The sequence below is a fragment of the Pseudorhodoplanes sp. genome (genome assembly GCF_046289595.1).
Classification (GTDB): domain Bacteria; phylum Pseudomonadota; class Alphaproteobacteria; order Rhizobiales; family Xanthobacteraceae; genus Pseudorhodoplanes.
This window is the reverse complement of sequence record NZ_JBKBVB010000025.1, coordinates 1-42703: the sequence shown is the minus strand read 5'-3', so window position 1 is coordinate 42703 and position 42703 is coordinate 1. Positions and strand designations below refer to the sequence as shown.

Genomic DNA, 42703 nt, shown 5'->3' with positions numbered 1-42703 from the left:
TGTCCTATGAGCTGGTGGGAAGACCGGTGCAAATCCTCCACTGCCCTGCGGTTCACCGACGTCTGCCTGCGCGGGATCGCGCAGGTCATGCTGCAAAACAATCCGCTGACCGGGGCGCTGTTTCTTGCAGCCATCGTATGGGCCTCGTTTACGGCGGGCGCTCCCCGCCTGGCGATTGCCACGATCCTTGCGGTCGTTGTCGCAACCCTCACCGCGCAATGGCTCCGGGTCGATCAGGCCGAACTGGAAGACGGCCTTTATGGCTACAACGCCACCCTGGTCGGCCTTGCGCTCGCTACCTTCCTCGCCCCCGGCGCCCTGCTTTGGCTTTATGTCCTGTTAGGCGCCATCGTCTCGGTGATCGCCACGCTTGCGAGCTTCCGAGTGCTCAAACCCTGGGCGCTGCCTGCGCTGACGGCGCCGTTTGTGCTCGTGACCTGGCTGATGTTGCTCGCGAGCTACGGCTTTGCCGGTCTCAGCGGGGCTGCGCTCCCGACCGGAGCCGTGGTTGGTGCATACCAGGCCTATCCATCCGATCCGCTCGATATTGTCGGATTCATCCGCGGCGTGTTTCTCAGCATCTCGCAAGTCTTCTTGAAGGCCGACGGCATCGCCGCCCTGCTTCTGATCACTGGACTTTTGGTCAATTCGCGCGCCGCTGCAGCCTTTGCCGTCGGGGCCGCGATCCTTGCTGTCGCAACGGCCCATGTTCTGGGCGCTGAAAGCGATCTGATTACGGGAGGGCTCCTTGGCTTCAGCCCCATCCTCACCGCCATCACCCTTGGGACAGTGTTCTACAAGCCGAGCGCCCGGGTTGCCGCGTATGCAGCCTTGGGAGCCGCTTTCACCGTGGTGACGCAGGCGGCGATGAACGTGGCCCTGACACCGATTGCCGTTCCGGCCCTGACCGCGCCGTTCGTTCTGGTGTCCTGGATGTTTCTGTTGCCGCGGCAATGCCTCCAAACGGCACCGCCGGACGAGAAAATAAGCGAGTGATCGAAACCGCCTCTCTTGCGATCATTTGTCTCCCGGAGGGATTTGGCCGGGCTGCCGCGTCTGAAGGCTGATGATGACCGCGGCCATCACGGCCGCGACGATGCCCGCGGCGAAGCCATTGTTGTAAAGATTCAGCCCGGCATGCACCGTTCCGACGCTGCGCGCCGCGGACGAATGCAAAAATCCAACCACAACACCCCAATGCCATCCGAAGCGCCCGGCAATCGGCGCCAGCGTGGTCCCGAACAGCGCCGCGAGCAGTGCCGACGGGTCGTCCGCGCTCCACGGCTTGACGAGCGAGCCCAGAAACACGCCGAGCATGATCGGCCAGATATTTCTCGGATGCTTGCCATATGCTGCGAAGCCGACAATGGCGAAAATCGCGCCGATGACCGGCCCGTTAAGGTCGCCGCCGATCAGAAAGACATAGGCGAGTCCGACCGCGCCGGTGAGACTCATATTGACCAGAACCGGCCCGAAGCCTGTGAGCGCCACAAAGTCCGCCGGCGCCTGTCCTGATTCGCGCACGATCTGCAGCATGCGCGCGACGACGTTGCGGTCGAGCAGATAGCCAAGCACCGCCATCGACAGAAATATGGCGACAAGAAACCCGCCCAGGAGCCGGTTGTATCCCGTGGTCCAGATCATCACAGGATCGGGAACGAACCCGAACGACTTGTAGAGCGCGACGATCAAGACGCCGATGATGCCGGCTGTAAAGCCCATATTGTACAAGCTGTATCCTTGATGCGCCTTGAACAGCTGAGCCGCCGCCGGCGCCAGAACGAAGCCGATGAGCGTCGCGGTCGCAGCGCCGAGCGGCAGGGCCACCGGGAAAGGCAGCGCGGTGCTGAACGCGATTTCCGAGAAGATCGGCGCAAGCGCGGTGCCGAAGAAGGCCGTGTTGATATGCGTGGCGAATGTTTCACCCTTGAACCGGCAATACAGAAATACGCCGAGAACGATGAACCATATGTTCAGGATGTTCTTGCCGAACAGGCCGAAGCCAAGGACCAGAAACAGGCAGGCAACAGCGGCACCGGATATTTTTGCGGCGCATCGGTGATAGAAAATGCAGGCCAAAAGCGTGAGGAGCCCGGCATTGACGCACGCCGCGCCCTTCCCTCCCACGCCGAAATAATCCGTCAGCAGCGCGTCGCGCGTGGAGACGATCTCAATGAGCCCCCGCATCACGGTTGCCGGGCCATCGACAACAAGCCCGAATAAGACGAAAACCGCTGCATAAGCCGCAACGATGCCGAGGATTGCACGGTCGGAGAGCTGAACCGGTTCGGCGGCGCCTGGTAGATTGGCTATCGTCATCGGTTCGACAATCCCGGCAGCACGCGGCACATTTCAGCCGGCCCAGAGCCGCGGCAACGCGCCGCAAAGATTATTCAGCACCGAAACCAGGTCTCGCCGCAAGCGCATGGCGTCGCTCGCGCACAGACGCAGCACCGCAATTCCATTCCAGGCCGAAACACCGGTTTCGCTGTTGCATTCGGCGAGGCAGGCCCGCGCCCGCTCGGCCAGCGCCTCGTCTCCTGGCACAATCACCAGGGTCGCGAAGGCGGTTGCGCCGCCGCCAGCCGCCGGGCGGGCCAGCAGCGCAGAAATATCGCCGTCAAGGCGCAACGTATCCGCAAAGACCAGCGACCCATTCAGTCGGATGCGCCAACGATCGACAAGTCCGCCGCCGCGTACGGTTTCGCTCATGGCGGTACGGCCGAAAATCGTCGTTTCCACCAAGACCAGCGACCCGCCAGCAGCGATATCGGCCTCGATCGACCGGTTCAGCTTCGCCTCGTCGAACAGGATGGTTTCCTGCGGCAGCCACCGCAAAACCGCGCCCGGGGCAGCCATCAGCCGGACCGCAACCCGCGACGGCGCATCGATGGCGCGATAGACTTTCTCCGCCGCGGCCGTGGTCACGGCGAGCTGCGTTTGCGGACCTGCCGTCACGGCAATAGTGAACTCGTCGCCACCGGCAATGCCGCCTGCGGTGTTGAGAATCACCGCCTCGCATTCCGGACCGCTGACATCGGGAAGGCGCACGCGAAACGATCCCTGCTCGGTGACCCTGTCGCGGCGGGTACGTCCGCTCGCGGCGCTGACCGAAAGGTCGATCAGTCCATGCGCCCGATTGCGGGCGAAGACGGTAGCCTTGTCTGCGGGACCGGGTCCGGGAGCCATGCCACATGTCTAGCATGGTTCGCGCCGGGACGAAGACCTACAGCGCCAGCGCGCGACGCAACGCGGGCTCGTCCAGATCGTCCTTGCCGGACGCGTACACCACCGAACCGCGGTCCATGGCGACGAAGCGGTCGCCGAGTTCGCGAGCGAAGTCGTAATATTGCTCGACCAGAACGATGGCGATATTTCCGAGATTGCGCAGATAAGCGATGGCGCGGCCGATATCCTTGATGATGGAGGGCTGGATGCCCTCGGTCGGCTCGTCGAGCAGCAGCAGCCGCGGCTGCATCACCAGCGCCCGCCCGATCGCAAGCTGCTGCTGCTGGCCTCCGGACAGGTCGCCGCCGCGCCGGCGCAGCATGTTATTGAGAACCGGGAACAGCGAGAATACGTCGTCCGGGATGGCGCGCTCGCTGCGCTTGAGCGGCGCGAAGCCGGTCTTCAGGTTTTCTTCGACGGTCAGTAGCGGAAAGATTTCCCGCCCCTGCGGCACAATGGCGATCCCCGAGCGGGCCCGCTGATAAGGCTTGAGGCCGTTGATCGCGCGGCCGTCCCATTCGATCGTGCCCTTGCTGACCGGCTGCTGGCCGACAATGGCGCGCAGAAGGCTGGTCTTGCCTACGCCGTTGCGGCCGAGCACGCAGGTGACTTCGCCGGCCTTGGCGACGAGCGACACCCCGCGCAAGGCTTGCGCCGCGCCGTAATGCAGATCGATGGATTTCACGTCGAGCATTTGTCGGCCTCCGTCATTCCGGGGCGCGCGCAAAGCACGAACCCGGAATCCATCACTACCAGCGCAGCTACGGTGTCCGGGCTCGGGGCTTCCGCCCGCCGGGAAATGACCATGTGAGACAATCCCGCCATCACCGCCCCAGATAGACCTCAACCACGCGCTGGTTGGTCGAGACCTGGTCGATCGACCCCTCCGCCAGCACAGAACCTTCGTGCAGGCACGTTACCTTGACGCCGAGCTCGCGCACGAAATGCATATCGTGTTCAACCACGATCACGCTCTTTTCCCGATTGATTTCGCGCAGCAGCGTTGCGGTCTGCATGGTCTCGGCGTCGGTCATGCCGGCGACCGGCTCGTCGACCAGCAGGAGCTTCGGCTCCTGCGCCAGCAGCATGCCGATTTCGAGCCATTGCTTCTGGCCATGCGACAGCGAGCCCGCAAGCCGAAAGCGCGCCGGTTTCAGCCTGATGATGTCGAGAATCTTGTCGATCCGGCTCGTATCGTCCGCATTGGGGGACCATCGAAGCGACGCGCGCGCACTCTTGTCCATGCTGAGCGCCAGCAGGACATTGTCCTCCACCGTGTGCATTTCGAACACGGTCGGCTTCTGGAATTTGCGGCCGATACCGCGCCGCGCGATCTCGGTCTCGTCGAGCTTGGTCAGGTCGGCCTCGCCCTCGAAAACCGCATAGCCTTCGTCCGGCCTCGTCTTGCCGGTGATGACGTCCATCATCGTGGTCTTGCCCGCGCCATTGGGGCCGATGATGGCGCGCATCTCGCCCGGCTCGATGGCGAGCGACAGGTTGTTGAGCGCCTTGAAGCCGTCGAACGACACCGAAATGCCGTCGAGATAGAGCAGCGCCGTGGTGGTCCGCATGTCCATCTTGCGCTACTCCGCAGGCTTGGCCGCCGCGTCGGCCGCGACGGGCTCGCTGCCCCCCGCAGCGGCCTTTCGCGCCTGCCGCTCGCCCCACCAGTGCGAAACGGTCCCGACGATCCCCCGCGGCAGGAAAAGCGTGACGAACACGAATAATCCGCCGAGCACGAACAACCAGTATGGCGCCAGCAAACCGGTGGTGAAGGTCGTCTTGGCGTAATTCACCAGCACGGCGCCCAGCACCGCGCCGGTCAGCGTACCGCGGCCGCCGACCGCGACCCACAGCACGGCCTCGATCGAGTTGGCGGGCGCAAATTCGCTCGGATTGATAATGCCCACCTGCGGCACATAGAGCGCGCCGGCAAGTCCGGCCATACAGGCCGAGACTGTCCACACGAACAGCTTGTAGTGTTCGACCCGGTAGCCGAGGAAGCGCGTGCGCGATTCCGCATCGCGGATCGCGACCAGCACCTTGCCGAGCTTCGAGGTCACGATCTTGCGGCAGATGATGAAGCAAATGCCGAGCGCGGCGCAGGAAACCGCAAACAAGGCCGCGCGGGTCGACTGCGCCTGCACGTTGAAGCCCAGGATATCCTTGAAGTCGGTCAGACCGTTATTGCCGCCGAAGCCGAAATCGTTGCGGAAGAAGGCCAGCATCAGCGCGAAGGTCAGCGCCTGCGTGATGATGGAGAGATAGACGCCGGTGACGCGCGAGCGAAACGCGAACCAGCCGAACAGGAAGGCCAGCACCCCGGGTGCGAGAAACACCATCAGGATCGCGTAGGGGAAGGACTGGAAGCCGTACCAGAAAAACGGCAATTCCTTCCAGTTCAGGAACACCATGAAGTCCGGAAGGAGCGGATTGGCATAGACGCCGCGATCGCCGATCTGCCGCATCAGGTACATTCCCATCGCATAGCCGCCGAGCGCGAAGAACGCGCCGTGGCCAAGCGAGAGGATCCCGCAATAGCCCCAGATCAGGTCGATCGAGAGCGCCAGCAGCGCATAGCAGATGTATTTGCCGAACAGCGCAACTGCATAGGTGGGCACATGCAGTGGATGCGAGGGGGGAAGCAACAGATTCGAGAGCGGCACGAGGATCGCGACCGCAGACAGAATCGTGAGGAACACGACTGCCTGCCTATCCAGCGTGCGGATGATGGGGCCACCGTTCATGTGTGAGCCCCCGCGCGTTCGCAATCGTTCATCATGCTTCCACCGCCCGGCCCTTCAGCGCGAACAGGCCGCGCGGGCGCTTCTGGATGAACAGGATGATAAGGACGAGGATCGCGATCTTGGCGACGACCGCGCCCGCATAGGGCTCCAGAAACTTGTTGGCGATGCCGAGCGAGAAGGCGCCGACCAGCGTGCCCCAGAGATTGCCGACGCCACCGAACACCACCACCATGAAACTATCGATGATGTAGCTCTGGCCGAGATTGGGCGAAACGTTATCGATCTGCGACAGCGCGACACCGGCGAGCCCGGCAATGCCGGAGCCGAGGCCGAAGGTCAGCATATCGACATTGGCGGTCTTGATCCCCATCTGCGCCGCCATGCGGCGGTTCTGCGTCACCGCGCGCATCTCCAGCCCGATGCGGGTGAAGCGCAAGATCGCGAGCAGCCCGAAGAAAACGGCGAGCGTGAAAATCACGATCCACATGCGGTTATAGGTGATGGTGATCTGGCCGACCTCGAAGGCGCCGCTCATCCAGGATGGATTGCCGACTTCGCGGTTGGTCGGTCCGAAAATCGTACGCACCGCCTGTTGCAGGATCAGCGAGATGCCCCAGGTGGCGAGCAGCGTGTCGAGCGCGCGCCCATAGAGCCACTGGATCACCGTCCGCTCGATCAGGATGCCGATCGCACCGGCCAGCAGGAAGGCCATTGGAATGGCAATCGCCAGCGAATAATCGAACAGCGCCGGATTATGGGCGCGGATCAACTCCTGCACCACGAAAGTCACATAGGCGCCGATCATCACCATCTCGCCATGCGCCATGTTGATGACGCCCATCACCCCGAAAGTGATGGCAAGCCCGATGGCTGCGAGCAAAAGCACCGAGCCGAGCGACAGCCCGTACCAGGCGTTCTGCAGCACTTCCCAGAAGGCAAGCTGGTTCTGAATTGCCGAGATCGCGTCCTGCGCCTTGATCTTCACCTCGGCGGGCGTATTTGCCGGCAGTCCCACGAGGAGCGCAATCGAGTCCTGGTCGCCGCGCGCGCGAATGGTGTCGATGGCGGCGAGTTTTTCCTTTTCCGACGCATCGTCCTTGTAGAGAATCACCGCTGCCCGAGCTTCCTCGAAAGCCCGCTTGATGCGCTGCTGGGCCTCCTTGGCGATCGCCGCATCGAGCGCTTCAAGTGCTCCAGCATCCCGCGACCGGAATACCGCTTGCGCCGAGGCAAGACGCTGGCGCGGATCCGGCGCCATCAGTCTCAGGCCGCCAAGGGCCGCATCGAGCGCGCGGCGCAGCCGGTTGATGACGCGGACTTCGTTCAGGGATGCAGGCGCCGGATCGGCCGCAGTGCCCGTCGCGGCGTCAAGCACGGTGTCACCTTGGCGGATAAACACTTTTTTGGTTGCCGGGTCGAAAAACAACCGGCCGCCCTGGAGGGCCTCCAGAATCGCAACCGCCCGCGGCGATCCCGAGGCCGCGACCGCGGCGATCCCTTCTTCGGTCTTGTTGAACGAGCCTTCGGCAAAGGGAGCCAGCGCATCGTCCAGGGTCTGGCTGGTGGCGGACGGCGCGGCCAGAAAAAATGCAAGCGCCAGAACGCAGGCGACCAGACGGCCGCACATGAATGTCATCTTTCGCGTTGTCCCGGCATTCTGTTGGCAGGTGGAAGCGGCGCTGTGCGCCGCTTCCGGTGTCGTTTTCACCAGTCGGTCGTCAGGAGCCCTGACCGCCGCACTTCTTGGTGACCTTGTTGTAATTGCCGCACTTCAGATTGACCCAGTCGGCGATCAGGTCCTTGGAGCCTTCCAGATGCGGCGACCAGGCTTCGCCGGGGATCAGGCCGTCGGTCTTCCACACGATGTCGAACTGGCCGTCGCCGCGCACTTCGCCGATGAAGACCGGCTTGGTGATGTGGTGGTTCGGCAGCATTTCCGAAATGCCGCCGGAGAGGTTCGGGACCTTGATGCCCGGCAGCGCGTCGATCACCTTGTCGGCTTCGACCGTGCCCGCCTTCTTGACCGCCTCGACCCACATGTTGAAGCCAATCACATGAGCTTCCATGGGATCGTTGGTGACGCGCTTGGGATTCTTCGTGAAGGCTTTCCACTTCTCGATGAATTCCTTGTTGGCGGGCGTGTCGATCGACTGGAAGTAGTTCCAGGCGGCGAGATGGCCTTCCAGCGGCTTGGTGTCGATGCCGGCCAGCTCTTCTTCGCCGACAGAGAAGGCGACGACCGGGATGTCTTTCGCCTTGACGCCGCGGTTGGCGAGTTCCTTGTAGAACGGCACATTGGCGTCGCCGTTGATGGTGGAGACGACCGCGGTCTTCTTGCCGGCCGAACCGAACTTCACGATGTCGGCGACGCGGGTCTGCCAGTCCGAGTGACCGAACGGGGTGTAGTTGATCGAAATGTCCTCGTCCTTGACGCCCTTGGACTTCAGATAGGCCTCGAGGATCTTGTTGGTGGTGCGCGGATAGACGTAGTCGGTGCCTTCCAGCACCCAGCGCTGCACCTTCTCTTCCTTCATCAGATAGTCGACCGCGGGGATCGCCTGCTGGTTCGGCGCGGCGCCGGTATAGAACACGTTGCGCTCGCTCTCCTCGCCCTCATACTGGACCGGGTAGAACAGGATCGAGTTCAGCTCCTTGAATACCGGAAGCACCGACTTGCGCGACACCGAGGTCCAGCATCCGAACACGGCCGCAACCTTGTCCTTGGCGATCAGCTCGCGCGCCTTTTCGGCGAAGAGTGGCCAGTTCGACGCCGGGTCGACAACAACCGCTTCCAGTTTCTTGCCGAGCAGACCGCCCTTCTTGTTCTGCTCCTCGATCAGCATGAGCATGACGTCCTTCAGCGTGGTCTCGCTGATGGCCATGGTGCCGGAGAGCGAATGGAGAATGCCGACCTTGATCGTTTCCTGCGCCTTGACCGGCAGGACGGCTGCCATCGATAGCGCAAGGCCCGCAGCCGAGGCCAACAGCCAGCGGCGGGCGATCGGTCGCGGAGCGACCGCACGGATGAAGTGGTTCATGTTGTTTCCTCTGCTTCACGCGCACGCCAGAAAACCCGGCATCCCGCGCCGCAGGGGAGTTCGCAAGGGATGTGCCAATTTTCGAAAGTGGTCCAAGGCCTTGAGTTACAACCAAAAAATGTGACCGTTGCCCGCCTGCAAAATAGGCAGGTGAAACAGCCTGATTACCATTGAAACAAGTTGGTTATTTTTTGTGCACATCGACCGTCTTCACCGGCCATTGTTTCGACTGGGCTTGGCCGCGGGTTGGCGCTACAGCCCTCCGATCGCGGTCCGTGGCCCGAAAGAATGCTTATGATCAGGACGAGCGGGTTGAGTTTTGCTGTTGCAGTTGCGGTCGCCGTATCGCTCGCCCTGAAAGGGCCGGCTTCGGCGCAGGCTCGCGGGGAAGCCAAAGTGCTGCTGGAGCGCGCCGTCGAATTGTCCAATTCCGGCGACGCGGCCGGCGCTCTGCCGCTGGCGCAACAGGCGCTGACGATCCTCGAAAAGGCGGAGGGTCCGGATCATCCTGACGTTGCTTCGGCGCTTAATTATCTCGGAATTCTGAACCAGCAGACCGGCCGCCTTAAGGAAGCCGAGCCACTCTATCAGCGCGCATTGTCGATCCGGCAAAGGGTGTTCGGCGCCGAACACCCGCAAGTCGCGATCTCTGCGGACAACCTCGCCGCGCTCTATCGCACCACCGGGCGCAGGAACGAGGCCGAACTTCTGTACAAACGGGTGCTGGTGATCCAGGAGAACAATTTCGGGCCGGAGCATCCCGCGGTTGCGGCAACGGCGAGCAATCTCGCCGCCATCTATCAGGAGACCGGGCGTGCGCGCGATGCCGAGCCCTTCTTCCGGCGCGCGCTCACCATCAACGAAAAGGCCTTTGGACCCGATCATCCGCAGGTCGCCGCATCGCTTCTGGCACTCGGCGCGCTCTACCGGACCAGCGGCCGGCTTGCCGAAGCCGAACCGATGCTCAAGCGCGCCGTCACCATCGAAGAACAGGCTCGCGGCGCGGAGCATCCCGAGATCGCAAGTCCCCTCCTCGAACTGGCCATGGTGTACTGGATGCAGGGCCGCACCGACGACGTCGAGCCTCTGTTCAAGCGTGCGCTCGTCATTCGCGAAAAGGGCTACGGACCCGACCATCCCGCCGTCGCGCAAGCCGTCAACACCATGGCCGGCTTCTATCGCGATCAGGGCCGCCACAGCGATGCCGAGCCATATTTCAAGCGGGTGCTCGCCATGTACGAAAAGGCGCTCGGTCCGGACCATCCCGGGGTCGCGACATCGCTGAACAATCTGGCGGTGCTCTATCAGGAGATGGGCCGGCCGGGCGATGCCGAACCGCTGGCGAAGCGTGCGCTGACGATCCGCGAGAAGACGTTCGGGCCGAATAATCCGCAGCTCCTGAATACGATCCACAATCTCGCGGAGCTTTACCGCACGCTCGGCCGCAAGGCCGAGGCCGATGCTCTCGCCAAACGCGCGGACGCGATCCGGCAGCGGGCCAAATAGACCTTTCAAGCAACCCCAGCAAGGGAGGCTTGTGTCCCGGTTCCGGATGATGCACATCCCCGGCAGTCAATGCCGGAGTGTGATTTCATGGCCCAGAAAATTGGACTCGTTGTGACTGCCCACCCGGGTGATTTCGTCTGGCGCGCAGGCGGCGCGATCGCGCACCATGCGAAGATGGGCTACCGGATGAAGATCGTCTGCATGAGCTTCGGCGAGCGCGGCGAGAGCCAGTTCGCCTGGAAGGAAGCGGGCGCCACGCTGGAAAGCGTGAAGGCCGGCCGGAAAGACGAGGCGGAACGCGCCGCAGCGCTTCTTGGCGCAGAGATCGAGTTTTTCGATTGCGGCGATTATCCGCTGAAACTGACCGACGCGCATTTCGACCGCATGGTCGACATCTATCGCGAAACCAATCCGGCCTTCGTGCTCACCCATGCGCTGAAGGACCCCTATAATTTCGACCATCCCAACGCCGCCCATTTCGCGCAGGAAACGCGCGTGGTCGCGCAGGCGATGGGCCACAAGCCGGGCGCCAAGTACCAATACTCTGCGCCGCCGGTTTATCTGTTCGAACCGCATCAGCCCGAGCAATGCGACTTCAAGCCGGATCTTATCCTGAAGATCGATGACGTGTGGGAGACCAAGTACAAGGCCTTCCAGATCCTGGCGGCGCAAAAGCACCTCTGGCACTATTACGAGCGGGTGGCGCTGAACCGCGGCATTCAGGGCTCGCGCAATACCGGCATCCCGATGACCTATGGTGAGGCCTATCAAACGCTGTTCCCGCGCGTCGTCACCGACACGCTCGGCTGAACGGAGGAGGCATCGCCATGAAGACCGTCGTCGTTCGCAACATCGAGCGCGCCGATGCGCAGGCTTGTCAGATTCTTGCGCGTCTTGGCGTATCGACCTCGCACGAGGCGCTGGGCCGCTCTGGCCTTATGAAACCCTACATGCGGCCGATCTGGCCGGGTGCCGCCATCTGCGGTCCTGCCGTCACCATCATGGCGCAGCCGGGCGACAACTGGATGATCCATGTCGCGATCGAGCAATGCAAACCCGGCGACGTGCTGGTGGTCGGCGTCACCGCCGACAATACCGACGGCATGTTCGGCGACCTGCTTGCCACGTCGGCCAAGGCGCGCGGCGTTCAGGGACTCATCATCGATGCCGGCTGCCGCGATGTCGCGACCCTGAAGGAGATGGGTTTCCCGGTCTGGTCCAAGGCGATCTCGGCCAAGGGCACGGTGAAGGCGACGCTTGGCGCGGTGAATATTCCGGTGGTCTGCGCCGGGGTGAACGTGATCCCGGGCGACGCGATCGTCGCCGACGACGACGGCGTGGTGGTGATCCCGCGCAAACTCGCAGCCGAGGTTGCGGCCAAGGGCCAGAAGCGCGAGGCAGACGAGACCGCAAAGCGAGAGAAGCTTGCCGCGGGCGTCCTCGGCCTCGACATGTACAACATGCGCGAGCCGCTCGCGAAGGCGGGGCTCGTCTATGTCGACAACCCCGAGGACGTGTGAGCCATGCTGACCCTCTATTACGCGCCGAACACCTGCGCGCTCGCCTCACTGATCTCGCTCGAGGAAGCCGGCGCCACTTATGATACCGTTCGCCTGAATTTCGCGGAGAGCGAGCAGCGCAAGCCCCAATACCTGTCCATCAATCCGAAAGGACGCGTCCCGGCTCTGGCAACCGAGCGAGGCATCCTGACGGAGACTCCCGCGATCCTCGCCTTCATCGCGCAGAGCTTTCCGGCCGCCCGTCTTGCACCACTCGACGACGTCTTCGCGTTCGCGCAGGTGCAGGCCTTCAACAGCTATCTCTGTTCGACCGTGCATGTCGCCCATGCACACCGGCTGCGGGGCTCGCGCTGGGCAGACGACGAGGCCGCGATCGAGGCAATGAAAAAGAAAGTGCCGCAATCGGTCGGCGACTGCTTTGACCTGATCGAACGCGAGATGCTCAAGGGGCCCTTCGTGATGGGCGAGACCTACACCATCTGCGATCCGTATCTCTACACGATCAGCAGATGGCTCGAGGGCGACGGCGTCGACGTCGCGCGTTTCCCCAAGGTGCAGGATCACGTCCGGCGCATGGAAGCGCGGCCGGCGGTGCGGCAGGCCCTCGCCCTCCAGATGGCGGCTGCGGCCTGACCCTTTCCGGTTGCAATCGTTCCGCCTCCGCTCTTTTATGCGACAGATTTAGGTCTTTTCGAGCGCAGTGGCGCCGATTCGGCGTGAAGAAAAACAAGTCAACGCAACAACTTGAATTTTTTTCGTGCCTTGAAGGAAAGCGTAAAGACCATGGGAGGTCGCCAGGCAAACCCATGACTTCCGGTCCATCGCAAAACCCCATCGATCCGATTGCCGAGGGCGATCTGCGTCTCGATTCACCGTCCTTCCATCGCAATTGTGCGCCGATCTGGGCGGAGCTATCGGGCTACCTGAAAGACCGCCAGGGCAACGTGCTGGAGGTCGGCAGCGGATCCGGCCAACATGTCATCGAATTCGCCAAAGCCTCGCCTCACCTGCTCTGGTGGCCAACCGATTACGACGAGCGCAACCTACGAAGCATCGATGCCTGGCGGCGGCATGCGCAGGTCCAGAATGTGCAGGAAGCGCGAAAGCTCGACCTGTGCGCGCTGGAATGGGGTCTGAACGAAGCCGATTCCGCAACGCTGAGCGATCTGACCGCGATTTTCTGCGCCAATGTGCTGCACATATCGCCCTGGCGCACCGCACGCGGTCTGATGTGGGGCGCGTCGCAGCGTTTGCGTCCGGGAGGCCTGCTGTTCATTTATGGCCCGTTCAAGCAGGACGGGCAGCACACCGCACCGAGCAACGAAGCGTTCGATGCGTCATTGCGGGCGCGCAATCCGGACTGGGGCATGCGCGATATCACCGATTTGCAAGCGCTCGCGCATGAGCACGATCTTCTGCTTGCGGAGATCGAGCCGATGCCGGCCAACAACATGCTTCTGGTTTTCGAGCGGCGCGGCCTTTGATACGGGCGGCTCAGACGGCGATCACGCCGTCCCGGTTCACGAAGATGCGGCTCTCGCCGATCACGCCAGGCAATCTCGCCGCGACATGCTTGCGCAGCTTGGCATCCGGCTCGTCGCTGGCCGACCAGACCGTCACATAAATCGTGTCGTTTTCGACCATGACATCGAAGTCGGCGATCATGCCCGCCGCCACCATGATGGCGAGCGCACCGGCCGAAGCCTTCAAATAGTCAAGCGCCTTGCCCTTCATCGCCACACCCCTCCTCGAACCATTAACAATGCGTAAATGGAAAACGGCCGCCGCGCCGTTTCTCCGATTCAAATTAGCCGGGTCGCGCGTCGTCAGAATGTCGAGACCATGTCGGAAGCGAGATTACGATTCACGCTTGCGTGAATCCGGTGCGGCGAACCGCCCCTGCGTCGTTCGCGACATGTGAATTGTCAAATCGACGTCACACGCCATTCACAGCTGCGACAAACGACACCGTGAAGAACGGCGTGTATCAGGAGGCTCATATCCATGCGCGCCATCACGATCTCAGTTGTTCTTTCGCTAACCGTCCCCGGCACCGCGCTGGCCCACGAATTTCCGGCAGTGCTCGCCGGCCATGTCGTCATCCCGGCGGAAAGCTATATTCCCGCGCCTGCCGATGCGCCCGAGGATCTCAAGATTTCCGGTAAGTTCACCACCGGCAAGCGCGTCGACGCCGTCGGCACGGTGGAGGGCCGCTCACGCGGCCGGCCGACCGGGGTCAAGCTGCCGTTCAACGGCCAGCCGCTCCAGGGCCATTCCGGAATCAAGCGCATGCCCGACGGCACATTCTGGGTGGTGATCGACAACGGTTTTGGCAACAAGGCCAATTCGCCGGACGCCATGCTGTTTCTCAACCAGTATCGTCTCAACTGGGACGCCGGAACCGCGGACCGGCTTGCCACCGTCTTCCTGCACGATCCCGACAAGAAAGTGCCGTTCCGGATCGTTCACGAAGGGACGGCAAAACGCTATCTCACCGGCGCCGATTTCGACCTGGAAAGCTTCCAGATCATTGGCGACACATTCTGGATCGGCGAAGAATTCGGACCCTACCTGATCCGCGCCGACAAGACCGGCAAGATCGAGGCGGTGTTCGAGACCATGATCGACGGCAAAGTCGCGCGATCCCCGGATCACACGGCAGTGACCTCGCCGGGCGTGCCCGGCGGCGCGACCAGCTTCAATGTGCGCCGCACGAAAGGCTATGAAGGGATGGCCGTTTCCCCCGACGGCCGCTTTCTCTACGCTATGCTCGAAGGCCCGGTATGGGATACCGAAAAGAAGGATTGGGAAAAGACTTCAGACGGCAAGGAATATCTGCGCATCCTCGAATTCGATGTGGCCGGCGAAAAATGGACCGGTCGTCACTGGAAATATGTGCTGGAGGAGAATGGGCTCGCGATCGGCGACTTCAACATGATCACGCCGACGCAGGCTCTCGTCATCGAGCGCGACGACGGCGAAGGCACCGCCGACAAGGCCTGCCCGGCTGGGACCAAGGCGGAGAATTGCTTCAACCAGCTCGCCAAGTTCAAGCGAATCTACAAGATCGAAATGAGCGACGCGAATGCCGACGGTCCAGTGCGCAAGATCGCCCATATCGACCTGATGAAGATCGCCGACCCGGACAAGAAAGCGCGCAAGCCGCTCAATGACGGCGTGCTGACCTTCCCGTTCTTCACCATCGAGAATGTCGACATCGTCGATGCCGACCACATCGTGGTGGGCAACGACAACAACCTGCCGTTCTCGACCAGCCGCGATCCGAACAAGGCCGACGACAACGAGTTCGTGTTGCTAAAAGTGACAGACTTCCTGAAGGCGAAGTAGCTTTATGCGTCCGGGGCGCGGGCCAAATATCCGCGCCCCGGAATTCACGCCTTGCGATCATGGTGAGGACGTCCCGGGCTCGGGCCGCACCCGCCGCTTCTCGACGCGCGCCGCCGCGCGTGTTAGGTCGCTGCCGTCCAACACAGCCAAGGCGACCGACGGCCCATGATCAAAGAGCCCATCCTCGACATTGCCCACCTTGCCCACCTCGAATTGCTCACGCCGAAATTCGAGCAGAGCCGCGACTTCTTCGTCAACGTCATGGGCATGACGCAAAGCGCCGAAAAGGGCGACAGTGTCTATATGCGTGCGTGGGACGATTACGAGCTCTATTCGCTCAAGCTGACGGCCTCAAAGACCTCCGGCCTCAAGCATGTCGCCTATCGCTGCCGCTCGCCGCAGGCGCTGGAGCGCCGCGCTGCTGCCCTGAAGGGCTCCGGCTTCGATATCGGCTGGACCGACGGCGACGTCGGCCACGGCAAGACCTTCGTCTGCAGGGATCCTGACGACCATGTGGTCGAACTCTATTACGAGACCGAGTGGTACCAGGCGCCGCCGGACAAGAAGCCCGCCCTGAAAAACCAGGCGCAGCGGTTTCCCGCGCGCGGCTGCAACGTGCGCAGGCTCGACCACTGGAACGGGCTTGCCGTCGACATCAAGGCAAACCGCGAATTCTATGAGAACTATCTCGGCTTCCGGCTCACCGAGACCATCATCCTCAATGACGGCTCGGAAGCGGCGATCTGGATGACGGCCACCAACAAGAGCTACGACTTCGCCTATACGCGCGATCATACGGGCACCAAGGGCCGCTTCCATCACATCACCTACGCGCTCGATCAGCGCGAAGAAATCCTGCGCGCCGCCGACATTTTTCTGGAGAATGGCATCCATATCGAAACCGGTCCGCACAAGCACGCGATCCAGCAGACCTTCTTCCTCTATGTCTACGAACCTGGCGGCAACCGCGTCGAGGTGGCCAATGCCGGCGCGCGGCTGATCCTCGCGCCGGACTGGAAGCCGATCGTGTGGACCGAGGACGAACGCAAGAAGGGCCAGGCCTGGGGGTTGAAGACCATCGAGTCATTCCACACCCACGGCACGCCGCCCGTGGAGGCCAAGGGGCATTAGGCATCGCGGTGGCCACCATCCCCACCACGCTGCTTCCTTCCGGCGAGCCGGTTCCGGTCTTCGGGCTCGGCACCTGGATGATGGGCGAGAGCGAGAAGAGGCGCCGCGATGAGGTCGACGCGCTCAAGCTCGGGCTCGATCTCGGCGCAGCCCTGATCGACACGGCGGAAATGTATGGCGATGGCGAGGCCGAGACCATCGTCGGCGACGCCATTGCCGGCCGCCGCAACGGGCTCTTCCTCGTCAGCAAGGTGCTGCCGGAGAATGCTTCGCGCAAGGATACGGTCGCGGCCTGCGAGCGCAGCCTCAAGCGGCTGCGTACCGACCGGATCGACCTCTATCTGTTGCATTGGCGCGGTTCCACTCCGCTGCAACACACGCTCGAGGCGTTCGTCCAGCTCCAGCGCGAGGGCAAAATTCGTTACTGGGGGGTGAGCAATTTCGATACCGACGACATGGAGGAATTGCTCGCACTGCCCGGCGGCGACCAATGCGCCACCAACCAGGTGCTCTACAATCTCAAGCGCCGCCGTATCGAATATGATCTCGTACCGTTCTGCAGGGCGCGCGGCATTCCGGTCATGGCCTATTCTCCGATCGAACAGGGCCGGCTTCTCGCCGCCGCCGCGCTGAAGGAAGTCGCTTCGCGGCATGACGCAACGACTGCGCAGGTGGCGCTGGCCTGGCTGCTCCGGCAATTCGGCACGATCGTCATTCCGAAGGCGACGAATCCCGAGCATGTCCGCGACAATTTCAAGGCGCTCGATCTCAAGCTCGCAGAGCACGATCTTTCCGTTCTCGACCGCGCCTTCCCGCCCCCGGACAGGAAATACGCGCTGGAGATGTTGTAGACTTCCGCCGGGTTAGACGACGGCCGCAAATTGCGTATAACGACGCGCAACGCAGCGAGAACGTCATGACCGATCTATCGAAGCTTTCTATCGGGCTTAAAGGCACGGCACAGATCCGCGTCGGCGAGAAGCAGACCGCACCGCACGTCGGCTCGGGCCGCGTGCGGGTGCTGGCGACGCCGGTCATGATCAACATGATGGAAGCAGCCGCGCTCGACGCGATCGAAAATCTGCTGCCGCCCGGTCACCAGAGCCTCGGCACCCATCTCGATGTCGGACACTATGCCGCGACACCGGTCGGCATGACCCTGCGCGCCAGCGCCGAAGTGACAAGGATCGACGGCCGCAATGTCACCTTCCGCGTCGAGGCCTTCGACGACAGGGAACGCGTCGGCGACGGCACCCATACACGCGTTGTTGTCAATGTCGATCGCTTTGACGCGCGTATCCAGAAGAAGCTCAAGAGCGAACAATGAGCGCACGGATTTCCTTCATCGGCTTCGGCGAGGCCGGCCAGGCCATGGCGGCGGGCTTGCGTGAAGACGGAGTCGCGGACATTGCGGCGTGGGATGTCCTGTTTGCGGATAAGCCGGGCGCCAAGCTTGTCGCAGCGGCTAACGCAACAGGCGTGCGAGTCGCGACTTCCGCGGCCGATGCGGTGCGTCACGCCGACGTCGTCATCTCGGCGGTCACAGCCGCGTCCAGCTACGAGGCGGCGCAATCTGTGTCGGGGCATCTGACGGGCAATCCGTTCTATCTCGATGTCAACTCGGTCTCGCCCGGCCGAAAGCAGGTGACGGCAACACTCCTCGGAGACGAGGCGCGCTATGTCGATGTCGCCATCGTCTCGGCGATCCATCCGGCGCGCCACAGGTCGCCGCTGATGCTTTCCGGCCCGCATGCGGCAGAGGCGGAAAACGTCATGATCGCTCTCGGCATGAAGCCGCAAGTCGTAGGCGGCAAGGTCGGCGAGGCCGCCGCGATCAAGATGATTCGTAGCGTCATGATCAAGGGGATCGAGGCGCTGACGCTGGAATGTTTCCTCGCGGCGACGCGGGCCGGCGTGTTCGACCAGGTCGCGGCGTCGCTGCGCAACAATTATCCGACGCTCGATTGGGAGAAGCTCGCCGAATACAACATCGAGCGCATGGCGAGCCACGGCATCCGCCGCGCGGCCGAGATGCGCGAGGTCGCCGAAACCTTGCGCGAGCTTGGGGTCGAACCGCTGATGACGTCGGGAACGGTCGAACGGCAACAGCAGCTCGGCGAGATCGGCCGGCTGCCGCAGGTCAGGGACGCGGTCGCAAAAGGACGTACCCCGATGATCGAAGCGATCGACGGCGCCACGCGCTATAGCAAATAGCAGCGGTAGCGCCGTCGTTGTTTTTCTCCGCAATCAGCGCGGCGGAATCTGCAGCAATTCCGACAGCTGCTCCTGCGTCAGCGGCTTGTCGAGGAATTTCAGCTTCACGGCGTCCGCCACAGCGCCCTCGATATCGGCCATCTTGTCGGTCTGCATGGTCTCCTTCGGGTGGAACTCCGCGATCGATTCCCGCAGCATGCCTTCATCGGCCTTGATCTTCTGGGCATACATCGAGATCGCCTTCGGATCGGAGTACATCCAGTCCGTGGCCTCACGATACGCCTTCACGAACCGCATGATCGCGTCTTTCTTGTTCTTCAGAGCGTCGGCATTGACGATGATCGTACGCACCGTCTGGCCCTTGAGCGAGGGCACGTCGGAACCGCGGACCACCATGCGGATCTTGCCTTCCTTCAGTTCCCTCACACCAAAGGGCGGTGCCGCCCAGCCGATATCGATCTGCCCGCTCATGACGGAGGTCAGGGTACCGGGAGGACCACCGGTCGCGGTCGGCTTCGCCTTCAGTCCGAGCTCCTGCTGGAACGCCAGAACCAGATTGTGAGTCGAGGAGCCCGAGGTCGAATAGGCGATGGTGTGCTTGTCGGTGATGTCGGCCGCGGACTTGATCGGCGAATCCGCTTTCACGTACCAGTAGAGATCGCCGGTGCCGGTGAAGGCCGGCAGCAGGATGCGCACCGGCGCGCCCTTGGAAAAGGCGCGCATCACACCGGCGACGCCGACGCCTGCGCCGAGATCGGCCGAACCCGAAATCACCGCCTGGATCGTCTCGCCGGCGCCTTGCGTGCCAACCGCTTCAAGCTTCAGGTTATGCTTGGCAAAAATGCCGGCATCCTGCCCCAGCGTCGGCGCCTGATTTTCCCAGTTGTTGATCTGACCGATGGCGATCTTCAACTGGTCCTGCGCAATAGCCGGACCCGCGGCCAACGCCACCAAGATCGCCGCACCGATTGCGGCTGCCGTGCGCTTCATCGCTTTCTCCCTTTTGCCTTGGTCTTTTTCGATGATGTGGTGCGGTTGACGCTAGCACGCTTGGCGCTTCTGCCAACCGGCTTTTTCGCAAGGCGCGGCAAACCGCCGCCGGATTTTTCCAGCCGCGCCGACCAATATTCCCATGTCCTGAAATTTGCCGTCGGCATGGCGTTGATCTGCGCCGATTTCTCGACCTCGCCCGGACGCAGCGGCATGACCTTGCCCAGCATCTGCGCGGCGAATTGGTACTCGGCATTGCGACAGGAATAGATCGCGCGGAACACCAGTTCCTGGATGGTCGACCCCACCACGGTCGCGCCATGCCCTTTCATCAGCACAAGCGGCGCCTGACCAAGCGCGCGGGCAAGCGAGGCCCCCTCCTCCGGCTGAACCAGCAACAGATTGGTATCGCCGAATTCGTCATACTGGTCCCACATCGGCACCTTGGGTCCGATCACGGCACCGAGATGCATGACCGGCAGCAGCTCCATTCCGGAGATGCAGAACGGCATGACCGCCGGCGCGTGATGATGCACCACCGCCATCACGTCGGGCCGCGCCTTATAGATTTCGCCGTGTATCACCCGCTCTGCATAGAGCCGCAGATCGGTCTTTTTCACCGGACTGGAATCGAGATCGTATTCCAGGACATCGGCCGGCTCGACCAGCTCGGGTGCGCGCGAGCGCGAAAGGAAATAACGGTTTGGATCGGCCGGATGGCGCATGCTGACATGGCCAAACGCATCCAGCACACCTTCATGCGCGAGAATGCGGTTTCCGAGCGCAACCTGCGAGCGAACTTCATCGATTGAGACCACGAATCCTCCTTGGCTGGTCGAGCCCCGTCTCGCCTTTTTCCGTTTCAATAGCGCGGGGCAGACTTATCCTTAACGCATCGTCACCGGCAACCGAATTTGCCCCGTAACGCGATACTAACCGGTACGGATTAATACAGCGACGGTTTGGATATTGCGACAGCATGAAGACCAGGTTCGGCGCAATAGCAGGGCTCCTGCTCCAAGGAACGGTTGTCCTCGGACTGGCGATGATCGCTCTGCTCTGGAGCAATATTTTCGTTTTCCTGCGCTATGACCGGCAGGCGGCGATCGACGCCGCGATGACAAACACGGCAAATCTCGCGCGCGCGTTCGGCGAACACACCTCGCGCACCATCTTTGGCGAAGATTCCACATTGGTGGTGCTTCGCACGCTGCTGAGCCGGGATTCTGAAAGCTTTTCCGCCGTTGACTGGACCAGATTGCCGGACGCGGTCCTGCAGTACAGCGTCATCGACAGGACCGGAAAGCTCGCCGCCTCTTCGCTGGGCGAGACTGCAGCCATCGATCTGAGCGACCGCAACCATTTCGCCCATCACCTCAACACCGCGGAAGATGCCCTCTACATTGGACGGGCGCAGACTGATCGCGCATCGCAACGCGCATCCATTCAACTGAGCCGTAAACTGATCGCACCGGATGGCGCGTTTGCCGGTGTTATCGTTGCCTCGCTGGACCAGCAAAAACTGACGAGCTTCTACGAAACTATTGATGTCGGTAAGGATGGCGCGATCAGCCTCATCGGCCTTGACGGACACGTGCGCGCCTCGCGGGGATTCAAAAGAGATATCACCTATGTCCCGCCGGACAGCCCATTGCAGCAACGCGCCCAGACAAAGCAAGAGGGCTCCTACATCACGTCAGGCTCCTTCGACGGCGTTCCCCGCATTCTATCGTACCGAAAGATCGAAAACCTGCCTCTCATCGTGACGTCTGCGGTCAGCAAATCCGAGGTGCTGACACCGCATTATCGAAAGGCCTTTGAAGCCAAGACGATCGGCGCAGGAATCACTGCGATCATCGTCGTCGTGATGGGCTTCAGCATTTCAAATCGCCTGCGACTCGATCGCGCCCTTGATTCGTTGCAAAACAGCGAAAAAATCGCGCGAGAGAGAAGCGAGCAGTTCAGCATCACGCTCGACAATATCGACCAGGGAATCATCATGGTCGATCCCGATGGATGTATCCGGGTCATCAACAGACGGGCAGTCGCGTTGCTGGACATTCCAGAGGACTGGCTGCGGCAGTCTCTCACGTTCAGGGAACTGGGAGCGAGGCTCTGGGACCGTGGCGAATTCGAAGGCAGCCGGCATCCGCATATTCACAACGCAATTGCCGGCAACGGCATTTTCGCCGGCCCGGCCGTCTATGACCGAACCCGGCCAAACGGGACCATACTCGAAATCCGTCACGTGCCGCTGCCGAACGGGGGTCTGGTGCGCACCATCACCGACATCACCGCGCGTCGCAAAGCCGAAGAGCGGATCAGACATCTGGCCCTGCACGATGAACTGACGGGCCTTCCAAATCGCGCAGCATTCCGCGACCGGATCGAGCAATGTTTTAAGGAGGCGCAACGGCACGGTGAATGTTTTGCCTTGCTGACCTTCGATCTGGACCGGTTCAAAACAATCAACGACACCCTCGGGCATCTCGCCGGCGACGCGGTCCTCCGGGAGGTGGCGCAGCGCCTGACGCCCTGCATCCGTGACGTCGATCTCGCTGCACGCCTCGGCGGCGACGAGTTCGCCATCGTACAGCCCGCCATCCGGTCGAGCGAGGATGCAGCGGCGCTGGGGCAACGCATCCTCGACGCGATGCGCACACCGTTTCGGATCGGCGATCGGACAACCGGCATCGGTATTTCCATCGGGGTTGCGCTCGCACCGCGCCATGCGTCGAACTTCAAGGATCTGATTGCGGTCGCCGATGCTGCTCTCTACAGAGCCAAGCGCAACGGCGGCAACCGGTACGCCTTCTGCGAAGCAGGTTCGCTGCGGCCGGTGGCCTGAGCGCGCCATCTCGATGTTTGACACCCCGCAGCGCCCTTCCTAAACATGCCCGGCAGGGCTGCCGGCCCATACATGGCTGGCCGAACGTTTAGGGAAACCGTTGTGCCGGACGTCGTCGAGTTCCGCCGCGAAGAGGCGATCGCGGTCATCACCGTCAATCATCCGCCGGTCAATGCGCTCAACAATGCGATGCGCAAGGGACTGGTCGAGGCGCTGAACCGGGCACGCAACGATGCTCAGGTCAAGGGCGTGGTGGTTGCCGCCGCCGGCCGCACCTTCATCGCCGGCGCAGACATCACCGAATTCAACCTGCCGCCCGCGAGTCCGACCACCCTCGATGTGATCGAAACCATCGACGCCATGCCGAAGCCGGTCGTTGCCGCCCTGCACGGCACGCCGCTTGGCGGTGGACTTGAGGTCGCGCTCGGCTGCCACTTTCGCGTCGCGGCTCCCGGCACGAAACTCGGATTGCCCGAGATCAAGCTCGGGCTGATGCCGGGCGCGGGCGGCACCCAGCGGCTGCCGCGCCTGATCGGCATGGAAAAGGCGATGGCCATGATCCTGTCCGGCGACCCGATCGGCGCCGACGACGCCAAGTCCTATGGTCTGATCGATGAGATCGTCTCCGGTGATCTGGTTTCTTCTGCGGTATCGTTCGCCAATCGCGTGATCGCCGAGCAGCGCCCCCTCTCCCGCGCGCGCGACCGCGACGACAAGCTCGCCGAGCTTCGCGCCAATCCTGCCAAATTCGACGAGCTCGCCGCGCCCTATGCCAAGCGGTCGCGGGGCCTGCACGCGCCGGCCAAGGCGCTGGAAGCGTTGCGCTGGACCCTCGACGTGCCGGTGGCCGAAGCGCTGATCCGCGAGCGCGATGCCTTCATCGAACTGAAGAACGGCGCACAGTCGAAAGCGCAGCGCCACATCTTCTTTGCCGAACGCGAGGCGGCGAAGGTGTCCGACCTGCCGAAGGACGTGAAGCCGATCGACGTGAAGCGGGCCGCCGTCATCGGTGCCGGCACCATGGGCGGCGGCATCGCGATGTGCTTCGCCAATAGCGGGATCCCTGTCACCATCGTCGAGACCGGCGAAGATGCGCTAAAGCGCGGCCTCGATCTGGTCGCAAAGAACTATCAGGCAACCGCCAAACGCGGTGGGCTCAGCGCCGAGGATGTCGAGACCCGGATCGGCCTGATGCACGGCACAACCGAGGCCGGCGAAATCGCGGACGCCGACATGATTATCGAGGCGGTGTTCGAGGACATCGGCGTCAAGCGCGAGGTGTTCGGTAAGCTCGACGCCATCGCCAAGCCCGGCGCGGTGCTCGCCACCAACACCTCCTATCTCGACGTCAACGAAATCGCCCATTTCACCAAGCGGCCGCAATCCGTCGTCGGCATGCATTTCTTCAGCCCGGCGAATGTGATGCGTCTTCTGGAGATCGTGCGCGGCGCCGATACCGATGCGCAGACGCTGGCGACCGCCATCGGCATCGCACGCAAGATCGGCAAGGTGCCGGTCGTGGTCGGCGTCTGTCATGGCTTTGTCGGCAACCGCATCCTGCGCGTGCGTTCGACCGAGGCAGAGCGGCTCTTGCTCGAAGGCGCGCTGCCGCAGGATGTGGACGGTGCGCTCACCGCGTTCGGCTTCCCACTCGGCCCGTTCGGCGTGAGCGATCTTGCCGGGCTCGATATTTCCTGGCGCATGCGCAAGGCCCAAGGCGCGCGCGCCGAGATCGCCGACCAGCTCTGCGAGATGGGCCGCTTCGGCCAGAAAACCGGCAAGGGTTTCTATCTCTACGAAGCCGGGTCACGTACGCCAAAACCCGATCCCGAGGTCGAGGCGCTGATCGTTGCCACCTCGCAGCGGCTCGGCATCGCACGCAAGCAGATGAGCCGCGATGACATCACCGAGCGGCTGCTGTTCCCGATGATCAATGAGGGCGCGCGGATTCTTGAAGAAGGCATCGCGCAGCGTCCGGGCGATATCGACGTGATCTGGGTCTATGGCTATGGCTTTCCGGCCTGGCGCGGCGGACTGATGTATTACGCCGATCAGGTCGGGCTGCCCTATATCCGCGACCGCCTGACGGAATTCGCCAATCGGGTCGGCGATCCCAAACACGAACCGGCGGCGCTCCTGAGGCGGCTGGCGGACGAGGGACGCGGCTTCGGATCGCTCGCCAAGGATAGCTGACATGATCCCGCCGCTCTCACCGCATGCGCAGGACATCGCAAAGCGGCTGACGGCGTTCATGGAGGGACATGTCTATCCGGCGGAAGCCGTATTCGAGCGCCAGCTCGCCGAAGCCAAGGACCGCTGGAGCGAATTGCCGGTCACCGCCGAGCTGAAGGCGAAGGCAAAAGCAGCGGGACTGTGGAACCTCTGGCTGCCCAAAAAGCATTACCCCGAGGGACTCACCAATCGCGACTATGCCCCGCTGTGCGAAATCATGGGGCGCTCGCCAATCGGTCCGGAAAGCTTCAACTGCTCCGCGCCCGACACCGGCAATATGGAGACGCTGATCCTCTACGGGAATGAAGAGCAGAAGAAGCAATGGCTGCCGCCGTTGATGGCAGGCGACATCCGCTCCTGTTTCGCGATGACCGAACCGGACGTCGCCTCCTCCGACGCCACCAATATTCGCACCGAAATCCGCCGCGAAGGCGACACGTACGTGATTAACGGCCGCAAATGGTGGACCACCGGCGCGCCGGACTCGCGCGCGAAAATCCTGATCGTCATGGGCCGCACCGATCCGGATGCACCGGCACACAAGCAGCAGTCGATGGTGCTGGTGCCGATGGACACAAAAGGCGTGAAGGTGATCCGGCCGCTCTCGGTCTTCGGCTATGACGATGCCCCGCACGGCCATGCCGAAGTGCTGTTCGAGAATGTGCGGGTGCCCGCATCCAACATCTTGCTCGGCGAGGGCCGCGGTTTCGAGATCGCGCAAGGCAGGCTCGGGCCCGGCCGCATCCATCATTGTATGCGCACCATCGGGCTTGCCGAGCGTGCCCTCGAAACGCTGTGCCAGCGGGCACTGAGCCGGACCGCGTTTGGCAAGCCGCTCGCGGACCAGGGCGTCACCCGGCACTGGATTGCGGAATCGCGCATGGAGATCGATCAGGCGCGGCTCCTCACCCTGCACGCAGCGCAAATGATCGACGAGGTCGGCACCAAGGCGGCGCGCGCGGCGATTGCCATGATCAAGGTGGTCGCGCCCAATATGGCGCAGAAAGTCGTGGACCGGGCCATCCAGGTCTGCGGCGCCGGCGGCCTATCGCAGGATTTCCACCTCGCTTATGCCTATGCGCGGGCCCGCTCGATCCGCATTCTCGACGGGCCGGACGAGGTGCATCGCGAGACCATCGCCAAGATGGAATTGCGCAAGCATGCCGCGGGCGGCGGCAATGCGGGGTAGCCTTTCTGCTTATTCCGGGCCATCGTATCGGTGATGGACGCCCCCAGCCCCTCGAAGGCCAGTCCGCCGCGCCGTCCCTCCGGCGAGCGCGATCCCGAGCGCACGCGGGCGGCGATTCTTGCCGCAGCCACCGAGGAATTCACCGCGCATGGTCTGAACGGCGCTCGCGTCGACGAGATCGCACGCCGGTCCGGGGTCAACAAGCGGATGATCTATTACTATTTCGGCGACAAGGACGGCCTGTATCTTGCCGTTCTGGAGGAGATTTACGCCGACATCCGCAACGCCGAGATCAGGCTCCATCTCGCCGACCGCGATCCGGTCGATGCGATGCGGGAACTTGTTGCCTTCACGTGGAATTACTTTATCGAGCATCCAGAATTCTTAAGCCTGCTCGGCACCGAGAACCTGCATCGCGCACGCTATCTGAGGACATCGAAGAAAATCCGCGAGCTCCATTCGCCGCTGGTCGGGATCATTGGCCAATTGCTTGCCCGCGGCGCGCAGGAAAAGGTGTTCCGTCCCGGCGTCGACCCGGTGCAGCTCTATATCGACATTGCATCGCTCGGCTTTTTCTATATGTCGAACCGTTTCACCCTCTCGACGATTTTCGGCCGCGATCTTGGAACCGCCGAGGCTCTCGCGGAGCGTGGCCGCCATATCGAGGAGGTGGTGCTGGGTTATTTGCGGCCGTAAGGCCCGCTTAATCTATTCAGATTGCAGCGCAAAAGCCTTCAGCCTTGTAGAAATCGAAATCCCCTCTTGACGCTTTGCACCCTGGCATGGTGCATTTGTAACCAGATGGTTACTTAGCGGATCGCCTTCATCGGGGCGGCATTGCCGGCTCGGGCCCGTGACCGCTAGCCTCAACAAGAACCGGCGGCAAGCCGAGACTTCATAACGTTCATGGGAGGAGCGGAAGATGCTTCGAACGACCTCGATTTTAGCAGGCGCAATGCTGGCCCTGACCGGAGCGGCATCGGCACAGAACTATCCCTGGAAGCCGGAACGGCCGATCACCATCATCGTGCCTTGGGCCGCAGGCGGCTCGACCGACCAGGTGACCCGCGTCGCCGCAGTCGAACTTGAAAAGGCACTCGGCCAGAAGGTGGTGATCGTCAACCAACCCGGCGCCTCGGGATCGATCGGCACCAAGACCGCGCTCGAAGCCGCCAAGGACGGCTATACCTGGACCGCGGGCGCGGCCAAGGACATCGGCACCTACTCGGTCAGCGGCCTGCTCGACACCAAATTCTCCGACTGGCGGCCCTATCTCAGTGTCGTCAACGTGTCGGTGCTCGGCGTCAATCCGAGCACGCCCTACAAGGACGCCAAGGACCTCGTGAATGCCATGAAGGCCAAGCCGAACGGCGTGTCGGTCGCGACCGCCGGCATCAATTCGTCGGGCCATGCCGCGATCGAGGCCTTCACCCGCGCGCTCGGGCTCACCTACAAGCATGTCAGCTATGACGGCGGCAATCCGGCGGTGAACGCCACGGTCGCCGGCGAAACCGAGGTCACGACCCAGCTCGCTGTGGAGCAGGCCGCCATGATCCGTGCCAAGCGGCTGCGTCCGCTCGCCGTTCTCTCCGACAAGCCGCTCGAACTCGAAGGCCATGGCACCATTCCGCCGGTCACCGCATCGGTGGAAGGCTTCAAGCCCGATGCGAATTACTTCGGCATTTTCATCCACAAGGATGTGCCGGCCAATGTGCGCGAGACCGTCGACATGGTCTGGAAGAACGTGATTGCCAATTCGGATGCCCTGAAAAAATACGCCGCCTCGAACGGCGCGCAGTTCGCACCGGTCTATGGCGACGAGGCAGTGAAGGCCGCGATGCCCGCCATTCAGTCGACAGCGTGGCAGTTGCACGCTGCGGGCAAGTCGAAGGTCTCGCCCGACACCGTCGGGATCGCCAAGCCGTAAGCATCCAGTGCCGCAATAAGGCAGTGACGGTCATTCCGGGGCGCGCCAAAAGGCGCGTACCCGGAACTCAGACAATCGGCGTAACGTCATCGCGTCGGTTTCCAGGTTCGGCGGCTTTGCCCGCGCCCTGGCATGACTTGGAGTTGGTGTGGACGATCGCAAACCATCGCCGTTCGCAGATCTGATTTCCGGGGGCGTCTGGCTCGCCCTCGCCATCGGCATCATGATCGGCAGCGTGATGATGGATCGCCTCACCCATCTGCAGGCATCCGTCTATACCGCCCCGGGCCTCGTTCCCGGCATGCTCGGGATTGCGATCGCCATCATGGGGATATTGCTGATCGCGCGATCGATCCGCGAAGGCGCGCTCGCGCAGTTGCACGTCCCTGCGTTCCGCATACCGGACCATTGGCGGATTCTGACCGCCGTCGCGCTCTGCCTTTGCTTTGCGCTTGGGCTCCTCGGCAGCGGCCTGCCCTTCTGGCTCGCGGCCGCGATCTTCATCGCGATTTTCGTCTTTGTGTTCCAGTTCGAGGACCGCAAACCCGAAGGCACGCTGCTGCGCGGGGCGGTCTTTGCCGCCGCCTTCGGCCTGATCTGTGGAGCTGCGATCTATTACGTTTTCCAGGAACTGTTCCTGGTGCGTCTGCCCTGAACCGCCGATGCTTGACGGTCTTTTTCTGTTTGGCCAGTCGATCGCGAATTTCGCGACGCCGACCACGATTCTCTACGCGCTCGGCGCCTGCCTGATCGGACTGATCATCGGCGCCTTGCCGGGGCTCACGGCGACCATGGGGGTCGCGCTGATGACGACCCTGACCATCGCACTGCCCTCGAACGTCGCGCTGCTGATCCTGATCTGCACCTATGTCGGGGCGATCTATGGCGGCAGCCGCAGCGCCATCCTGCTCAACATTCCCGGAACGCCGGCCTCCGCCGCCGCCTGCATCGACGGCTATGCGCTGGCGCGGCAGGGCCTCGCCGGCCGCGCCATGGGCATTGCGACCTCGGGCTCGGTGCTCGGCACCTGGATCGGCATGCTGGGGCTTGCGCTGTTCACGCCGGTGCTCGGCGAGATGGCGCTGAAATTCGGGGCCTACGAATTCTTCTGGCTGGCGCTGTTCGGCGTGGTGATTTCCGGCAGCCTCACCGGCAACGATCCGCTGAAGGGATGGATCGCCGGCTTCCTCGGCCTGTTCGTCGCCATGATCGGCCAGGAGGGCATGTATGCCCATAACCGCTTCACGTTCGGAGTCCACGATCTCACCGGCGGCATCGCGCTGATCCCGGCGCTGGTTGGCGCCTTCGGCTTCGCCGAAGTGCTGACCGTCATGAAGGAGCGGCCGCCGAAAATCGTCATCAACGCCTTCGACGCCGTGATCCCGCGCATCCGCGACGTGGTGCAATACTGGCGCACCATCATCCGTTCCGGCCTGATCGGCACCGGCGTCGGCATCATTCCCGGCGTCGGCGAGGATGTTGCAGCGTGGAGTTCATACGCCGCGGCGCGACGCGCCAGCAAGGAGAAGGAAAAGTTCGGCAAGGGCTCGGTCGAAGGGCTGATGGCGGCGGAAACCGGCGACAATGCCTGCATTCCAGGCGCGGTTATCCCGGTGCTCACGCTCGCGGTGCCGGGCTCGGCGCCGGCTGCGGTGCTGCTTGCGGCGATGCTGATCCATGGCGTGCAGCCCGGCCCGCTCATCATGGTGAACAACCCGCAATTCGTCTACGACGTGGTGACGATGATGCTGTTCGCCAGCATCGGAATTTTGATCTACGGCCTGACGCTGACCCAGGTGCTGATCAAGATTTTACAGGTGCCGCGGACGCTGGTGATGCCGGTGGTGTTCGTGCTGTGCACCGTCGGCTCCTTCGCCATCGCCTCGCGCTTCTTCGACATTTACGTGATGCTTGCCTTCGGCGTGATCGGCTTCGTGCTGCGCCAGTTGAACTATCCGATGGCGCCCCTGGTGCTCGGCATCGTGCTCGGCGATCTGCTCGACAAGAATTTGCGGCGCGGCCTGACGCTGTCGGACGGCGACCTGACCCCGTTCTTCACCCGGCCGATCAGCTTCGTGATGTTCTGCCTCGTCGCCAGCACCATTCTGATGAACGTCCCGGCTGTCTCGCGCGCCGTCGGCCGGCTGTGGGCTGCCGCAACCGCGCCCTTGCGCCGGCAATCGGGCGGCGCGTAAAAGCGCAGCCATGAAAATATCGCTCTGTAACGAAGTGCTGGCCGAGCACGATTTCGCGCGGCAATGCGAACTCGCCCGGCAAATGGGCTATGACGGTCTCGAAATCGCGCCGCTCACCGTGTCGGACGAGCCGCATCTTTTGCCGGCTTCCCGCCGCACCGAAATCCGCAGGATCGCCGAGGATGCAGGCGTCCCGGTCACCGGCCTGCATTATCTCCTGCGCGCGCCCGAGGGGCTGTCGATCACGGCCAGCGATGCCGCGGTGCGGGCGCGCACCGTCGACGTGATCCGCGGCCTGATTGCGCTCTGCCACGATCTCGGCGGCTCAATCATCGTGCATGGATCGCCGGCGCAACGGCGCCTCGAACCGGGCCGTGAGGACGAGGGACGCAAACACGGCGTCGCATGCTGGGCGGCGATCGCCAAGGATGCCGAGCAAGCCGGCGTGACCTATTGTGTCGAACCGCTGCACCAGCCGGACGCGAATTTCGTCAACACCGTCGAGGAAGCCGCGGTCATTGTCAGGCAGATCGGCAGCCCTGCAATCCGCACCATGATCGATTGCTCGGCGGCGTCGATCTTTGAAAAGCAGAGCGTGCCGGAACTGATCCGGCAATGGATGCCGTCCGGCCTGATCGCGCATATGCATTTCAACGATCCAAACCGGCGCGGGCCCGGCGACGGCGCGCTTCAGTTCGGTCCCATCATCAACGCCTTGCGCGAGACCGGCTATGCCGGCAATGCCGCCATCGAGCCGTTCATCTATATCCCCGACGGCACGACCTGCGCTGCGCGCAATATCGGCTATATGCGCGGGGTGATCGATGGATTGGGTTGACGCCGCCTCTACCGCGCTTCCCGCAGCGCGCTGCGCTGGATCTTTCCGGTGATGGTCTTGGGCAGCGACGGCACGAATTCGATCGCGCGCGGATATTTGTAGGGCGCGATCTGCGCCTTGACGAGCTCCTGCAATTCGCGCTTCATGGCTTCGCCGTCGGTCGCGCCCTCGCGCAGCACCACATAGGCCGCAACGATCTGGCCGCGCTCCTCGTTCGGCAATCCCACCACCGCGCATTCGGCGACCGAGGTATGCTGCAGCAGCACGCCTTCCACCTCCGCGCCGGAAATGTTGTAGCCGGCGCTGACGATCATGTCGTCGGTGCGGGCGTGGTACCAGAAATTGCCGTCGGCATCGGTCTCGAAGGCATCGCCGGTCAGGTTCCAGCCGCTCTGGACATATTTCGTCTGCCGCTCCGGATCGGCAAGATAGCGGCACCCGGTAGGGCCTCGCACTGCAAGCCGCCCCACCTGTCCCGGCGGCAGCGGATTCATCGCCTCGTCCACCACCATGGCGCGATAGCCGGGCGCGGCCTTGCCGACCGCTCCGGGAATGGTCTGCGTGTCCTGATTGATGAGGAAGCCGTGCAGCATCTCGGTCGAGCCGATGGAATTCATCAGCCGCACTCCGGTCGCGCGATACCATCCCTCGAACACCGCAAGCGGCATATGTTCGCCGGACGAGATGCAGCTTCTCAGCGACGAGACGTCATAGCCCGCCGCAAGCGGCGTCATCGCGCGATACAGCGTCGGCACCGTGAACAGCCGCGACACCCCTTCGCGTTCGATCGCCGATAGCATGGCGTCCGGCGTCGGCGTTTCCAGCATCACAGCAGACCCGCCGAAACGCAGCGGGAAGACCAGCATCGCACCGAGGCCGAAGGTGAAGGCGAACGGCGCCGAACCGAGAAACACATCGTCGGGTTCGGGCTTCAGGATATGCCGCGGCAGGCAATCGGCGATCGCCAGCACGTCGCGGTGAAAATGAACGGTTGCCTTCGACTGCCCGGTGGTGCCGGAAGTGAAGGCGATCAGCGCGACATCGTCATGGGACGGGATGATGTTGTCGAATTCGCCGCTCTTTCGTGCCATCCGGGCTTCGAGGCCGTCGGCGGCATCGCTGTGGAAATGAACGGTCTTCAGGCCGGGGGCGCTGCCCGCCGCCTTGTCGAGTTCGTCGGCAAGCCGGGCATCGCACAGCGCGAATTGGACCTTGGCCTTGCCCAGCATGTAGGACAATTCGGCCGCCCGCAGCAGCGGCATGGTGGCGACCGCGATGCCGCCCGCCTTCAATACGCCGAGCCAGGCCGCGGCCTTCATGGCATTGTTGGCGGAGCGCAGCAGCACGCGGTTGCCGGGCACGAGACCGAGATCGTCGCGCAGCACCGCCGCGATCCGGTTGGCCTTGTCGAGCAGTTCCTCGTAGGTCCAGGTCGCGGCAGGTGTGCGGATCGCAAGCCGCTTGCCGAAGCCCGCTGCGACCTGCCGGTCGATCAGTTCGACCGCGGCATTGAGCCGCTTTTCATATCCGAGCGCCTCCAGTCCCTCGAATGCGGGCCATATGTCGAACGGCGGCAGCCCGTCGCGCGCGAAACTGTCGGCATAGAAACTTGGATCGAGCATGGAAATCGTCGATGATGCGGGTCTTGTTTAAAACCTATCCGCGCGGCTGCCGGTTCGACAACCTTGGTTCGCGGTCAGGTTGACGGCTCTGCGCCATACGCATACATCCAGTTGAATATAATTCCAAATGTGAGCGCACCATGTGGCGTCCTCCGCAGCGCATCCAGTTCGAGCCGAAGCCGGGCCGGATCCCGACCCGCGCGGAGGCCGAAGCGTCGCGTCTGTTTTCTCCCGTTGCAGTCGGGCCGGTAACGCTCGAACAGCGCACCTGGGTGCCGGCCATGGTGCCGTGGCGGGCGACAGAGGATGGCTTCGTCACCGATGCTGTGGTCGAATGGTATGCCCGTTTTGCCAAGGGCCAGCCGGGCGCGATCGTGGTCGAGGCCACCGGCATCCGCGACATTCCAAGCGGGCCGCTTCTGCGGATAGGCGACGATCGCTTCATCCCGGGCCTCAAACGGCTGGTCGAGGCGGTCCATGCAGCGAGTGACGGACACACCCGCGTCTTCATTCAGATCATCGATTTCCTGTCGATCCGGCGGCGTCCCGACGCGAAGAAATATTTCGAGCGGTTTCTCGCCATCACCGACTTGCATCGCGCGGCCCTGCCCGGCTTGAGCGACACCGACATCCGGGCCGCCCTCGCCGGGATGAAGCGCGACCAGCTCGCCTCTATCCTGACCGAGCGCGAACTGGAGTCGCTCGAATTTGGTTATCGCGAGCGCGTCACCGATATGGACCTGCCGCATATTCGCGATCTGCCCAAGGTGCTGCCCGGCCTGTTCGCGGACGCCGCCTGCCGTGCCGAGGCGGCGGGCTTCGATGGTGTCGAATTGCACTATGCGCACGCCTATACGATGGCCTCGTTTCTGTCGCGCAAGAATACCCGCGACGACGGCTATGGCGGCGCGCTGGAAAATCGTGTGCGCCTGCCGCTCGACGTGTACCGGGAAGTGCGCGCACGCACGCGGCCCGGCTTCGCCATCGGTTGCCGCTTTCTGGCCGACGAATGCATCGATGGCGGCAGCGGCGTGGATGACGCGGTCTATTTCGGCGTGCAGTTTGCGAAGGCCGGAATGGACTTCATCTCGACCTCGCGCGGCGGAAAATTCGATGACGCGAAACAGCCCGGTGTCGGCGGCGCTGCCTACCCTTACACCGGTCCCAGCGGCTATGAATGCATGCCGCAATATATCTCCGACGAGCGCGGGCCGTTCGGCCGCAACCTCGACGCGACGGGGACGGTGCGCAAGGCGATCCGCGCCGAGGGTCTTGAGACGCCCATTGTCTGCGCCGGCGGTGTCCACAATTTCGAATTCGCCGAGCAGATGCTGGCCGACGGCGCCTGTGATATTGTCGGCTCCGCGCGACAGACGCTCGCCGATCCAGACTGGTTCCTGAAGACGCGGCTCGGTCTGGGCGAGACCGTGCGCATCTGCGAATTCACCAATTACTGCGAAGGGCTCGACCAGAAGCACAAGACCGTCACCTGCCAGCTCTGGGACAAGGAGGGCCTCGACGATCCGAAGGTGAGCAAAACCGCGGACGGCAAGCGCCGCCTGACCGCGCCGGACTGGACGCCCGCGCAATGAGCCGCCGCATCGAGATCAGCGAAGTAGGTCCGCGCGACGGTCTGCAGATCGAGCGCAATTTCGTGCCGACCGAACAAAAGATCGCGCTGATCGATGCATTGTCGAAGACAGGGCTGAGCAAAATCGAGATTACCGGGTTCGCGCATCCGAAAGTCATTCCGCAGCTCGCCGACGCCGAGACCGTGGCCGCGGGGATCAGGCGCGCGCCAGGCATCCGCTACGGCGCCTTCGTGCCGAATGCCCGCGGCGCCGAGCGCGCGGTCGCGGCCGGAATCGACGACCTGAAAATCGGGGTCGCCGTCAGCGACAGCTTCAACCGGCTGAATGTGCGCATGACCACCGAGCAGGGCATGCAAGCGATCGACGAAATCGCCCGCGTCGCCCGCGGCACGCAGAGCCGCATCGTCGGCGGCATCGCAACCGCCTTCGGCTGTCCCTATGAGGGGCCGGTCTCGCGCGAGCGCATGCACCGGATGCTGGCGCAGCTCCTCGAACTCGGCGCGCCGATCGTCTATCTCGCCGACACCACCGGTGTTGCCAATCCCGACCGCATCCGCCGCACGGTGGAAGATTTGCGCGCAGCGTTTCCGCAAGCCGAGCTTGGGCTTCACCTGCACAATACCCGCGGCATCGGCATCGCCAATGCGCTGGCCGGTCTCGATTGCGGGATCAAGCATTTCGAAGGCTCGATCGGCGGACTCGGCGGCTGCCCGTTCGCCCCGAGGGCTGTGGGAAATATCTGCACCGAGGACTTCGTCCATATGGCGCACGAGATGGGCATCGAAACCGGGATCGATCTCGATGCGCTGATCGCGGTTGCCCGGCAGGCGCAGGAGATACTCGGACGCCCCCTGCCCGGCATGGTGATGAAATCCGGCAAGGCGTCCGAACTGCACGCCATGGACGCGGCGCGGGTAAAGGTGGACTGAAGGCTGCGCTTCTATTGCGCCTGCACCTCAAGAAGACGCCGCCGCTTGTTGATCAGGTATTCCAGCCGGCTCAGTGCGACCTGCAGCGCACCGACATCGGCATCGTCCCGCTTCTCGCGTGAGAACTCGTTACGCAGGATGTCGTCGATCTCGTCTTCGATTTGCTCGAGTTCCGCTTCGCTGCGGGCGTCGCGGATGCGGGTGCTGATGCTGTGCAGGCGCTCCTGCGGGCGGCTGCCCTCCGGCACCGGCATCATGAATTTCCAAAAGGCGGCCGCAGCCGAACTCAGCATGCCGAGCAGGATCGACGCGTAAAAGAACGTGTCGCCATATTTGTCAAAGATCGTCTTGATATCGCCGCTGAAATAGGCGGCCGCACCCGGATGAATCGGGATCGGCGCATCTTTCTCGGTGGAGGGCGCGGCGATCTGAGCGAGCACAGGATACTCGCCGATCATGTTGCTGCGTGCCTCCATGATCGCCTGGGTGAGCTGCGTCGCGGTATCGTCGTCGAGTTTTTCCTTCGCCACCAGATAGACCGGGACACGCAGGGTGGTCAGATCGTCGTCGGGGATCGCCGGCGAACCCCGGATCGTACCCTTTGGGATGTCGAAGCTCTCATATACCGGAACGGCGGCCGCGATTGCACCGGCGGATTCGATCGCCAGCAAGGCCGGCGCCTTTTTGGCATCGCGCGGAAAGAAATTTCGCAGCATTGTGAGATAGCGCGCAGAAATAGGCGCGACGATCAGAAGCGCCTGGACCTTCCGGCTCTGCATTGCCGCGGCGACTTCGGGCAAGCTCAGGTCGACGAATTTCACCTTGTTGCGGCTCAGGTCGTATTCATTGTCCAGCACCTGCGCGAGCCGCTGATTGACAGGTCCGCCGACCACACCGATGGTCTTGCCCTTCAGTTCATCCAGTTCGGTGATGTTCGTCCCGGGAAGGCCGAGCAGCATCAAGACGCCGTGGGTGATGACGACGACGGTGCGCGCATTTTTCAGATTCGCCGCATCGCCGCGCACGATCGCAAGATCGACTTCGCCCTTCGCAAATGCCTCGGCTGCGCCCATCGGCGTGCCGGTATCGACCACCTTGAGCCGGATCCGTGAATTCGCTGTCGATCCAAGACGGGACGCCAGCGAATTCATCAAACGCGCGCCTTCGCCGTCCATCGATCCGGCGGCTACCGTCAGCGTCACCGGACGCATCGAGTACCGGTACGTATATAAGCCAATGCCGGCCGTCAGGGCGACGAGGCCGACAACAAGCACAATTCTCATCCAGCGTGCGAAAACCATCGTTACCCGGCCGGCTCATCCGGCTCCTCGGTTGCGCGCTGTTCCATCGGGTAAAGGCCGATGAGCCGCGAGATCAATACTGGGATATAGAACACGCCCGTCAACTGTTCCAACTGGCTAAAGGAGCGGGCGAAAGGGGCGATCGGCGTGATATCGCCGAATCCGGTCGACGTCAGAGTCGCAATACTCAAATGCATCATGTCCGCGAGCAGCGGCGCGCCCTCGTCCCTTGCGCTCCCGCCCGGAAGCGAAAACGACCCTGGCGATACAATTTCGAACATGGCGTAGCCGCCGGCCCAGGCGAGCGCCAGCAGGATATAGACACTGAGCGCCGCATGCACCCGGTCGGCATAAAGCGGGCCGAACGAGAGCACATGACGCAGGATCACCGACGCCGTGAAGAAGCAGAAGATGGCGAGAGCTGCCATCATCGCGGCTTCGGCGGTACGGTTTCCGGTCCCGAGCCAAGCCACCTGCAGGCAGAATGTCACTGTTGCAAGTGCGATCCCGATGCCGCGCAGGATTGTCGAACGGCTTGCCGCAATCGTCCCGGAGACCAGAATGACAATAACGATAAGACCGCCAGCGATCCGGGAGGCTGTTCCGCCGAGCGCCAGAGGATGCAATGCAACGTATAACAACAGCGCGACCAGCAATACCGTGCCGGTTCCGCCGTAGCGGAACACCTCGGCTTCACCCGGTTGTTTCGGCTGGGTCATCGCGAATCGGCACTGGTCGTCGCTTCAGACTGCCACAACCGGCGCAACTCTTCTTGCGATTATCAGCCACGGTAGCCGATCTTGCGCGAGATCGCGTCGGCGGTCTCATAGACCATCGGGCGCAGCGCGCGTTCGCCGCCGATGGCATCGGACAGCTTTTCCGGCACGATCACCGTGACGGCTGCGACCACGCGCGAGTCGTGATCGCGGATCGGATAGGCAAGGCTGACCAGACCTGGATCGACGGTCGAACGGTGAAAGACATAGCCGCGCTTGCGGTCGGCGGCGATCTGGGCATCGAAGTCCTGCACCGATGGCAGGACAAAGCCGCCCCGCAACTCCTTGCGTAACCGATCGTAGAGACGGCGCAGGTCGTCCTCCTGCTGATGCGCCAGCATGATACGGCCGGACGACGTGGTATGCGCGGGCAGCCGCGCGCCAAGCTGCAGGTTGCTGACCAGACCCGCATTGGGCAGCGCCCGCGCCAGATAGACTGCGTGCCAGCCATCGAGGATCGCGACATGGGCGGCCGCATTGGTGCGATCGCTCAGCGCGCGCAGGAACGGTTGCGCGATTTCGGTGATCGGCTGGGCGTGCAGATATTCGAAACCGAGATCGAGCGTCTTCGAGGTGAGCCGGTAGCGCCGCGTCTCGGAATCGCGGGCAATGAAGCCATCCGCCTCCAACGTATAGACCAGCCGGTAAGTGGCCGAGCGCGTCAGCCCCAGCCCGGCTGCAAGTTCCGCAAGCGTCTTGGCCGGCTTGCTGCGGGGAAAGAGTTGGAGCAGCGCAAGTCCGCGCGACAGGCCGGGGACGATATAGCGCGGGTCGATGCGGTCATCGTCGGCAGGCTTACGACTGGGCATATCGCATGAGATCCCCGAGAAACGGCGTCGGTTTTTTATATCAAACCTCACGTTGACATGACAAACCCGCTCCCCTACCCCGGCGCATTCGGACCGCACGGAAGGACTGTAGGCATGGGACTGACGGCCGATATGGGGCGCTTCGTTGCGTCGTTGCGTTACGACATGCTGCCGCCGGAGGCGGTGAAAACGGTTCGGCTCGGCTTCACCGACTGCATCGCCTGCATGGTCACGGGCTGGAACGAAAAGGTCACCCGCACCGCCGCGCGCGGGCTCGGCATCGTCCATGACGGTGCGAACACGCCGATCTCGGCGCTGCAGGCACCGGCGCCCGAACGCGCCCTGGTCTACGGCGTTGCCTCGCACGCCATCGACTATGACGATACCGGCCTTGCCGGCCATCCGAGCGCCATCCTGGTGCCGACCATCCTCTCCGAGGCCGCCGAGACCGGCGCCGACGGCCGCGCGATGATCACGGCCTATGTCGCGGGTTACGAAATCTGGGCCGAGATGACGCGGCGCGATGCCCACCAGCTGCATCGCAAGGGCTGGCATCCGACGGCCATGCTCGGAACGATTGCTGCTGCTGCTGCTGCTGCTTCGCTGCGCGGGCACGATGCGGCAATGGCGACCCGCACCATCGGCATCGCCGCTTCTCTTGCGGGCGGTATCGTCGGCAATTTCGGCTCCATGACCAAGCCCTATCAGGTCGGACGCGCGGCGCAGTCGGGCCTCCTTGCTGCCCGGCTGGCCGAGGCCGGTCTGACCGCGACCGACACCGCGATCGAGGACGATCTCGGTTTCCTGCGCGCCGTCTCGCCGAAGGGCGAGGTCGACACGACGACTCCCGCCAAATTCGGCGAGGACTGGGGCATCCTGCGCGCCGGCATCAACATCAAACTCTATCCGGTCTGCTATGCCGTGCATCGCGCCATCGACGCCGTGATCGATATGCGCAAAGTTAATCCGGTCAAGCCTGAGGACGTCGAGGCGATCGATCTGGAGATCGGCGAGACCCAGGCCGAGATCCTGCGCGTGCATCGGCCAACCAACGGGCTTGACGCCAAAATCTCCGGCGAATTCGCGATGGCCTCTGCGATTGTCGCGGGCGCCTGCGGCAATGCCCAGCTCACCGACGCCTTCGTCAACCGGCCGGAGGTGCAGGACCTGATCCGCAAGGTGCGGATCGTCACCATGCCGGAGCGCGACGACCACGAACCGGCGCATTCGCCTTTCGACCGCGTCACCCTGCATCTGCGCGGCGGCAAGACGCTCACCACGGAAGCCGTGAAGCGTCCGCGCGGCCATTTTCAGCGCGGCGTCGAGACCGAGGCGATGTGGGCGAAGTTCGAGGATTGCGTAAAGCCTGCACTCGGCGAGCGCGGCACCCGTACGCTGTTCGAAACGATCCAGGGGCTCGACCGCATGGCGTCGATCGACGGGTTCGGTCTGTTTCCGGCTGGCAAGGCCAAAGCGAGCGCGGCCTGACCAATGGACAATCTCTCGCATCTTCTGGTGGAGCGGCCCGAGCCGGGCCTGATGGTGGTCCGCTTCAACCGTCCCGACGTCCACAACGCGCTCAACACCGCGACTTCGGAAGACCTTTACAAGGTGTTTGGCAAGCTCGCCTTCTATCCGGGCGACGTGCGCTGCGTGATCCTGACCGCCACCGGCGACAAGGCATTCAGCGCCGGCGGCGACCTGAAGGAACGCCAGGGCATGACCGACGAGCAATGGCGCAACCAGCACGCCATCATCGAGGAGGCCGCCTATTCCGTAATCAACTGCTCGGTGCCGGTGATTGCCGCAGTCAATGGCGTCGCCTTCGGCGGCGGCTGTGAACTGGCTTTGTGCTGCGACTTTATCTACGCCGCGCGCCATGCCCGTTTCGCTCTGCCGGAAGTCACGCGCGGCATCATGCCGGGCGCGGGCGCGACGCAGAACCTGCCGCGTGCGGTCGGCGTGCGCCGCGCCAAGGAAATCATCATGAGCGGCCTGCCCTTCTCGGCCCAACAGGCTTACGAGTGGGGCATGGTGAACGAGGTGTGTGAGCCGGCCGACCTGATGCCGAAGGTGATGACGCTGGCGCGAACCATCTGTGACAACGCCCCGATTTCCGTGCGGCAGATCAAGAAGGCCATCAACGCCTCGATGAACATGGACCTGCAATCGGGGCTTGCATTCGAAATCCAGTGCTACGAGCGCATGATTTCGACCGAGGACCGGCACGAAGGCGTCCGCGCCTTCAACGAGAAGCGCAAGCCGCAATTCAAGGGACGCTGACGGGTGAACACACATTGTTTCGTCAGCCAACTGTTTCGTCAGCCAACGCCTCGGTTGAATTGACAACACGCAGCGCCGTACAATTCGCAACATCACACCAACGACGCCGAACGGCGCCTTCAGCGGAGCCGATCCGCCGATCCAACAGGGAGGAGAGACAATGACTTTCACCAAACGCAGCGCCGTGTTCGCGCTGGCGCTGGCCGCTCCGATATTCGCTGCGGGCATTGCCTCGGCGCAAACCGCGAACTGGCCGAACCGGGCGATCACGCTGATCGTGCCCTACCCGCCCGGCGCCTCCACCGATTTCATCGCACGCCTGATCCGCGATCCGCTGGAAGCCGAACTCAAGGTCCCCGTCGTGGTGGAGAACAAGCCGGGCGCCGGCGGCACCACCGGGGCGGCGCAAGTCGCCAAGGCCGCGCCCGACGGCTATACCTTTCTTGTGACCGTCAACGCGCCGGTCACCATGAATTCCTTCATGCAGAAGAATTTCCCGTTCGACCCGATGAAGTCGTTCACCCCCGTCATCAAGGTCGCGGACGTGGTGATGACGCTTGCGGTCAATGCCAAGCTGCCGGTCAACACCGTGCAGGAACTGATCGACTACGCCAAGAAGAACCCCGACCAGAAGATGAGCTTCGGCAGCGCCGGCGTCGGTTCGGCGCATCACATCGCCGGCGAACTCCTGAAGCAGAAGACCGGCATCAACATGGTGCATGTGCCCTATCGCGGCGGCGGCCCGGCCATTGCCGATCTGGTCGCCGGTCACATCCCGATCAGCTTCGGCACCACGCCGGCGGTGATGCCGCAGGCGCAGGCCGGCACCATTCGCATCCTCGCGCTGGTCGAAACCAAGCGTTCGCCCGACCTGCCCGGCATCCCGACGGTCTCCGAAACCGTGCCCGGCGTCGACACCTTCACCTGGGTCGGCGTGTTCGCCCCGCTCGGCACGCCCAAGCCGATCGTCGACCGCGTCAATGCGATCATCGCCGAAACCATCAAGAAGCCGGACGTGATCGCCAAGCTGAAGGCGCAGGGCGCGAGCCCGGCCGGCGGTTCCCCCGAGGATCTGCAGCAATCGATGCAGAAGGAATTCGACCACTGGACCAAGGTCATTCCGTCCATCGGCATCCAGCCGGAGTGACGGACTGGCGTCAATCCGCGGCGCTCCATTGTGTGTGGAGCGCCGCGTTTCATTTGCGATCGCATGGATCGAGGCGACACCATGTCTGAACAGGAACTTTCCGGCCGCGCCGCGGTCGTGACCGGCTCGGGCCGCAATATCGGCCGCGCCATCGCCCACGCGCTTTCGAAGAAAGGCGCGAAGGTGGTGGTCAACGGCTCCTCCGACAGAGAGGCCGTGGACAAGGTGGTCGCGGAGATCAACGCGGCCGGCGGCAAGGCGATCGGGGTGATGGCCGATGTCGGGCGCGACGAGGACTGCGCAAGGCTCATTCAGTCCTGCGCCGACGCCTTCGGCTCGGTCGACATCATGGTCAACAATGTCGGCATCCGCCGCTATCAGGCCTTCCTCGACATCACGCCCGACGACTGGAACAACGTGCTGGCCACCAATCTCAGTTCGGCCTTCTATCTCTCGCGCCACGCCATCCCGCATATGCGCAAGAACAGGTGGGGACGCATCGTGCTGATCTCCGGCTTCGACGGGTTCTGGGCGCAGGTGACTCACAGAGCCCACAACATCACCTGCAAGGCCGGCATGCACGGGCTCGCCAAGGCGATCGCGCGCGAATTCGGACCCGACGGCATCACCGCGAATACGGTGGTGCCGGGCGCGATCGACACCGAGCGCGACTGGAGCCAGTATCCGCATCAGGCCAAGGAGAAGATCCAGTCGGAAATTCCGCTTGGCCGCTTCGGCGATGTTTCGGAAGTGGCGGCCGCGGTTGCGTTTCTCGCCTCGCCCGGCGGCGGCTTCGTCTCAGGCCAGGCCACCCATGTCAATGGCGGCCATTACATGATTTGAGCGATGGCTCCTGTCGTCATTGCGAGGGCAGAGAGGCAATCCACCCTGCGTCATCGCAAGCGCAGCGACGCAATCGATGCCTCTCCTCGATCGATTGCTCTCTCTCTCTCTGCCCGCTCGTCCCCGCGAAGGCGGGGACCCAGCGCAGTTACGTCCTCGAGCACAAATGTCGTTGAAGAACACTCATGGTCTTGCGGGGTGATAGAGCGCCGTTGCGCTTGCGCCATTTTATTTGAAGCATCGCCTGCGTCTTTTTCGGCGCTGGATGCCCGCCTTCGCGGGCATGAGCAGAGACGTTTCCCCAGCCCGGATGCAGCGAAAGCAGGATTGGCTGCCTGCGGAGCGCTATCGCCGCTCGGGGCAAGGCTCCGCCGGCCCTGTTGTTGTGACGGCGCGGGCGCGCCCAATTTCAAAACCCGTGGCCCTTCTTTCGTTTTGCGCATCGGGTAC

The 42703-nt window shown here is 63.1% G+C and carries 39 protein-coding genes; 25 read left to right on the top strand and 14 right to left on the bottom strand.

The genetic code is table 11. From position 1 onward, the window contains the following. On the top strand, positions 1 to 996 hold a 996-nt coding region (gene yut, locus ACK41X_RS07840), incomplete at its 5' end, for an urea transporter (RefSeq protein ID WP_409720979.1). Positions 997 to 1017: 21 nt separating this feature from the next. On the opposite strand, the gene ACK41X_RS07835 is transcribed toward yut, so the two are convergent. From ACK41X_RS07835 to urtA, 7 genes are all read right to left on the bottom strand, one after another. Continuing rightward, positions 1018 to 2319: a DUF1576 domain-containing protein gene (locus ACK41X_RS07835; RefSeq protein WP_409720976.1), complete on the bottom strand. Its 1302-nt coding sequence runs from the start codon at positions 2317 to 2319 to the stop codon at positions 1018 to 1020. A 33-nt stretch (positions 2320 to 2352) separates the two neighbouring features. Continuing rightward, positions 2353 to 3189 (bottom strand): urease accessory protein UreD, encoded by an 837-nt coding sequence (locus ACK41X_RS07830; protein ID WP_409720973.1) that lies wholly within the window; start codon positions 3187 to 3189, stop codon positions 2353 to 2355. Positions 3190 to 3226: 37 nt separating this feature from the next. After that, a complete protein-coding gene (gene urtE, locus ACK41X_RS07825; RefSeq protein ID WP_409720971.1) occupies positions 3227 to 3922 on the bottom strand; it encodes an urea ABC transporter ATP-binding subunit UrtE in 696 nt (231 codons plus the stop codon). Between the two features lie 130 nt (positions 3923 to 4052). Next, positions 4053 to 4805: an urea ABC transporter ATP-binding protein UrtD gene (urtD, locus tag ACK41X_RS07820; RefSeq protein ID WP_409720969.1), complete on the bottom strand. Its 753-nt coding sequence runs from the start codon at positions 4803 to 4805 to the stop codon at positions 4053 to 4055. A 6-nt stretch (positions 4806 to 4811) separates the two neighbouring features. Continuing rightward, positions 4812 to 5975 (bottom strand): urea ABC transporter permease subunit UrtC, encoded by a 1164-nt coding sequence (gene urtC / locus ACK41X_RS07815; protein ID WP_409720967.1) that lies wholly within the window; start codon positions 5973 to 5975, stop codon positions 4812 to 4814. A 31-nt stretch (positions 5976 to 6006) separates the two neighbouring features. Beyond that, complete coding sequence (urtB, locus tag ACK41X_RS07810) at positions 6007 to 7611, bottom strand: urea ABC transporter permease subunit UrtB (protein WP_409720964.1); 1605 nt, start codon at positions 7609 to 7611, stop codon at positions 6007 to 6009. Between the two features lie 82 nt (positions 7612 to 7693). Beyond that, positions 7694 to 9013: an urea ABC transporter substrate-binding protein gene (gene urtA, locus ACK41X_RS07805; RefSeq protein WP_409720961.1), complete on the bottom strand. Its 1320-nt coding sequence runs from the start codon at positions 9011 to 9013 to the stop codon at positions 7694 to 7696. Between the two features lie 294 nt (positions 9014 to 9307). On the opposite strand from urtA, the gene ACK41X_RS07800 reads away from it, so the two are divergent. From ACK41X_RS07800 to ACK41X_RS07780, 5 genes are all read left to right on the top strand, one after another. Further along, the gene (locus tag ACK41X_RS07800; RefSeq protein WP_409720959.1) at positions 9308 to 10519 is read left to right on the top strand and encodes a tetratricopeptide repeat protein; all 1212 of its coding nucleotides are present in this window, start codon (positions 9308 to 9310) and stop codon (positions 10517 to 10519) included. Positions 10520 to 10606: 87 nt separating this feature from the next. Next, positions 10607 to 11329, top strand: a complete 723-nt coding sequence (locus ACK41X_RS07795; protein ID WP_409720956.1) for a PIG-L deacetylase family protein — start codon at positions 10607 to 10609, stop codon at positions 11327 to 11329. 17 nt (positions 11330 to 11346) lie between these two features. Then, a complete protein-coding gene (locus tag ACK41X_RS07790; RefSeq protein ID WP_409720953.1) occupies positions 11347 to 12039 on the top strand; it encodes a 4-carboxy-4-hydroxy-2-oxoadipate aldolase/oxaloacetate decarboxylase in 693 nt (230 codons plus the stop codon). Between the two features lie 3 nt (positions 12040 to 12042). Next, positions 12043 to 12672, top strand: a complete 630-nt coding sequence (locus ACK41X_RS07785) for a glutathione S-transferase family protein (RefSeq protein ID WP_409720950.1) — start codon at positions 12043 to 12045, stop codon at positions 12670 to 12672. 173 nt (positions 12673 to 12845) lie between these two features. Further along, positions 12846 to 13523 (top strand): DUF938 domain-containing protein, encoded by a 678-nt coding sequence (locus ACK41X_RS07780; RefSeq protein ID WP_409720947.1) that lies wholly within the window; start codon positions 12846 to 12848, stop codon positions 13521 to 13523. Positions 13524 to 13533: 10 nt separating this feature from the next. Here ACK41X_RS07780 and ACK41X_RS07775 read toward each other — a convergent pair whose 3' ends face one another. Continuing rightward, complete coding sequence (locus tag ACK41X_RS07775) at positions 13534 to 13773, bottom strand: hypothetical protein (protein ID WP_409720944.1); 240 nt, start codon at positions 13771 to 13773, stop codon at positions 13534 to 13536. Positions 13774 to 14043: 270 nt separating this feature from the next. Here ACK41X_RS07775 and ACK41X_RS07770 point away from each other — a divergent pair, with 270 nt between their 5' ends. From ACK41X_RS07770 to ACK41X_RS07750, 5 genes are all read left to right on the top strand, one after another. After that, entirely contained in the window at positions 14044 to 15387 is a 1344-nt protein-coding gene (locus ACK41X_RS07770; RefSeq protein ID WP_409720941.1) for an esterase-like activity of phytase family protein, read from the top strand. Between the two features lie 165 nt (positions 15388 to 15552). After that, a complete protein-coding gene (locus ACK41X_RS07765; RefSeq protein ID WP_409720939.1) occupies positions 15553 to 16518 on the top strand; it encodes a catechol 2,3-dioxygenase in 966 nt (321 codons plus the stop codon). An 8-nt stretch (positions 16519 to 16526) separates the two neighbouring features. Continuing rightward, positions 16527 to 17369: an aldo/keto reductase gene (locus ACK41X_RS07760; RefSeq protein ID WP_409720937.1), complete on the top strand. Its 843-nt coding sequence runs from the start codon at positions 16527 to 16529 to the stop codon at positions 17367 to 17369. A 65-nt stretch (positions 17370 to 17434) separates the two neighbouring features. Then, positions 17435 to 17845, top strand: a complete 411-nt coding sequence (locus ACK41X_RS07755) for a thioesterase family protein (protein WP_409720935.1) — start codon at positions 17435 to 17437, stop codon at positions 17843 to 17845. Next, on the top strand, positions 17842 to 18732 hold the full coding sequence (locus ACK41X_RS07750) for a DUF1932 domain-containing protein (protein WP_409720933.1): 891 nt from the start codon (positions 17842 to 17844) through the stop codon (positions 18730 to 18732). The genes ACK41X_RS07755 and ACK41X_RS07750 overlap by 4 nt, the downstream gene beginning before the upstream one ends. 33 nt (positions 18733 to 18765) lie before the next feature. Here the strand turns inward: ACK41X_RS07750 and ACK41X_RS07745 are convergent, their stop codons facing one another. Beyond that, positions 18766 to 19722: an ABC transporter substrate-binding protein gene (locus ACK41X_RS07745; protein ID WP_409720931.1), complete on the bottom strand. Its 957-nt coding sequence runs from the start codon at positions 19720 to 19722 to the stop codon at positions 18766 to 18768. Continuing rightward, positions 19719 to 20540: a class II aldolase/adducin family protein gene (locus ACK41X_RS07740; RefSeq protein ID WP_409720929.1), complete on the bottom strand. Its 822-nt coding sequence runs from the start codon at positions 20538 to 20540 to the stop codon at positions 19719 to 19721. The genes ACK41X_RS07745 and ACK41X_RS07740 overlap by 4 nt, the downstream gene beginning before the upstream one ends. 227 nt (positions 20541 to 20767) lie before the next feature. On the opposite strand from ACK41X_RS07740, the gene ACK41X_RS07735 reads away from it, so the two are divergent. The 8 genes from ACK41X_RS07735 (at position 20768) to ACK41X_RS07700 (ending at position 30951) form a co-directional block, all read left to right on the top strand. Beyond that, on the top strand, positions 20768 to 22570 hold the full coding sequence (locus tag ACK41X_RS07735) for a diguanylate cyclase domain-containing protein (protein ID WP_409720927.1): 1803 nt from the start codon (positions 20768 to 20770) through the stop codon (positions 22568 to 22570). A gap of 102 nt (positions 22571 to 22672) precedes the next feature. After that, the gene (locus tag ACK41X_RS07730) at positions 22673 to 24763 is read left to right on the top strand and encodes a 3-hydroxyacyl-CoA dehydrogenase NAD-binding domain-containing protein (RefSeq protein WP_409720925.1); all 2091 of its coding nucleotides are present in this window, start codon (positions 22673 to 22675) and stop codon (positions 24761 to 24763) included. 1 nt (position 24764) lies between these two features. Further along, on the top strand, positions 24765 to 25991 hold the full coding sequence (locus ACK41X_RS07725; RefSeq protein ID WP_409720923.1) for an acyl-CoA dehydrogenase family protein: 1227 nt from the start codon (positions 24765 to 24767) through the stop codon (positions 25989 to 25991). Between the two features lie 33 nt (positions 25992 to 26024). Then, positions 26025 to 26687, top strand: a complete 663-nt coding sequence (locus ACK41X_RS07720; RefSeq protein WP_409720921.1) for a TetR family transcriptional regulator — start codon at positions 26025 to 26027, stop codon at positions 26685 to 26687. A 226-nt stretch (positions 26688 to 26913) separates the two neighbouring features. Then, on the top strand, positions 26914 to 27918 hold the full coding sequence (locus ACK41X_RS07715) for a Bug family tripartite tricarboxylate transporter substrate binding protein (protein ID WP_409720919.1): 1005 nt from the start codon (positions 26914 to 26916) through the stop codon (positions 27916 to 27918). A 148-nt stretch (positions 27919 to 28066) separates the two neighbouring features. Continuing rightward, positions 28067 to 28573, top strand: coding sequence for a tripartite tricarboxylate transporter TctB family protein (locus ACK41X_RS07710; RefSeq protein WP_409720917.1), 507 nt, complete (start codon positions 28067 to 28069; stop codon positions 28571 to 28573). Between the two features lie 7 nt (positions 28574 to 28580). Beyond that, on the top strand, positions 28581 to 30113 hold the full coding sequence (locus tag ACK41X_RS07705; protein ID WP_409720915.1) for a tripartite tricarboxylate transporter permease: 1533 nt from the start codon (positions 28581 to 28583) through the stop codon (positions 30111 to 30113). 10 nt (positions 30114 to 30123) lie between these two features. After that, positions 30124 to 30951 carry a sugar phosphate isomerase/epimerase family protein gene (locus tag ACK41X_RS07700; RefSeq protein ID WP_409720913.1) on the top strand — a complete coding sequence of 276 codons (828 nt, stop codon included), beginning with the start codon at positions 30124 to 30126 and terminating at the stop codon, positions 30949 to 30951. 8 nt (positions 30952 to 30959) lie between these two features. On the opposite strand, the gene ACK41X_RS07695 is transcribed toward ACK41X_RS07700, so the two are convergent. Further along, complete coding sequence (locus ACK41X_RS07695; protein ID WP_409720911.1) at positions 30960 to 32573, bottom strand: AMP-binding protein; 1614 nt, start codon at positions 32571 to 32573, stop codon at positions 30960 to 30962. Positions 32574 to 32713: 140 nt separating this feature from the next. Between ACK41X_RS07695 and ACK41X_RS07690 the strand changes: the two genes are divergently transcribed. Continuing rightward, positions 32714 to 34165 carry a hypothetical protein gene (locus ACK41X_RS07690; RefSeq protein ID WP_409720910.1) on the top strand — a complete coding sequence of 484 codons (1452 nt, stop codon included), beginning with the start codon at positions 32714 to 32716 and terminating at the stop codon, positions 34163 to 34165. After that, on the top strand, positions 34162 to 35094 hold the full coding sequence (locus ACK41X_RS07685) for a hydroxymethylglutaryl-CoA lyase (RefSeq protein ID WP_409720909.1): 933 nt from the start codon (positions 34162 to 34164) through the stop codon (positions 35092 to 35094). Before ACK41X_RS07690 ends, ACK41X_RS07685 begins: the two co-directional genes overlap by 4 nt. Before the next feature lie 11 nt (positions 35095 to 35105). On the opposite strand, the gene ACK41X_RS07680 is transcribed toward ACK41X_RS07685, so the two are convergent. From ACK41X_RS07680 to ACK41X_RS07670, 3 genes are all read right to left on the bottom strand, one after another. Further along, on the bottom strand, positions 35106 to 36377 hold the full coding sequence (locus ACK41X_RS07680) for a TAXI family TRAP transporter solute-binding subunit (protein ID WP_409720907.1): 1272 nt from the start codon (positions 36375 to 36377) through the stop codon (positions 35106 to 35108). A 20-nt stretch (positions 36378 to 36397) separates the two neighbouring features. Next, positions 36398 to 37114 carry an ion channel gene (locus tag ACK41X_RS07675; protein ID WP_409720905.1) on the bottom strand — a complete coding sequence of 239 codons (717 nt, stop codon included), beginning with the start codon at positions 37112 to 37114 and terminating at the stop codon, positions 36398 to 36400. Between the two features lie 62 nt (positions 37115 to 37176). After that, positions 37177 to 37980 carry an IclR family transcriptional regulator gene (locus ACK41X_RS07670; RefSeq protein ID WP_409720903.1) on the bottom strand — a complete coding sequence of 268 codons (804 nt, stop codon included), beginning with the start codon at positions 37978 to 37980 and terminating at the stop codon, positions 37177 to 37179. Between the two features lie 114 nt (positions 37981 to 38094). On the opposite strand from ACK41X_RS07670, the gene ACK41X_RS07665 reads away from it, so the two are divergent. From ACK41X_RS07665 to ACK41X_RS07650, 4 genes are all read left to right on the top strand, one after another. After that, positions 38095 to 39468 carry an MmgE/PrpD family protein gene (locus ACK41X_RS07665; protein WP_409720902.1) on the top strand — a complete coding sequence of 458 codons (1374 nt, stop codon included), beginning with the start codon at positions 38095 to 38097 and terminating at the stop codon, positions 39466 to 39468. Between the two features lie 3 nt (positions 39469 to 39471). Beyond that, positions 39472 to 40263, top strand: coding sequence for an enoyl-CoA hydratase-related protein (locus ACK41X_RS07660; RefSeq protein WP_409720900.1), 792 nt, complete (start codon positions 39472 to 39474; stop codon positions 40261 to 40263). A gap of 160 nt (positions 40264 to 40423) precedes the next feature. After that, positions 40424 to 41410, top strand: coding sequence for a Bug family tripartite tricarboxylate transporter substrate binding protein (locus ACK41X_RS07655; RefSeq protein WP_409720898.1), 987 nt, complete (start codon positions 40424 to 40426; stop codon positions 41408 to 41410). Between the two features lie 81 nt (positions 41411 to 41491). Then, a complete protein-coding gene (locus ACK41X_RS07650; RefSeq protein WP_409720896.1) occupies positions 41492 to 42253 on the top strand; it encodes an SDR family NAD(P)-dependent oxidoreductase in 762 nt (253 codons plus the stop codon). Positions 42254 to 42703 lie beyond the last annotated feature (450 nt).

Excerpts from the sequence above, each read along its gene's own strand:
- ACK41X_RS07830 (WP_409720973.1), bottom strand. The coding sequence starts at position 3,189 with ATGGCTCCCGGACCCGGTCCCGCAGACAAGGCTACCGTCTTCGCCCGC.
- ACK41X_RS07800 (WP_409720959.1), top strand. The coding sequence starts at position 9,308 with ATGATCAGGACGAGCGGGTTGAGTTTTGCTGTTGCAGTTGCGGTCGCC.
- ACK41X_RS07690 (WP_409720910.1), top strand. The coding sequence starts at position 32,714 with ATGTGGCGTCCTCCGCAGCGCATCCAGTTCGAGCCGAAGCCGGGCCGG.
- urtE (WP_409720971.1), bottom strand. The coding sequence starts at position 3,922 with ATGCTCGACGTGAAATCCATCGATCTGCATTACGGCGCGGCGCAAGCC.
- ACK41X_RS07650 (WP_409720896.1), top strand. The coding sequence starts at position 41,492 with ATGTCTGAACAGGAACTTTCCGGCCGCGCCGCGGTCGTGACCGGCTCG.
- ACK41X_RS07735 (WP_409720927.1), top strand. The coding sequence starts at position 20,768 with ATGATCGCTCTGCTCTGGAGCAATATTTTCGTTTTCCTGCGCTATGAC.
- ACK41X_RS07755 (WP_409720935.1), top strand. The coding sequence starts at position 17,435 with ATGACCGATCTATCGAAGCTTTCTATCGGGCTTAAAGGCACGGCACAG.
- ACK41X_RS07770 (WP_409720941.1), top strand. The coding sequence starts at position 14,044 with ATGCGCGCCATCACGATCTCAGTTGTTCTTTCGCTAACCGTCCCCGGC.
- ACK41X_RS07835 (WP_409720976.1), bottom strand. The coding sequence starts at position 2,319 with ATGACGATAGCCAATCTACCAGGCGCCGCCGAACCGGTTCAGCTCTCC.
- ACK41X_RS07750 (WP_409720933.1), top strand. The coding sequence starts at position 17,842 with ATGAGCGCACGGATTTCCTTCATCGGCTTCGGCGAGGCCGGCCAGGCC.
- urtA (WP_409720961.1), bottom strand. The coding sequence starts at position 9,013 with ATGAACCACTTCATCCGTGCGGTCGCTCCGCGACCGATCGCCCGCCGC.
- urtB (WP_409720964.1), bottom strand. The coding sequence starts at position 7,611 with ATGACATTCATGTGCGGCCGTCTGGTCGCCTGCGTTCTGGCGCTTGCA.
- ACK41X_RS07785 (WP_409720950.1), top strand. The coding sequence starts at position 12,043 with ATGCTGACCCTCTATTACGCGCCGAACACCTGCGCGCTCGCCTCACTG.
- urtC (WP_409720967.1), bottom strand. The coding sequence starts at position 5,975 with ATGAACGGTGGCCCCATCATCCGCACGCTGGATAGGCAGGCAGTCGTG.
- ACK41X_RS07765 (WP_409720939.1), top strand. The coding sequence starts at position 15,553 with ATGATCAAAGAGCCCATCCTCGACATTGCCCACCTTGCCCACCTCGAA.
- ACK41X_RS07655 (WP_409720898.1), top strand. The coding sequence starts at position 40,424 with ATGACTTTCACCAAACGCAGCGCCGTGTTCGCGCTGGCGCTGGCCGCT.
- ACK41X_RS07685 (WP_409720909.1), top strand. The coding sequence starts at position 34,162 with ATGAGCCGCCGCATCGAGATCAGCGAAGTAGGTCCGCGCGACGGTCTG.
- ACK41X_RS07675 (WP_409720905.1), bottom strand. The coding sequence starts at position 37,114 with ATGACCCAGCCGAAACAACCGGGTGAAGCCGAGGTGTTCCGCTACGGC.
- ACK41X_RS07665 (WP_409720902.1), top strand. The coding sequence starts at position 38,095 with ATGGGACTGACGGCCGATATGGGGCGCTTCGTTGCGTCGTTGCGTTAC.
- ACK41X_RS07715 (WP_409720919.1), top strand. The coding sequence starts at position 26,914 with ATGCTTCGAACGACCTCGATTTTAGCAGGCGCAATGCTGGCCCTGACC.
- ACK41X_RS07695 (WP_409720911.1), bottom strand. The coding sequence starts at position 32,573 with ATGCTCGATCCAAGTTTCTATGCCGACAGTTTCGCGCGCGACGGGCTG.
- ACK41X_RS07795 (WP_409720956.1), top strand. The coding sequence starts at position 10,607 with ATGGCCCAGAAAATTGGACTCGTTGTGACTGCCCACCCGGGTGATTTC.
- ACK41X_RS07790 (WP_409720953.1), top strand. The coding sequence starts at position 11,347 with ATGAAGACCGTCGTCGTTCGCAACATCGAGCGCGCCGATGCGCAGGCT.
- ACK41X_RS07700 (WP_409720913.1), top strand. The coding sequence starts at position 30,124 with ATGAAAATATCGCTCTGTAACGAAGTGCTGGCCGAGCACGATTTCGCG.
- ACK41X_RS07680 (WP_409720907.1), bottom strand. The coding sequence starts at position 36,377 with ATGAGAATTGTGCTTGTTGTCGGCCTCGTCGCCCTGACGGCCGGCATT.
- ACK41X_RS07670 (WP_409720903.1), bottom strand. The coding sequence starts at position 37,980 with ATGCCCAGTCGTAAGCCTGCCGACGATGACCGCATCGACCCGCGCTAT.
- ACK41X_RS07725 (WP_409720923.1), top strand. The coding sequence starts at position 24,765 with ATGATCCCGCCGCTCTCACCGCATGCGCAGGACATCGCAAAGCGGCTG.
- ACK41X_RS07745 (WP_409720931.1), bottom strand. The coding sequence starts at position 19,722 with ATGAAGCGCACGGCAGCCGCAATCGGTGCGGCGATCTTGGTGGCGTTG.
- urtD (WP_409720969.1), bottom strand. The coding sequence starts at position 4,805 with ATGGACATGCGGACCACCACGGCGCTGCTCTATCTCGACGGCATTTCG.
- ACK41X_RS07775 (WP_409720944.1), bottom strand. The coding sequence starts at position 13,773 with ATGAAGGGCAAGGCGCTTGACTATTTGAAGGCTTCGGCCGGTGCGCTC.
- ACK41X_RS07660 (WP_409720900.1), top strand. The coding sequence starts at position 39,472 with ATGGACAATCTCTCGCATCTTCTGGTGGAGCGGCCCGAGCCGGGCCTG.
- ACK41X_RS07705 (WP_409720915.1), top strand. The coding sequence starts at position 28,581 with ATGCTTGACGGTCTTTTTCTGTTTGGCCAGTCGATCGCGAATTTCGCG.
- ACK41X_RS07780 (WP_409720947.1), top strand. The coding sequence starts at position 12,846 with ATGACTTCCGGTCCATCGCAAAACCCCATCGATCCGATTGCCGAGGGC.
- ACK41X_RS07720 (WP_409720921.1), top strand. The coding sequence starts at position 26,025 with ATGGACGCCCCCAGCCCCTCGAAGGCCAGTCCGCCGCGCCGTCCCTCC.